At 73.4% G+C, this 54901-nt stretch carries 56 protein-coding genes and 2 pseudogenes (1 of these 58 cut by a window edge); 27 read left to right on the forward strand and 31 right to left on the reverse strand.

The features are described from left to right. Window positions 1-194: 194 nt before the first annotated feature. The 3 genes from V6V16_RS19215 to mshB all read right to left on the reverse strand — a co-directional run bounded on the left by V6V16_RS19215 (window position 195) and on the right by mshB (window position 2147). The gene (locus V6V16_RS19215) at window positions 195-659 is read right to left on the reverse strand and encodes a hypothetical protein (protein WP_334563937.1); all 465 of its coding nucleotides are present in this window, start codon (window positions 657-659) and stop codon (window positions 195-197) included. 79 nt (window positions 660-738) lie between these two features. Further along, window positions 739-1203 carry a hypothetical protein gene (locus V6V16_RS19220; protein ID WP_334563939.1) on the reverse strand — a complete coding sequence of 155 codons (465 nt, stop codon included), beginning with the start codon at window positions 1201-1203 and terminating at the stop codon, window positions 739-741. Window positions 1204-1220: 17 nt separating this feature from the next. Next, window positions 1221-2147 (reverse strand): N-acetyl-1-D-myo-inositol-2-amino-2-deoxy-alpha-D-glucopyranoside deacetylase, encoded by a 927-nt coding sequence (gene mshB, locus V6V16_RS19225; protein WP_334563941.1) that lies wholly within the window; start codon window positions 2145-2147, stop codon window positions 1221-1223. An 86-nt stretch (window positions 2148-2233) separates the two neighbouring features. Here mshB and V6V16_RS19230 point away from each other — a divergent pair, with 86 nt between their 5' ends. Further along, complete coding sequence (locus tag V6V16_RS19230) at window positions 2234-4378, forward strand: S9 family peptidase (RefSeq protein WP_334563942.1); 2145 nt, start codon at window positions 2234-2236, stop codon at window positions 4376-4378. 69 nt (window positions 4379-4447) lie between these two features. On the opposite strand, the gene V6V16_RS19235 is transcribed toward V6V16_RS19230, so the two are convergent. The 5 genes from V6V16_RS19235 to V6V16_RS19255 form a co-directional block, all read right to left on the reverse strand. Beyond that, entirely contained in the window at window positions 4448-6190 is a 1743-nt protein-coding gene (locus V6V16_RS19235; protein WP_334563944.1) for an ABC transporter substrate-binding protein, read from the reverse strand. 146 nt (window positions 6191-6336) lie between these two features. Then, window positions 6337-7323, reverse strand: a complete 987-nt coding sequence (locus V6V16_RS19240; protein ID WP_334563946.1) for an ABC transporter permease — start codon at window positions 7321-7323, stop codon at window positions 6337-6339. A 69-nt stretch (window positions 7324-7392) separates the two neighbouring features. Further along, a complete protein-coding gene (locus tag V6V16_RS19245) occupies window positions 7393-8400 on the reverse strand; it encodes an ABC transporter permease (RefSeq protein WP_334563947.1) in 1008 nt (335 codons plus the stop codon). Continuing rightward, window positions 8397-9530: an ABC transporter ATP-binding protein gene (locus V6V16_RS19250; protein WP_334563949.1), complete on the reverse strand. Its 1134-nt coding sequence runs from the start codon at window positions 9528-9530 to the stop codon at window positions 8397-8399. The genes V6V16_RS19245 and V6V16_RS19250 overlap by 4 nt, the downstream gene beginning before the upstream one ends. Before the next feature lie 52 nt (window positions 9531-9582). Continuing rightward, entirely contained in the window at window positions 9583-10638 is a 1056-nt protein-coding gene (locus V6V16_RS19255; RefSeq protein WP_334564052.1) for an ABC transporter ATP-binding protein, read from the reverse strand. A 285-nt stretch (window positions 10639-10923) separates the two neighbouring features. Here V6V16_RS19255 and V6V16_RS19260 point away from each other — a divergent pair, with 285 nt between their 5' ends. The 5 genes from V6V16_RS19260 to V6V16_RS19280 all read left to right on the forward strand — a co-directional run bounded on the left by V6V16_RS19260 (window position 10924) and on the right by V6V16_RS19280 (window position 17991). After that, complete coding sequence (locus V6V16_RS19260) at window positions 10924-12360, forward strand: TldD/PmbA family protein (RefSeq protein WP_334563950.1); 1437 nt, start codon at window positions 10924-10926, stop codon at window positions 12358-12360. Between the two features lie 19 nt (window positions 12361-12379). Next, window positions 12380-13843: a TldD/PmbA family protein gene (locus V6V16_RS19265; RefSeq protein WP_334563952.1), complete on the forward strand. Its 1464-nt coding sequence runs from the start codon at window positions 12380-12382 to the stop codon at window positions 13841-13843. Window positions 13844-14120: 277 nt separating this feature from the next. Continuing rightward, complete coding sequence (locus tag V6V16_RS19270; RefSeq protein ID WP_334563954.1) at window positions 14121-14927, forward strand: hypothetical protein; 807 nt, start codon at window positions 14121-14123, stop codon at window positions 14925-14927. A 12-nt stretch (window positions 14928-14939) separates the two neighbouring features. Then, window positions 14940-16889 (forward strand): fumarate reductase/succinate dehydrogenase flavoprotein subunit, encoded by a 1950-nt coding sequence (locus V6V16_RS19275; RefSeq protein WP_334563956.1) that lies wholly within the window; start codon window positions 14940-14942, stop codon window positions 16887-16889. Window positions 16890-16893: 4 nt separating this feature from the next. Next, window positions 16894-17991: a succinate dehydrogenase/fumarate reductase iron-sulfur subunit gene (locus tag V6V16_RS19280; RefSeq protein WP_334563958.1), complete on the forward strand. Its 1098-nt coding sequence runs from the start codon at window positions 16894-16896 to the stop codon at window positions 17989-17991. Between the two features lie 76 nt (window positions 17992-18067). On the opposite strand, the gene V6V16_RS19285 is transcribed toward V6V16_RS19280, so the two are convergent. Next, the gene (locus tag V6V16_RS19285) at window positions 18068-18505 is read right to left on the reverse strand and encodes a (deoxy)nucleoside triphosphate pyrophosphohydrolase (RefSeq protein WP_334563960.1); all 438 of its coding nucleotides are present in this window, start codon (window positions 18503-18505) and stop codon (window positions 18068-18070) included. A gap of 183 nt (window positions 18506-18688) precedes the next feature. Between V6V16_RS19285 and V6V16_RS19290 the strand changes: the two genes are divergently transcribed. Beyond that, window positions 18689-18994, forward strand: a complete 306-nt coding sequence (locus V6V16_RS19290) for a 4a-hydroxytetrahydrobiopterin dehydratase (RefSeq protein WP_334563962.1) — start codon at window positions 18689-18691, stop codon at window positions 18992-18994. Between the two features lie 183 nt (window positions 18995-19177). After that, window positions 19178-19513 carry a hypothetical protein gene (locus V6V16_RS19295; protein WP_334563964.1) on the forward strand — a complete coding sequence of 112 codons (336 nt, stop codon included), beginning with the start codon at window positions 19178-19180 and terminating at the stop codon, window positions 19511-19513. 99 nt (window positions 19514-19612) lie between these two features. Here V6V16_RS19295 and V6V16_RS19300 read toward each other — a convergent pair whose 3' ends face one another. Continuing rightward, window positions 19613-20008, reverse strand: a complete 396-nt coding sequence (locus V6V16_RS19300) for a VOC family protein (protein ID WP_334563966.1) — start codon at window positions 20006-20008, stop codon at window positions 19613-19615. Beyond that, window positions 20005-20367, reverse strand: a complete 363-nt coding sequence (locus V6V16_RS19305; RefSeq protein WP_334563968.1) for a DUF1801 domain-containing protein — start codon at window positions 20365-20367, stop codon at window positions 20005-20007. The genes V6V16_RS19300 and V6V16_RS19305 overlap by 4 nt, the downstream gene beginning before the upstream one ends. A gap of 86 nt (window positions 20368-20453) precedes the next feature. Between V6V16_RS19305 and V6V16_RS19310 the strand changes: the two genes are divergently transcribed. The 3 genes from V6V16_RS19310 to V6V16_RS19320 all read left to right on the forward strand — a co-directional run bounded on the left by V6V16_RS19310 (window position 20454) and on the right by V6V16_RS19320 (window position 22876). Beyond that, window positions 20454-21338 carry a LysR family transcriptional regulator gene (locus tag V6V16_RS19310; RefSeq protein ID WP_334563970.1) on the forward strand — a complete coding sequence of 295 codons (885 nt, stop codon included), beginning with the start codon at window positions 20454-20456 and terminating at the stop codon, window positions 21336-21338. A gap of 232 nt (window positions 21339-21570) precedes the next feature. Then, window positions 21571-21933 carry a PH domain-containing protein gene (locus V6V16_RS19315; RefSeq protein WP_334563972.1) on the forward strand — a complete coding sequence of 121 codons (363 nt, stop codon included), beginning with the start codon at window positions 21571-21573 and terminating at the stop codon, window positions 21931-21933. Between the two features lie 211 nt (window positions 21934-22144). Then, window positions 22145-22876 carry a class I SAM-dependent methyltransferase gene (locus V6V16_RS19320; RefSeq protein WP_334563974.1) on the forward strand — a complete coding sequence of 244 codons (732 nt, stop codon included), beginning with the start codon at window positions 22145-22147 and terminating at the stop codon, window positions 22874-22876. Between the two features lie 73 nt (window positions 22877-22949). Here the strand turns inward: V6V16_RS19320 and V6V16_RS19325 are convergent, their stop codons facing one another. The 3 genes from V6V16_RS19325 to V6V16_RS19335 all read right to left on the reverse strand — a co-directional run bounded on the left by V6V16_RS19325 (window position 22950) and on the right by V6V16_RS19335 (window position 24904). Then, the gene (locus tag V6V16_RS19325) at window positions 22950-24236 is read right to left on the reverse strand and encodes an RNA polymerase sigma factor (protein ID WP_334563976.1); all 1287 of its coding nucleotides are present in this window, start codon (window positions 24234-24236) and stop codon (window positions 22950-22952) included. Next, on the reverse strand, window positions 24229-24564 hold the full coding sequence (locus tag V6V16_RS19330) for a YciI family protein (protein WP_334563978.1): 336 nt from the start codon (window positions 24562-24564) through the stop codon (window positions 24229-24231). Before V6V16_RS19330 ends, V6V16_RS19325 begins: the two co-directional genes overlap by 8 nt. A gap of 76 nt (window positions 24565-24640) precedes the next feature. Then, window positions 24641-24904, reverse strand: coding sequence for a hypothetical protein (locus V6V16_RS19335; protein WP_334563980.1), 264 nt, complete (start codon window positions 24902-24904; stop codon window positions 24641-24643). A gap of 157 nt (window positions 24905-25061) precedes the next feature. On the opposite strand from V6V16_RS19335, the gene V6V16_RS19340 reads away from it, so the two are divergent. Then, a complete protein-coding gene (locus V6V16_RS19340; protein ID WP_334563982.1) occupies window positions 25062-25475 on the forward strand; it encodes a GntR family transcriptional regulator in 414 nt (137 codons plus the stop codon). Between the two features lie 109 nt (window positions 25476-25584). Here the strand turns inward: V6V16_RS19340 and V6V16_RS19345 are convergent. The 3 genes and pseudogenes from V6V16_RS19345 to V6V16_RS19355 form a co-directional block, all read right to left on the reverse strand. Further along, a pseudogene (locus tag V6V16_RS19345) lies at window positions 25585-25837 on the reverse strand (ADP-ribosylation/crystallin J1); the annotation flags it as partial. A 2-nt stretch (window positions 25838-25839) separates the two neighbouring features. After that, a complete protein-coding gene (locus V6V16_RS19350) occupies window positions 25840-26382 on the reverse strand; it encodes a DUF3995 domain-containing protein (RefSeq protein WP_334563984.1) in 543 nt (180 codons plus the stop codon). After that, on the reverse strand, window positions 26369-26830 hold the full coding sequence (locus V6V16_RS19355; RefSeq protein WP_334563985.1) for a hypothetical protein: 462 nt from the start codon (window positions 26828-26830) through the stop codon (window positions 26369-26371). Before V6V16_RS19355 ends, V6V16_RS19350 begins: the two co-directional genes overlap by 14 nt. Window positions 26831-26955: 125 nt before the next feature. Between V6V16_RS19355 and V6V16_RS19360 the strand changes: the two genes are divergently transcribed. The 5 genes from V6V16_RS19360 (at window position 26956) to V6V16_RS19380 (ending at window position 29694) form a co-directional block, all read left to right on the forward strand. After that, window positions 26956-27357 carry a hypothetical protein gene (locus V6V16_RS19360; protein WP_334563986.1) on the forward strand — a complete coding sequence of 134 codons (402 nt, stop codon included), beginning with the start codon at window positions 26956-26958 and terminating at the stop codon, window positions 27355-27357. A 167-nt stretch (window positions 27358-27524) separates the two neighbouring features. Then, window positions 27525-28151, forward strand: a complete 627-nt coding sequence (locus V6V16_RS19365) for a superoxide dismutase (protein WP_334563988.1) — start codon at window positions 27525-27527, stop codon at window positions 28149-28151. Further along, window positions 28151-28414 carry a superoxide dismutase gene (locus V6V16_RS19370; RefSeq protein ID WP_334563991.1) on the forward strand — a complete coding sequence of 88 codons (264 nt, stop codon included), beginning with the start codon at window positions 28151-28153 and terminating at the stop codon, window positions 28412-28414. Before V6V16_RS19365 ends, V6V16_RS19370 begins: the two co-directional genes overlap by 1 nt. Before the next feature lie 30 nt (window positions 28415-28444). Continuing rightward, window positions 28445-28780 (forward strand): YnfA family protein, encoded by a 336-nt coding sequence (locus V6V16_RS19375; protein WP_334563994.1) that lies wholly within the window; start codon window positions 28445-28447, stop codon window positions 28778-28780. A gap of 86 nt (window positions 28781-28866) precedes the next feature. Next, complete coding sequence (locus V6V16_RS19380; protein WP_334563997.1) at window positions 28867-29694, forward strand: DUF4253 domain-containing protein; 828 nt, start codon at window positions 28867-28869, stop codon at window positions 29692-29694. A gap of 52 nt (window positions 29695-29746) precedes the next feature. Here the strand turns inward: V6V16_RS19380 and V6V16_RS19385 are convergent, their stop codons facing one another. From V6V16_RS19385 to V6V16_RS19405, 5 genes are all read right to left on the reverse strand, one after another. Further along, a complete protein-coding gene (locus tag V6V16_RS19385; protein WP_334564000.1) occupies window positions 29747-30154 on the reverse strand; it encodes a hypothetical protein in 408 nt (135 codons plus the stop codon). Between the two features lie 203 nt (window positions 30155-30357). Further along, window positions 30358-30753 (reverse strand): hypothetical protein, encoded by a 396-nt coding sequence (locus tag V6V16_RS19390; protein ID WP_334564002.1) that lies wholly within the window; start codon window positions 30751-30753, stop codon window positions 30358-30360. A 640-nt stretch (window positions 30754-31393) separates the two neighbouring features. Next, a complete protein-coding gene (ychF, locus tag V6V16_RS19395; RefSeq protein ID WP_334564005.1) occupies window positions 31394-32479 on the reverse strand; it encodes a redox-regulated ATPase YchF in 1086 nt (361 codons plus the stop codon). A gap of 138 nt (window positions 32480-32617) precedes the next feature. Continuing rightward, window positions 32618-33382 carry a peptidase E gene (locus tag V6V16_RS19400; protein ID WP_334564007.1) on the reverse strand — a complete coding sequence of 255 codons (765 nt, stop codon included), beginning with the start codon at window positions 33380-33382 and terminating at the stop codon, window positions 32618-32620. Between the two features lie 127 nt (window positions 33383-33509). Further along, a complete protein-coding gene (locus tag V6V16_RS19405) occupies window positions 33510-34013 on the reverse strand; it encodes a MarR family winged helix-turn-helix transcriptional regulator (RefSeq protein ID WP_334564009.1) in 504 nt (167 codons plus the stop codon). A 95-nt stretch (window positions 34014-34108) separates the two neighbouring features. Between V6V16_RS19405 and V6V16_RS19410 the strand changes: the two are divergent. Further along, window positions 34109-34924: pseudogene (locus tag V6V16_RS19410) on the forward strand (EamA family transporter); the annotation flags it as partial. A 47-nt stretch (window positions 34925-34971) separates the two neighbouring features. Here the strand turns inward: V6V16_RS19410 and V6V16_RS19415 are convergent. After that, entirely contained in the window at window positions 34972-35454 is a 483-nt protein-coding gene (locus V6V16_RS19415) for a hypothetical protein (protein ID WP_334564012.1), read from the reverse strand. Between the two features lie 139 nt (window positions 35455-35593). Between V6V16_RS19415 and V6V16_RS19420 the strand changes: the two genes are divergently transcribed. The 3 genes from V6V16_RS19420 (at window position 35594) to valS (ending at window position 40347) form a co-directional block, all read left to right on the forward strand. Next, a complete protein-coding gene (locus V6V16_RS19420) occupies window positions 35594-37105 on the forward strand; it encodes an AlkA N-terminal domain-containing protein (RefSeq protein ID WP_334564015.1) in 1512 nt (503 codons plus the stop codon). Then, the gene (locus V6V16_RS19425) at window positions 37102-37602 is read left to right on the forward strand and encodes a methylated-DNA--[protein]-cysteine S-methyltransferase (protein WP_334564017.1); all 501 of its coding nucleotides are present in this window, start codon (window positions 37102-37104) and stop codon (window positions 37600-37602) included. Before V6V16_RS19420 ends, V6V16_RS19425 begins: the two co-directional genes overlap by 4 nt. A 141-nt stretch (window positions 37603-37743) precedes the next feature. Beyond that, window positions 37744-40347: a valine--tRNA ligase gene (gene valS / locus V6V16_RS19430; RefSeq protein ID WP_334564019.1), complete on the forward strand. Its 2604-nt coding sequence runs from the start codon at window positions 37744-37746 to the stop codon at window positions 40345-40347. A 34-nt stretch (window positions 40348-40381) separates the two neighbouring features. On the opposite strand, the gene V6V16_RS19435 is transcribed toward valS, so the two are convergent. From V6V16_RS19435 to V6V16_RS19455, 5 genes are all read right to left on the reverse strand, one after another. After that, window positions 40382-41032: a hypothetical protein gene (locus tag V6V16_RS19435; protein ID WP_334564021.1), complete on the reverse strand. Its 651-nt coding sequence runs from the start codon at window positions 41030-41032 to the stop codon at window positions 40382-40384. A 120-nt stretch (window positions 41033-41152) separates the two neighbouring features. Beyond that, entirely contained in the window at window positions 41153-41863 is a 711-nt protein-coding gene (locus tag V6V16_RS19440; protein WP_334564023.1) for an ABC transporter permease, read from the reverse strand. A gap of 4 nt (window positions 41864-41867) precedes the next feature. Further along, a complete protein-coding gene (locus V6V16_RS19445; RefSeq protein ID WP_334564025.1) occupies window positions 41868-42824 on the reverse strand; it encodes an ABC transporter ATP-binding protein in 957 nt (318 codons plus the stop codon). Beyond that, window positions 42821-43705, reverse strand: a complete 885-nt coding sequence (locus V6V16_RS19450) for an ABC transporter permease (RefSeq protein ID WP_334564027.1) — start codon at window positions 43703-43705, stop codon at window positions 42821-42823. Before V6V16_RS19450 ends, V6V16_RS19445 begins: the two co-directional genes overlap by 4 nt. Then, on the reverse strand, window positions 43698-44612 hold the full coding sequence (locus V6V16_RS19455; RefSeq protein WP_334564029.1) for an ABC transporter ATP-binding protein: 915 nt from the start codon (window positions 44610-44612) through the stop codon (window positions 43698-43700). Before V6V16_RS19455 ends, V6V16_RS19450 begins: the two co-directional genes overlap by 8 nt. A gap of 253 nt (window positions 44613-44865) precedes the next feature. Between V6V16_RS19455 and V6V16_RS19460 the strand changes: the two genes are divergently transcribed. From V6V16_RS19460 to galT, 5 genes are all read left to right on the forward strand, one after another. Beyond that, window positions 44866-46413: a glycosyltransferase family A protein gene (locus tag V6V16_RS19460; RefSeq protein ID WP_334564030.1), complete on the forward strand. Its 1548-nt coding sequence runs from the start codon at window positions 44866-44868 to the stop codon at window positions 46411-46413. A 31-nt stretch (window positions 46414-46444) separates the two neighbouring features. After that, window positions 46445-47017 carry a DM13 domain-containing protein gene (locus V6V16_RS19465; RefSeq protein WP_334564031.1) on the forward strand — a complete coding sequence of 191 codons (573 nt, stop codon included), beginning with the start codon at window positions 46445-46447 and terminating at the stop codon, window positions 47015-47017. A gap of 100 nt (window positions 47018-47117) precedes the next feature. Beyond that, entirely contained in the window at window positions 47118-48647 is a 1530-nt protein-coding gene (gene cysC / locus V6V16_RS19470) for an adenylyl-sulfate kinase (protein WP_334564033.1), read from the forward strand. 107 nt (window positions 48648-48754) lie between these two features. Beyond that, window positions 48755-49576, forward strand: a complete 822-nt coding sequence (locus V6V16_RS19475; protein WP_334564034.1) for a DeoR/GlpR family DNA-binding transcription regulator — start codon at window positions 48755-48757, stop codon at window positions 49574-49576. Beyond that, window positions 49573-50649, forward strand: a complete 1077-nt coding sequence (gene galT / locus V6V16_RS19480) for a galactose-1-phosphate uridylyltransferase (protein ID WP_334564035.1) — start codon at window positions 49573-49575, stop codon at window positions 50647-50649. Before V6V16_RS19475 ends, galT begins: the two co-directional genes overlap by 4 nt. A 370-nt stretch (window positions 50650-51019) precedes the next feature. Here the strand turns inward: galT and V6V16_RS19485 are convergent, their stop codons facing one another. After that, entirely contained in the window at window positions 51020-52237 is a 1218-nt protein-coding gene (locus tag V6V16_RS19485; protein WP_334564037.1) for an NADP-dependent isocitrate dehydrogenase, read from the reverse strand. Between the two features lie 138 nt (window positions 52238-52375). Here V6V16_RS19485 and V6V16_RS19490 point away from each other — a divergent pair, with 138 nt between their 5' ends. After that, window positions 52376-53182 carry an MBL fold metallo-hydrolase gene (locus V6V16_RS19490; protein ID WP_334564038.1) on the forward strand — a complete coding sequence of 269 codons (807 nt, stop codon included), beginning with the start codon at window positions 52376-52378 and terminating at the stop codon, window positions 53180-53182. A gap of 71 nt (window positions 53183-53253) precedes the next feature. On the opposite strand, the gene V6V16_RS19495 is transcribed toward V6V16_RS19490, so the two are convergent. Both V6V16_RS19495 and V6V16_RS19500 read right to left on the reverse strand, forming a co-directional pair. Then, on the reverse strand, window positions 53254-54204 hold the full coding sequence (locus V6V16_RS19495; RefSeq protein WP_334564039.1) for a malate dehydrogenase: 951 nt from the start codon (window positions 54202-54204) through the stop codon (window positions 53254-53256). 138 nt (window positions 54205-54342) lie between these two features. Then, window positions 54343-54901, reverse strand: the 3' portion of a protein-coding gene (locus tag V6V16_RS19500; protein ID WP_334564040.1) for a bifunctional methylenetetrahydrofolate dehydrogenase/methenyltetrahydrofolate cyclohydrolase. Its footprint extends 302 nt past the window's final position; 559 of the gene's 861 nt are visible here — the last part of the coding sequence; its start codon lies off the right edge, out of view; it ends in the stop codon at window positions 54343-54345.

Here is a 54901-nt window from a genome sequence, read left to right on the forward strand (position 1 = left end):
CCCCCCCGCCCCCCCCCCCCCCCCCCCCTCGGCCCGGCTCGGCGATCTTGCACTTTGCGCCCCGAGAAGGCCGACATTCGCCGCAGATCCTGGGCACGAAGTGCAAGATCGCGGCGGAAAGGGGGCGGGGGGCCGGGGGGCGGGGGCGGGGTGGGGCGGGCGGGTGGGCGGGGGAGAGTGGGGGTGGGGCAGGGTCAGCGGCGGACGATTCGGCGTGGTTTGGTGGCGCGGAGCTCGGCGTACCGCTTGAGGGACTGGGAGCGGTGGTCGAGGCCGAGAGCGGTGAGAAGCAGGTAGCCGAGGAGCACCCCGACGCCGGCCGCCGCGAGGTAGAGCCAGATCTGCGCGAAGAAGGTGCCCGCGCCCCCGGCGAACGGGTCGTCGCCGACCAGCAGCGGCCCGACCAGCACCGTCAGCAGCAGCGCGATCCCGACCGCCGCGGCCAGGTCGGCCGCCCAGGCGGAGACCGGCCGGTGCCTGCCCCAGACGAAGGCGACCGCGGCGAGGACCAGCCCGATCACCACGAACATGCCGAGCGACACCCGGTCGGCGGCGGTGTCGTCGCCGTCGAAGCCGAACCGGGTGACCAGTCGGGCGACCACGTTGACCGCGAACAGCACGACCGTGAGAACCCCGATCGCACGCCACCGCTCCCTCATCGCACTCCTCCCGCCGGTGCCGCCCGCCGGGGCGGCGGGCCTCCTGGCAGGAAGTTCTATCACCGCGGGAGGGGTGTCGTCAGTCCCCCGACCGGACCGGTGGTGGCGGCGGTGGCGGTGGCGGTGGCGGTGCCAGGATCTGCCGGAAACCCATCACCGCGAAGGTCATCGCGCCGGCCACGATCATCGCCAGGCCGACCCAGTTGTCGCCGGTGACGAGCAGGTCCCCCTCGGCCGTCCGGACCGCCGCGACCGCCATCAGGACGAACCAGGGCGTCGCGGGCAGCGCCACCGCCCAGCGGCGGCCGACCGCCTCGTGGGCGAACCAGCTCAGCGCGATGTTCGCGGCGACGGCGACGAGCACCGAGACGCCGATCAGCTGCCCGCCGACGCGGAGCGTGGCCAGCAGCAGCTCCAACACCGCGGTGAGCACCCCGCCGAGGACCGCGACCAGCCCGCCGGCGACCCGCAGGGCGAGGCCGAGCAGCCGCCGGGACCGCCCGGACGGCGACGGCGGGGCGGTCTGCTCCGGGGCGGCCGACATCGACGCGACGGGCAGGCTCACCGGAGACCGGCCGCCGCGACCGGCGACCGGTCCGGGCCGCCGGCGACGTCGAGCCCGGCGAAGAGGTCGTCCTCCCAGCCGTACGGCCCGCTGCCGGGGCCCTTCTCCCCGACCGCGAGGGTGTAGTACTCCATGCCCATGAACTCCCCGCCGAAGCTGCCGGCGATCGTGTACAGCCAGGAGTCGTCGGGGATCTGGGTGGCGTGCGCCCGCATCGCCGCCTCCTTGGCGGCGTGCTGCTCGGTGGCGTCGATCCGGGCCGCGATCTGCTCGTCGGGGGTGCCGAAGGGCAGCTCGGAGAGGTCCTCGATGCCGGCGAAGGGGTTGTCCGACGACTCGACGAAGTGGCCCATCCCGGCCTCCAGCACGCTGAGCGGCATCGCCGTCCAGTAGACCTTCGCCGGGGCCACGCCCTCGGCCCGGGCCAGCTCGTGCGCGCGCATCGCCACCCGGTGCGCCTGGATGTGGTCCGGGTGCCCGTAGAAGCCGTTCTCGTCGTACGTGACCATGACCTGCGGGCGTACCTCCCGCATGACCTCCAACAGGTGCCCGGCGGCCTCGTCGAGGTCGGCCTGCCAGAAGGCGCGGGGATGCTCGTTGGTGGCGAGCCCCATCATGCCGGAGTCCCGGTAGCGGCCCGCGCCGCCGAGGAAGCGGTGGTCGGTGACGCCGAGCGCCGCGCAGGCGGCGTTCAGCTCGGCGATCCGCCAGCCGCCGAGCTGGTCGGCCTCGGCGGCGGCGAGCCGGGCCAGCGCCGGCACGTGGATCTCGCCCTCCTCGCCGAGGGTGCAGGTCACCAGGGTGACGTGGGCGCCGGCCGCGGCGTAGTGCGCCATCGTCGAGCCGGTGCCGATGGACTCGTCGTCGGGGTGCGCGTGGACCAGCAGGAGGCGGCGGTCGGGCAGCGTCGTCACGCTGGTCACTCTATCCGGCGGTTCTCCCCGGCCGGCCGGGACGCGTCCACGCGGGTCCGCCACAAGACCCCGGCCACCGCTCTACCATCTGCCCTGTGGACTTTCCCGAGCTGGCCGCCCGCACCCGCCGGTTCAGCCGTGGGGCGCCGCGGGCCGTCTCGGTGGCCGGCGACGGTTCCCGGGTGGTCTTCCTGCGTTCGGCCGGCCCGGAGGACCCGGCCGACGCGCTCTGGCTGCTCGACGTGGCGACCGGCGAGGAGCGGCTCGTCGCCGACCCGGCGGCGCTGCTCGGGGCCGACGCCGACCCGGCCGCGCTGAGCCCGGGAGAACGCGCGCTGCGCGAGCGGCAGCGGCTGAGCGCCGCCGGCATCGGCTCGTACGCCCTGGACGCCGCCGGGCGGGTGGCGGTCTTCGCGCTGGCCGGCCGGCTCTTCCGGGCCGACCTGGTGCACGGCGACGTGGTCGAGGTGGCCGCCGTCGGCCCGGCGCTCGACCCCCGGCCCGACCCGACGGGGCAGCGCCTCGCGTACGTCACGGACGCCGCCGAGGGGGTCCGCCGGGGTCAGCTGCGGGTGATCGAGGACGACGGCACGGACACCCTGCTGGCGGGCGAGGACTCGGGGGTGACCTGGGGGCTGGCCGAGCACATCGCGGCCGAGGAGTTCCACCGGTTCCGCGGCTACTGGTGGGCGCCGGACGGCCGCTCGGTGCTGGCCGCCCGCGTCGACGAGTCCCGGGTGGAACGCTGGCACCTGCACGACCCGGCCGATCCGGCGAGCCCGCCGACCACGCTCGCGTACCCCCGGGCGGGCAGCGCGAACGCCGAGGTGAGCCTGCACCTGCTCGACCTCGACGACGGCTGGGTCGACGTGCACTGGGACCGGGAGACCTACCCGTACCTGACGGCCGTGCACTGGGCCGAGGGCGGCCCGCTGATCACCGTGCTGCGCCGCTCCCAGCAGCACGGCCTGGTGCTCGCCGTCGACCCGCGCACCGGCGAGACCCAGGTGCACGCCGAACTCGCCGACCCGCGCTGGGTGGAGCCGATCCCCGGCACCCCGGCGCACCTGCCGGACGGCCGGGTGCTGGTCGGCGGCGAACTCGCCCACGACGGGTACGACGCCCGCTGCCTCTTCGCCGACGGGACCCTGCTCACCCCGCCGTCGCTCTACGTGCGCCGGGTGGTGGGGCGGCTGCCGGCCGGCGGCGGCCCGGCCGACCTGCTGGTGGAGGCGAGCGACGGGGAGCCGAGCGAGCGGCACCTCTTCCGGGTACGCACCACGATCGGCGGCGGCGTGGACGCCCGCCGGGTCACCACCGACCCGGGCTGGCACACGGCCGCGGTGGGCGGCGACGTTCTGGTGGTGGGGAGTGCCTCGCTCGACCACCCGGGCATCCGGTGGACGGTGTGGCAGGACGGGCGCGAGGTGGCCGCGCTGCGCTCGCTCGCCGCCACCCCGCCGTACGCGCCGCTGCCGCTGCTGGAGCGGGTCACCGACCGGCGGCTGCCGACGGCGGTGCTCTACCCGGAGAACTACGTCACCGGCCGACGGCTGCCGGTGCTGCTGGACGTCTACGGCGGGCCGGGGCACCAGGAGGTGCTCGCCGCGCGCGGGGCATGGCTGGAGCGGCAGTGGTGGGCCGACGCCGGCTTCGCGGTGGTCACCATCGACAACCGCGGTACGCCGGGCGTGGCGCCCTCCTTCGAGAAGGCGATCCACCGGCGGGTGGCCGACGTCGTCCTGCTCGACCAGGTGGACGCGCTCACCGCGCTGGCCGGCAAGCACCCCGACCTGGACCTGGAGCGGGTGGCGGTGCGCGGCTGGTCGTTCGGCGGCTGGCTGGCCGGGCTGGCGGTGCTGCGGCACCCGGAACTCTTCCGGTGCGGCGTCGTCGGGGCGCCGGTGACCGACTGGGCGCTGTACGACACCGCCTACACCGAGCGCTACCTGGGCCTGCCGGACGACGGCACGGACATCTACGCCCACCACTCGCTGGTCGAGCTGGCCGGCGAGCCGGTGCCGGCCTCGGAGGCGGCCCGGCCGCTGCTGCTGGTGCACGGCCTGGTCGACGACAACGTGGTGGCCGCGCACACGCTGCGCCTGTCGGCGGCGCTGCTGGCGACGGGGCGGCCGCACTCGGTGCTCCCGTTGACCGGCGCCACCCACATGGCCGCCGGCGGCGTCGCGGAGCGCCTGCTCAGGCTGGAGCTGGACTTCGTCCGCCGGCACCTGCTCTGACGCGGCGGCGGACGTACGGAGGCCCCGGCCGACGACGTTGTCGACCGGGGCCCGTCCGTGCGGTGCGGGTTACTGCTTGACGTACGCGTTCACGAACGACGGGTACCCGAAGACGCTGGAGACGAAGACCCCACCGGCCTTGGAACCGTGCACGAGGTAGGCGACGTCGACGTAGAGCGGGACCACCGGGGCGTGCTCCTTCATGATCCGCTCGTCGAGCTTGGCCCACTCCGGGCCCTGCTCGCCCGGCGGCAGGGCCAGGATCCGGTCGAACTCGGCGTTGATCGCCGGGTCGTTGAAGTACGACTGGTTGCTGTTGCCCTCGGCCTTGATGCTGCGGCCGTCGTAGAGCACCGGCAGGATCGAGGCGCCGCTCGGCCAGTCCGCCGCCCAGTTACCGATGTACAGGTCCCAGGGGTTGTCCTTCTTCTTGATCTCGTCGAGCTTCGAGTCGTCCGGGATGTTCCGCACGGTGATCTTGAAGCCGGCCCGCTCCAGGTTGCCCTTGAGCTGGGTGGCCATCTGCTGCTCGGTCGAGTTGTCGGCGACGCCGAGGACCAGCTCGGGCGTCTGACCGCCGAGCAGCTCCTTGGCCTTCTCCACGTTGCCGTTGGCGCCGGCCGGGTAGGCGTCGAACGCCTTGAAGCCGATCGTCGACGGCGGCATCAGCGAGGTCAGCGGGGAGGCGACGGTCTGGCCGCCGACGGACTTGATCAAGCCCTCCCGGTCGATCGCGTAGTTCAGCGCCTGGCGGACCTTCAGGTCCTTCACCCGCTGGTTGTTGATGACGAGCTGGTTGGCGCTCGGCGTCGGGGAGAGGATGCTGCGCTGCTTCAGCGCCGGGTCGTTGGCGACCTTGGCCACCAGCGAGGCGGGCACGTAGTTGAAGGCGACGGCGCTCTGGTCGGCGCCGTTGTCGGCGATCACCCGGTTGTTCGCGGCGTCCGCGGTCGGGCCGAAGCTCCAGACGAACTGGTCCGGGTACTGGTGGCGCACCGGGTCGGTCTTCGCGTCCCAGTGCGGGTTGCGGTCCAGCGTGATCTGCACGCCGACCTGGTTCTTCGCGACCTTGTAGGGGCCGGAGGAGAACGGCGCGTTGTCCAGGTTGACGCCGGTGTCCTTGTCCGCCGGCAGCGGCGCGGAGGTCGGCAGCGAGACCGCGAACGGCAGGTCACAGCGGGGCTTGGCGAACTCGAAGCGCAGGGTCTTCGCGTCCGGGGTGCTCAGGCCCGGCGGCAGCGAGGTCTTGTTCTTCTTGAAGTCCCACTTGGTGTCGAACTGCGGGGTGTCGGCGAGCCACTCCTGGATGTAGGTCGGGCCGCCGGAGAGGTCCGGGTCGAAGGAGCGGGCGATGCCGTACGCGATCTCCTTCGAGGTGATCGGCCGGCCGTCCTCGAACTTGACGCCGTCCTTGACCTTGAATTCCCAGACCTTGCAGTCGTTGTTGACGTTGGTGCCCGGCGTCTCGGCCAGGTCGCCGACGAGGACGAGGCCGCCCTTGCCGTCGTCCTTCCACGTGGTCAGGTAGCGGCTGAAGAGCGGCGACGTCATCAGACCGGCGAACGAGTACGTCCGCTGGGGGTCCAGGTGGGAGATCGGGGTCTCCCGGATGATGGTGAAGGTGCCGCCCTTCTGGGCGCCGGGCACCTCTGCCGCCGGCCCCATGGAATCCTTCGGGTCGGTCGCGATGACCCCGGTCTGCTGCCGGTTGGTGTCCACCGTGGTGCCCTCGCCCGTGTTCTCCGAGCACGCACCCAATGTCACCACCAGTGCGATCGCGCCGCCTGCGGCGGCCGCCACGCGTGGTCGCATCTCCTACCTCCTACACCCAGGTGCCGCCAGGCGTGAGCGCCGACGTCCCGAGGATCGTAAAGAAGAAAACCTACGAGTTGTGTAACAGTTCTCGATAAATTTCACCGTCGTCCGGCCGATGGCCGCCCCGTCCCCCCGACGGCCGGTCAGCCCAGCCGTACGCGGGGGTCGATGGCGGCGTAGAGCAGGTCGACCAGCACGTTCGCGATCACCACGAAGACCGCCGAGATGAGCACGGTGGCCATGATCGTGGGCAGGTCGCCGGCCCGCACCGCCTCGACGGCGGCCCGCCCCAGCCCCTGAAGGCCGAAGGTGGTCTCGGTGATCACCGTGCCGCCCAGCGCCGCCCCGACGTCCAGCCCCGCGATGGTGACCACGGGGGTGATCGCGGCGCGCAGCGCGTGCCGGCCGTACACCTTCGGTTTGGCCAGGCCCTTCGCGCGCGCCGTGCGGACGAAGTCCTCGGAGAGCGTCTCCAGCATCTGCGCCCTCGACAGCCGGGCGTAGATCGCGGAGAAGAGGAAGGCGAGCGCGACCCAGGAGAGCACCAGCCCGCTGGCCCATTTCACCGGACTGTCCAGGAACGGCGTGTAGCTCGGCACCGGCAGCAGCCGCAGGTTGTAGACGAAGACCAGCAGCAGCACCGCGCCGACGAAGTAGAGCTGGAGCGAGGCGCCGGTCAGCGAGAAGCCGATCGCGGCCCGGTCGAGCCAGGTGCCCCGGCGCAGCGCCGAGACCATGCCGAGGCCGACCCCGAGCAGGAGCCAGAGGATGGCCGCGGGGATCACGATGCTCAGCGTCACCGGCAGCACCCGGGTGATGGTGTCGAGCACCGCCTCGTTGTTCACGTACGACCAGCCCAGGCAGGGCGCCTCGCACTTGCCGCCCTGTGCGCTGCCCAGGTCCCGCCCCGTGAAGATGCCCTTCATGTAGCCGGCGTACTGGGTGATGAGCGGGTCACGCAGGCCCAGCTCCTCGCGTACCCGTTCCAGCCGCTCGGGGTTGCAGTTCTTCGGGCACATGCCGGTGACCGGGTCGCGCGGCAGCGCGAAGAACATCAGGAAGGTCAGCACGCTCACCGCGAACAGGGTGAGCACGGCGGAGAAGATCCGCTTGATCAGGAAGCGCGCCATCGGGATCCTCTTTCATTCGCGGCTGCGGGGCTCCACTCCGCCGCACTCCTCGCACTCATCAGGACACCCCTACCGGGACGACTTCGGGTCGAGTGCGTCGCGCAACGCGTCGCCGAAGAGGTTGAACGCGAACACGAGCGCGAAGATGGTGATGCCGGGGAAGAAGACGAACGCCGGGTCGGTCTGGAGGTAGTCCAGGCTCTGGTAGATCATCCGGCCGAAGCTCGGCGTCTCCTCGGTCAGCCCGACGCCGATGAAGGAGAGCGCCGCCTCGCTGGTGATGAACTGCGGCACCGCGAGCGAGAACGACACCAGGATCGGCGCCCAGATGTTCGGCAGCAGCTGCCGGAACACCATGTGCCCGAGCCCCGCGCCGCTGGCCTTGGCGGCCTCCACGAACTCCCGCTCGCGCAGCGCGATCACCTGGCCCCGCACCAGCCGGGCCGTGCTCGTCCAGCCGAAGAGCGCGAAGACGGCGATCAGCACCCCGACCCCGAAGGCGGGGGAGACCGCGTCCCGCTCGCCGTAGAAGCGCAGCGTCAGCGTCGGCGTCAGGGCCAGCGCGACGACCAGGAACGGCATGGCCAGGGTCAGGTCGGTGATCCAGTTGATCACGGCGTCGAGCCAGCCACCGAGGTAGCCGGCGAGCGCGCCGAGCGCGACGCCGAGCACCGCCGTGATCACCGCCGCCGCGAAGGCGATCAGCAGCGAGGTACGCAGGCCGTAGATCAGCCGGATGAAGATGTCCCGGCCGAGGTTGGGCTCGAGCCCGAAGTAGTGATCGCCCGACACGCCGCCGGCGTATCCGAGCGGCATGCCGAAGTTGTCCAGCTTGTTCTGGAACTGGTCGCGCGGGCTGATCCCGTACAGCGCCTCGATCAGCGGCGCGGAGAGCGCCAGCAGCACGAAGAGGATCAGCATGGCCCCGCTGATCATCGCCGTCCGGTCGCGGCGCAGCCGGATCAGGGCGAGCTGGCCGGGCGAGCGGCCGACGAAGCCCTTCGCCTTCGGCGCGTCGGCGTCGCCGCCCGACTCGATCTCGACCAGCGCCACGCCCTCCACCGGGGACATGCTCATCTCGACACCTCCTCGACGCCCGCGTCAGCCGTGCCCGCCCGGTCGGCCGGCTCGGCCGTTTCCACGTCGCCGGCCGCCTCGGCGCGGACAGCGCCGGCGGCCGGCGGACCGGCCTGTTCCACCGGCCCCTGCTCCGGGAAGTGGCAGGCCGCCGCCTGGCCGCCGCCCTCGCGGGACACCAGCGCCGGCTCCTCCGTCGCGCAGACGTCCTGCGCCTTCCAACAACGGGTGCGGAACCGGCAGCCCGACGGCGGGTCGAGCGGGGTGGGCACGTCGCCGGCCAGCCGGATCCGCCCGGCCGGGCCGAGCTTGGTGACGTCCGGGATCGCCGAGAGCAGCGCCCGGGTGTACGGGTGCTGCGGGCGCTCGTAGATGTCGTCCCGGTCGCCGATCTCGACGATCTTGCCGAGGTACATGACGGCGACCCGCTGGCAGAAGTGCCGCACCACGGCCAGGTCGTGGGCGATGAAGACGAACGCCAGGCCCAGGTCGCGTTGCAGGTCCCGGAGCAGGTTGACCACCTGCGCCTGGATCGACACGTCCAGCGCGGAGACCGGCTCGTCGGCCACGATCAGCTTGGGGCGCAGGGCCAGCGCGCGGGCGATGCCGATGCGCTGCCGCTGGCCGCCGGAGAACTCGTGCGGGTAGCGGTTGTAGTGCTCCGGGTTCAGCCCGACCAGCTCCAGCAGCTCCTGCACCCGCTTCTTCAGGCCGCCCGGCGGGTCGATGCCGTTCACCTGCAACGGCATCGCCACGATCCGGCCGACCGTGTGCCGGGGGTTCAGCGACGCGTACGGGTCCTGGAAGATGATCTGGAGGTCCTGCCGCAGCGGGCGCAGCTCCCGGCGCCCGGCGTGGGTGATGTCACGCCCCTCGAACTCGATGCTTCCCGCGCTGGGCTTCAGCAGCCGCACCAGCATCCGGCCGGTGGTCGTCTTGCCGCAGCCGGACTCCCCCACCAGGCCGAGGGTCTCCCCCGGGCGCACGTCGAAGTCCAGCCCGTCGACGGCCCGGACCAGGCCCGTGCTGCGGAAGCCGTTGCGCACCGGGAAGTGCTTGGCCAGGCCACGCACCCGCAGCAGCGGCTCGCCGGCCTCGGCCGGTCGCGCGGCCTCGTCCCGGCCACTCATCGGGACCTGCCTTCGTCGACCGCGGGACTCCGCCGCGCCGCGTTCCTCGCGCTCATCGGGCAACCCCCACGTGGGCGATGTCCTCCGCGTAGAGCCGCGTGCGGTCGTCGGCGGAGAGGTGGCAGGCGACCAGGTGGCCGGGCGCGCCGGCCGGGCGCAGCTCGGGCACCTCGGTACGGGACCGGTCGCCGTTGCGGTCGGCGTACCGGCAGCGCGGGTGGAAGGCGCAGCCGGACGGCAGGTTGATCAGGCTCGGCGGGTTGCCCTTGATCGGCACCAGGTCCGCGTCCGCGTCGCCGTGCAACGACGGCACGCTGGAGAGCAGGCCCCAGGTGTACGGGTGCTGCGGCCGGCGGAGCACCTGCTCCACGCTGCCGTGCTCGACCGCCCGCCCGCCGTACATGACCAGCACCTCGTCGGCCACCTGGCTGACCACGCCCAGGTCGTGGGTGATCAGGATGATCGCGGAGTGGAACTCGGCCTGGAGGTCGGCCAGCAGGTCGAGGATCTGCGCCTGCACCGTCACGTCCAGGGCGGTGGTCGGCTCGTCGGCGATCAGCAGGTCTGGGTCGTTGACCAGCGCCATGGCGATCATCGCCCGCTGCCGCATGCCCCCGGAGAACTCGTGCGGGTACTGCTCGAAGCGGCGGGCCGGCTGTGGGATGCCGACCCGGCCCAGCATGTCCACCGCGCGCCGCCGGGCCTCGCGCTTGCCGGCCTTCGGGTGGTGCACCCGGTACGCCTCGGCGATCTGCCTGCCCACTGTGTAGTACGGGTGCAGGGCGGAGAGCGGATCCTGGAAGATCATCGCCATGTCCCGGCCGCGCAGCCGGCGTACCTCCTCGTCCGGCAGGCCGACCAGCTGGCGGCCGCCGACGGAGATCTCCCCGGTGATGGTGGTGCGCTTGGCGCTGTGCAGCCCGAGGATGGCCAACGAGGTGACGCTCTTGCCCGAGCCGGACTCGCCGACGATGCCGAGGGTGCGCCCGCGCGCCACCTCGAACGACACCCCGTCCACGGCCCGCACCACGCCGTCCTCGGTGTCGAAGCGGACCCGCAGGTCGTCCACCCGCAGGTAGGGGTCCTGACCGGAGCGCTGCTCCGGCACGTTGGGGCGGTCCGGTTTCCCGGACGGCGCCGACTCCGGCCTGTCCACGACCGCCTCCCTCAGCGACGAAGAGAACCTACAGGAAACCACTGAGGGTGAAAATAAGCTACATAACCGGGGCTGTCAGCGGGCCACAGCGTAACGACTCTGCAACGGGCGTGAACAGTCCTCACCAGGACATCCACGGTCACGCCTGGAACGCGACGCAGCCCCGTACGCCACGGGCCCGACCGGGAGGAACCGCTCTCCTGCCGGATGTCGGAGGGCTCGCCTAGTGTCGGGCACATGACCGAGTTCGACGCGGCGGCGACCGCGGTGCAGGCCGCGCTCGACGCGGGGGCCCGTTACGCCGACGCGCGGGTGATGCACCGGCGTTACGAGGCGATGTCCGCCCGCAACGGCGACATCGAGGAACTCACCCAGGACGAGAGCGTCGGGCTGGGCGTCCGGGCGCTGGTGGGTTCCGGCTGGGGCTTCCACGCCGTGCCCGACCTGTCGGACGCCGCCGCCCGCGACGCCGGCCGGCGCGCCGCGCGGATCGCCGCCGCGAGCGCGCGGGTGCCGGGGCCGCCGATCGACCTGGTGCCGGTCGAGGCGGTCACCGCGAGCTGGGCGTCCGCCTGCGTGGTCGATCCGCTCGGCGTGCCGCTCTCCGCCAAGGGCGACCTGCTGGTCGGGGCGACCCGCGCGATGGCGGAGCACGGCGCCGACGTGGCCGAGGGCCTCTACCAGGTCTGGGACACGGCCAAGTGGTTCGTCTCCAGCGAGGGGCACCGGATCGACCAGCGGATCCGGGAGTGCGGCGGCGGCATCTCCGCCACCTCCGTGGGCGACGGGGAGACCCAACGCCGCTCCTACCCCAGCTACCGCGGCCAGTACGGCACCACCGGGTGGGAGCTGGTCGAGTCGCTCGACCTGACCGCGCACGCGGCGCGGATCGCCGAGGAGTCCCGGGCGCTGCTCACCGCGCCGCCCTGCCCGGCCGGCGAGACCGACCTGATCCTCGGCGGCGAGCAGCTCGCCCTCCAGATCCACGAGTCCGTCGGGCACGCCATCGAGCTGGACCGGATCCTCGGCTGGGAGGCCGCCTTCGCCGGCACCTCCTGGTTGGACCTCGCCCGGCTCGGCTCGCTGCGCTACGGCTCCGAGCTGATGAACGTCACTATCGACCCCACCATCCCCGGCGCCCTGGGCAGCTTCGGCTTCGACGACGAGGGCTCCCCCGCCGTCCGACGGGACGCGGTGCGCGAGGGGCGCTGGGTGGGCGTGCTCGCCGGCCGCGACTCGGCCGCCGTCGCGGGCCTGGACCACGGCGGCAGCGTACGCGCCGACGGCTGGGCCCGGCTGCCGATGGTGCGGATGACCAACGTCGGCCTGGAACCCGGGCCGCACACGCTGGAGGAGATCGTCGCCGCCACCGACGACGGGGTGCTGATGGACGTCAACCGGTCCTGGTCCATCGACGACAAACGGCTCAACTTCCAGTTCGGCTGCGAGATCGGCTGGGAGGTGAAGAAGGGCCGTCGGGGCCGGATGCTGCGCAACCCCACCTACACCGGCATCGGGCCGCTCTTCTGGCGGTCCATGGACATGCTCTCCTCGGAGACCGTCGCGTGGGGCACCCCCAACTGCGGCAAGGGGCAGCCGGGGCAGACCGGCCACACGGGTCACCCCGCCGCGCCGGCCCGCTTCCGCAACGTCCGGGTGGGGGTCCGCGCGTGAGTGAGGGGCGGGAGGCCGCATGAGTGAGCTGGAGATCGCCGGTCGGGTGGTGGAGCTGGTCCGCCGGCTCGGCGGGCCCGACGCGCAGGCCGAGGCGGTGGTCACCCGGGCCGACCTGGCGCTGACCCGGTTCGCCAACTCCTCCATCCACCAGAACGTCGCCGAGTCCGGCGTCGGGGTCCGGCTGCGGCTGCACGTGGCCGGGCGTACGGCCACCGGCAGTGGCAGCGTGGTCACCGCCGAGGGGCTGCGCGCGCTGGTCGAGCGCACCCTCGCCGCGGCGCGGCTCTGCCCGCCCGACCCGGCCTGGCCCGGGCTCGCCCCATCGGGGCCGACACCGGCCGCCCCGACCGTCGACGAGGCCACCGCGGACGCCGACCCGGACGAGCGGGCCGAGCGGGTGCGCGCGTTCGTGGCGGCGGCCGGCGGGCTGGAGACGGCCGGCTACTGCCGCACGGCGCACCGGTCCTCGGCATTCGCCAACTCGGCCGGGCACACCGCGCAGGGCCGCGCCGTCGAGGCGGCGATGGACGGCATCGCCCGCACGGGCGGCGCGGACGGCGTCGCCCGGCTCTGCGCCGACCGGCTGGCCGATCTCGACGGTGCCGAGCTCGGCGCCCGGGCCGCGGCCAGGGCGCGCGCGGCGGTCGACCCGGTGGAGCTGCCGCCCGGCCGCTACGAGGTCGTGCTGGAGCCGGCGGCGGTCGCCGACCTGCTCCAGAACCTCGCCTGGTACGGCTTCAACGGCAAGCGGCACGCCGAGCGGCAGTCCTTCGTCGCACCGGGGACGGCCCAGTTCGACCCGGCGGTCACCCTGGTCGACGACCCGCTCGCCGGCTCCGGGCTGCCGTTCGACGTGGAGGGCACGCCCCGGCGGGCGCTGACCCTGGTGGAGGCGGGCACCACCCGGGCGGTGGCGCACGACCGGCGGACGGCCGCCGAGGAGGGCGTGGCCTCGACCGGGCACGCGTCGCCGGGCGCCGCCGCGTGGGGCCCGATGGCCCGCAATCTGCGCCTGCGTCCCGCGGCCAGGGCGGGCGCCGGCGGCGGGCCGGCCGCCGCGACGTCGGCCGACGCCGGAGCCGACGGCGCGACGGGCCCGGCCGGGGCGGCGACCGACGGCGCGACGGTGGGCGGCGTGCCGGCGGGGGTGGTCGACGCGGACACCGCCGCGCTCGTCGGGCGGATGCGGCGGGGGCTGCTGGTCAGCGACCTCTGGTACACCCGGGTGCTCGACCCGCGGAGCCTGGTCCTCACCGGCCTGACCCGCAACGGCGTGTGGCTGGTCGAGGACGGCGTGGTGACCCGGGCGGTCCGCGACCTGCGCTTCACCGAGTCCTATCCGCGCGCCCTCGGTCCGGGCGCGGTGCTCGGGCTGGGGCGGCGGGCCGTACGCCAGCCGGACCGGGTGGACGGGGTGTGGTGGGAGGCGCCACCGCTGCGGCTCGCCTCGTGGAACTTCACGGGTGGCGCCTCCGGGTGAGCCGCCGCCGTCCCCCGGGGACGGGGTGCCGAGTGGAGTTCCTAACATCCGGACATCGGTCGTCGTCCAGGGCTTTCCACCGGCCGGGACACACGGGACACTCCCTTGCGCGGACGGCTCGCGGAGATCGGCGTAACGTGTGTCACTTAGCTGCGCCGTATCGCCGGCGCGGTCGTTGGTGTGCGCATGACGTGGCAAGCGGGTGCGGGTTGCGCCGGTCCGCGTGCCGACCGGAACTTGATCCGCCCGTGAGGGTCCTGTCAGGGAGACGACTCGAATGACATCAACGGCAACGAGGCCGCTGGGGGCGCGGGCGCGCGCCGCCATCGCGGCGAAGACGTTGCGTACCGACCGCTGGTGGCTCGCCCCGCTGATCACCGTGATCGGGCTCGGCGCGTGGGTGGCGTACGCGACGGTCCGGGTCTTCATGCACGACTTCTACTGGGTCGAGGACTACCACTACCTGACCCCGTTCTACTCCCCCTGCGTGACCGAACGCTGCCTGCCGGACGCCGCGCACTTCGGACGGTTCCTGCCCGGCTGGTGGATCATCCCGGACGCGGCGCTGACGCTGCCGTTCCTGCTGCTGTTCCGGCTCACCTGCTACTACTACCGCAAGGCGTACTACCGGTCGTTCTGGCTGTCGCCGCCCGCCTGCGCGGTTCCGGACGGGCACAAGTCCTACAGCGGCGAGACCCGGTTCCCGCTGCTCGGGCAGAACCTGCACCGCTACTTCTTCTACGCCGCCGCGATCATCTCGCTGATCAACACCTGGGACGCGATCCTGGCCTTCCACTCCCCCAAGGGCTTCGGCTTCGGGCTGGGCAACATCATCCTGCTCGTCAACGTGGTGATGCTCTGGGCGTACACGATCTCCTGCCACTCGTGCCGGCACATCATCGGCGGACGACTGAAGCACTTCTCCAAGCACCCGATGCGCTACCGGGCCTGGACCTTCGTCTCCGCCCTGAACGTCCGGCACATGCAGCTCGCCTGGATCACCCTCGGCACGCTGGCCCTGACCGACTTCTACGTCATGGCGCTCGCGGCCGGCTGGTTCAACGACCTGCGGTTCATCAACTAGAGGGCCCCTGACATGACGAATCCTCACCACCAGACGAGCTCCACCACGCGGATCGAACGACACCACTACGACGTCGTCGTGATCGGCGCCGGCGGCGCCGGCCTGCGCGCGGCGATCGAGGCCCGGCTCGCCGGCAAGAAGACCGCGATCATCTCCAAGTCGCTCTTCGGCAAGGCGCACACGGTGATGGCCGAGGGCGGCGCCGCCGCCGCGATGGGGAACGTGAACAGCCGGGACAACTGGCAGGTGCACTTCCGCGACACGATGCGCGGCGGCAAGTTCCTCAACAACTTCCGGATGGCCGAGCTGCACGCGAAGGAGTCGCCGCAGCGGATCTGGGAGCTGGAGACGTACGGCGCGCTCTTCGACCGGACCAGGGACGGGAAGATCTCGCAGCGCAACTTCGGCGGCCACGAGTACCCCCGGCTGGCCCACGTCGGCGACCGGACGGGCCTGGAGATGATCCGCACCCTCCAGCAGAAGATCGTCTCCCTCCAGCAGGAGGACAAGCGCGACCACGGCTCGTACGACGCCCGGATCAGGGTCTTCTCGGAGACCACGATCACCGAGCTGCTGCTCGACGGCGACCGGGTCGCGGGCGCGTTCGGCTACTACCGGGAGTCCGGCGAGTTCATTCTCTTCGAGGCGCCGGCCGTGGTGCTGGCGACCGGCGGCGTCGGCCGCTCCTACAAGGTCACCTCGAACTCCTGGGAGTACACCGGGGACGGGCACGCGCTGGCCCTGCGCGCCGGCGCGACGCTGATCAACATGGAGTTCCTCCAGTTCCACCCGACCGGCATGGTCTGGCCGCCGTCGGTGAAGGGCATCCTGGTCACCGAGTCGGTACGCGGCGACGGCGGCGTGCTGAAGAACTCCGACGGCAAGCGGTTCATGTTCGACTACGTCCCCGACGTCTTCCGCAAGCAGTACGCGGAGACCGAGGAGGAGGCGGACCGCTGGTACACCGACCCGGACAACAACCGGCGCCCGCCGGAGCTGCTGCCCCGCGACGAGGTGGCCCGGGCGATCAACAGCGAGGTCAAGGCCGGGCGGGGCACCCCCTCGGGCGGCGTCTACCTGGACATCGCCTCCCGCAAGCCGGCGGAGGAGATCCGTCGCCGCCTGCCGTCGATGTACCACCAGTTCAAGGAGCTGGCCGACGTCGACATCACCAGGGAGCCGATGGAGGTCGGGCCCACCTGTCACTACGTGATGGGCGGCGTCGAGGTCGACCCGGACAGCGGGGCCGCGTTCGGCCACGTGCGGGGGCTCTTCGCCGCGGGCGAGGTCTCCGGCGGCATGCACGGCTCCAACCGGCTCGGCGGGAACTCCCTGTCCGACCTGCTGGTGTTCGGCAAGCGCGCGGGCGGCCACGCCGCCACGTACGCCGACGGCCTCACCGCCCGGCCGAAGGTGGGCATCGCCGCCGTGGAGGCCGCGGTGGAGACGGCGCTGGCACCGTTGCAGCGGGACACCGGCGAGAACCCGTACGTCCTCCAGCAGGACCTCCAGGCGGTGATGGGCGACCTGGTCGGCATCATCCGGCGCGAGGGCGAGCTGGTGGACGCCCTGGGGCGGCTGGCGGAGCTGCGCGAGCGGGTGGCGAAGGTGAGCGCGAGCGGCGGCCGGCGCTACAACCCGGGCTGGCACCTGGCGCTGGACCTGCGCAACATGCTGGTGGTCTCCGAGTGCACCGCGAAGGCGGCACTGGAGCGGCGCGAGTCGCGCGGCGGCCACACGCGCGAGGACCACCCGGCGATGGACCCGGCGTGGCGCCGGGTCAACCTGGTCTGTTCCCTCGACGGCGACACCGTGCGCCTGGAACGCAAGCCGCTGCCGAAGATGCGCCCGGAGCTCATCGGCCTCTTCGACCGCGCGGAGCTGGCCAAGTACCTCACGGACGAGGAACTCGCCGAGTTCGACGCTGCCGTCGCCGACGTCGAGACCGAGAAGGAGCGCTGACGCAATGGGTAACCAGAAGTCCCAGGGGCCCGGGAAGCCGGGCGCGAAGCGCCGGTTCCGCATCTGGCGCGGCGACGAGAACGGCGGCGACCTACAGGACTACGCGGTGGAGGTGAACGAGGGCGAGGTCGTCCTCGACGTCATCCACCGGCTCCAGGCGACCGAGGCGCCCGACCTGGCCTGCCGCTGGAACTGCAAGGCCGGCAAGTGCGGCTCCTGCTCGATGGAGATCAACGGCAAGCCGCGGCTGAGCTGCATGACCCGGATGTCCACCTTCACGGAGGACGAGACGGTCACGGTCACCCCGCTGCGCACCTTCCCCGTGATCCGGGACCTGGTCACCGACGTCTCGTTCAACTACGAGAAGGCCCGGGAGACGCCGGCGTTCGCCCCGCCGGCCGACCTGGCGCCCGGCGAGTACCGGATGCAGCAGGTCGACGTGGAACGCTCGCAGGAGTTCCGCAAGTGCATCGAGTGCTTCCTGTGCCAGAACGTCTGCCACGTGATCCGCGACCACGAGGAGAACAAGCAGTCGTTCTCCGGGCCGCGGTACTTCATCCGGGCCGCCGAGCTGGACATGCACCCGCTGGACGCGAAGGGCGACCGCAAGGAGTACGCGCAGGCCGAGCAGGGCCTCGGGTTCTGCAACATCACCAAGTGCTGCACCGAGGTCTGCCCCGAGCACATCAAGATCACTGACAACGGGATCATCCCCATGAAGGAGCGGGTCGTCGACCGCAGGTACGATCCCCTTGTGTGGCTTGGTAGCAAGATCTTCCGGAGGGGTCAGGTGCCTCAGACCATCGTGACCAGCGAACACGTCGGCGGTGCGGTGCGCGGCAGCTCGGCCAACGCGGGGTTCCACTCGCACGCGGGCGGCTCGCACGACCCGCAGGCGGAGGTGCAGGCGCAGCAGGGCGTCAACTGGCACCGGGAGGTGCCGAGGCCGACCGCGCCGGCCGTCGACGACCACGGAAGGCTGCCGCTGACGGAGCTCACCTTCGACCGGGCGGCAGCGCCGTCGCCGTTCGGTGACGACGTGACCTTCCCGCTGCCGCCGGAGCACCTGAACTTCGCCCACCCGGAGCAGGACAAGCACTGACTGCGCAGGTGATGACGGGGGCCGCGGCTGACGCCGCCGGCCCCCGTCCCCTTTCCGCCCGGGTGTCCGCTTCGGCTCAGGGCGCGAGGAGCGGACGGAGGGCTTCGACGATGGGAGCGTCGGCGGGGAGCCAGGTGACGCTGTCCAACTCGTCGCCGGCGAGCCAGCGCAGCGCCGAGTGCTCCAGGGCCTGCGGCTGGTCGCCGTGCAGCAGGCGGGCCGCGTACACCTTGAGCACGGAGCGGCCGTGGGCCATCCGGACGTTGCGGCCCACCCGGTCGCCGATCTCCACGCGTACGGCGAGCTCCTCGGCGCACTCGCGGGCGAGCGCCGCGGTCTCGCTCTCCCCCGGCTCCACCTTGCCGCCGGGGAACTCCCACATGCCCGCCACCTCGGCCGGGGCGGAGCGGGCGCACGCGAGCACCCGGCCGTCCCTGATGATCGCCGCTCCGACGATCACCCTCGGGTCCCGTCGCTCGGCCTGCCCGCCGCCATTAGCCCGTTCGGTCCGCACGGGCGTCCAGCGTGCCAGATCAATAGGCGGTTTGGGTACCGTGGCCGACCGTCAGGGCAGCAGAACCCGGAAGTGTGGGCGTGGACACACCCAGCGGGCGACGACAGACTAGAGGGCACCGACAAGACACGGGACGGCGACGATTTGGCCACAAGCCGGCAACGGCGTCTGGGAGGTGCGGTGATGCGCGCGCTGTTCAGCGGCCGAGCGAAGCACGACTACCTGAGCGACGCTCTCACCCTGCTCACCGGTTGGATCCGGGAGGGTGAGCAGATCCGCCGCACCCTCTCCATCGACGACACGCAGCACGCGGCCCTCACCGAGCGGGTGAAGGTCGTGGCCGACGCGTTGCACCTGCGTCCCGAGATCAGCCGCCGGGCCAACCAGACCCAGATCAGGGTCGGGCACGGCAACGCGCCGCTGACCGAGGGCGAGGTCCTGCTGGCGGCCCGCATCGAGGACGCCTACCGGGCGGTCACCCAGCCCTGACCGCCGGCCGGGCCGCCGGTGCCGGCCCTCTCCCGCTGTCGGCGCGGCGGTCGGGAGTCACCTGGGAATCGGCTGGGAAGCCTGATGTTTCCCTGAACGGCGCGGGGGTATCAATTCGGTGCGGGAGCAGACAACCGCCCCGCAGCGGACTGAACCTCTTATAACGCCTTTTTTGGAGCTGACATGACTACCCCCACCACCAACCGCGGGACAGACCACACCACCCACCAGGTGGAGCACCACGGCGACCACGACGTCCGGCACGCGCACCGGCACGGCGACGAGACCAAGCCGTCGTGGAAGACCACCGAGCTGGCCGTCTACCTGCTCTCGGTGATCGGCGTGCTGATCGCCTCGAACGCCGTTGGCGACGGCGCCGCCAACGACGGCGGCGACTACTTCGCGGCCGACAAGGCGTGGTGGTACATCACCCTGCTGACCATCGGTTACCTGATCAGCCGGGGCCTGGCCAAGGCCGGCAGCCGCAGCCGCGACAACGACCCGCGCACCAGCCGGTAGGCGCACCGCGTCACGAAAGCCCCGCCGTCCGCGTCCGCACGACGCGTCGGCGGGGCTTCGCGCTTCCCGGGGCCGGCCGGCCGCGACGCGGGCCCGGGGTCAGGCGGCCCCGTCCTGCGGATACCAGCGCAGCTCCACGGCGTTGCCGTCCGGGTCCCGGACGTAGATCGAGGTCGCGCTCCCCCGGGCGCCGAACCGGGACACCGGCCCCTCGATGACGCTGAAGACCCCGGACCGGACGACCTCCGCCCAGTCGAGCGGCTCCACGACCAGACAGAAGTGGTCGACGTTCGACTCGCCCCGGTCCCGGCGTACGAGGTCGACGATGGTTCCCGGGTCTACCCGCACCGAGGGGAACGGCGCCCGACCGGCCCGCCACTGGTCGACCCGCACCGGGGCCAGGCCGAGCAGGCCGCAGTAGAAGTCCAGCGCCCGCTCGACGTCGGTGACGTTGAGCACCAGGTGGTCGAAGCCCGTGACCCGCACCGCGCTCACCGCTCCTCCAGGTCGTGGGCCCGGCGCAGCCAGTCGGTGAACAGGGCCGGGTCGACGTCGGCGAGGGCCCGCAGCCTGACCGAGGCCATCTGTCGGGCGCCGGGAACGAGCCGGGCCGAGGGATCGCCGATCTCCCGGCCGCGCCACAGCCCGAAGGTGACGTACGAGCCGTACGTCTTCAGCAGGCAGACGGGGCGCCGGCCCGGCCGGTCGCCGAGCCCCCAGACCGGGTGGCCGTGCCACATCGCCCCCGTGGCCGCCGGCAGGGCCGCCTCGATGACGGGCAGGAGCCTCTCGCTGATCTCGCGCAGTGGCGGTTCGAGGCGGGCCAGGTAGTTCGTGACTGTCGTCGTTTCCATGCGGTTCACGATCCGCCGCCCGGCGACGCCGACCAAGACACGATCGCACTACCATCGTTGAGCCGGATTCAACGATGGGGCGGGGCGTGCTGGAACGACACGAGCTGGAGACCTTCCTGACCCTCGCCGAGGAGCTGCACTTCGGTCGGACGGCGGAGCGCCTGCGGGTCACCACCGGGCGGGTCAGTCAGGTCGTCAAGACGTTGGAGCGCCGCGTCGGCGCCCCGCTGTTCGCCCGCACCAGCCGGGTCGTGCGGCTCACCCCGATCGGCCGGCAACTCGCCGACGACCTGACGCCGCTGGTCGCCGGCATCGACGACGCGGTACGCCGGGCCGTCGAGGCGGGGCGGGGCGTCACCGGGCGGCTGCGGGTCGCCTTCCTCGGCGAGTGGACCGCGCCGACCCTGCTCAAGGCGGTCGCCCTCTTCTCCCGACGCCACCCCGACTGTCAGGTCGAGGTGCGCGAGGTCCAGCTCTTCAACTCCCGGCAGAGCCTGCTCGACGGCTCGGTCGACGTCCTGATGGCCGCGTACCCCTTCGACGGGATGGCCTGCGGGCCGGCGCTGCTGGAGGAGCGGCGGTTGCTCGCGGTGGCCACCGGGCACCGGCTGACCCGGGAGGAGTCCGTCTCGCTGGAGGTGCTCGGCGACCACCCGGTGGTGCAGTACCCGGCGGTGACCTCGGCCGAGTTCAAGCGCGACCGCACCCCCGAACACACCCCGTCGGGTCGGCCGGTGCCGAAGGGGCCGGCGGGCAACACCTTCTCGGAGATGCTGACGCTTGTCGCGATGGGACGGGGGGTGCTGCCGGTGGGCGAGCACACCCGCCGCTACTACCCGCGGCCCGACGTGGCGTACGTGCCGATCCACGACGCCCCGCCGATCCGGCGCGGCCTGGTCTGGCAGGAGAGCAACGGCACGGCCCGGGTCCACGAGTTCGTCCGGGCCGCGACCGACGCGAACGCGGCCTGACACCCACCCTCCCCGCTGGCATGATCGCGCCGGTGAGACACGGGGAGTTCCGCCAGCCACGGCTGGTGCGCGTGAGGAACTGCGCGGCTCGCTGCGGGCGGCCGGTTTCGCCGTGGAGCGTGTCCACGGCGGCTGGGGCGGGGAGCCCGTGGGCCGGGGCGACGGCGAGTTCCTCGTCCTCGCCCGCCGACGGTGATCTTGTAGCTGGCGCGCCCTTCCTACCGTGGAGGACATGGCGAACGCGACGTACGACCGCAAGGAGCAGTTCCAGCAGATCCAGAGCGGCCTGCTCCACGGAGAACAGATCATCGCCGTCTACGACGCCGTCGGCACCGGCACCGGCTTCATCGGCCTGACCGACCGGCGCGTCATCATCCAGGACCGCTCCTTCGTCGGCAAGCGGTACGCCATCACCAGCATCCCGTACTCGAAGATCACCAGCGTGAGCGTGGTCAGCAACAAGTCGTGGGGCGGCTCGTTCTTCTCCACCGGGGCGATCGCGATCCACGTCGGCACGCACACCTACGAGGTGGAGTTCCGGGGCTCGGAGAAGAGCCACCACGTGCACAACGTGATCCTGCACCACATCAGCTGAGCCGGTCGGCGGGTAAAGCGGTTGCCGGCGCGGGGCCGGGCCGGTTGGGTGGGGGCAGGTCGAGTGAGGGGAGACGACGATGTCCGACGCGTTGAGGCCCGTCCAGGCAGGAACCTCCGTCCCAGCGAAATCGAGGCTTCGTGGAAACCACTACTCCCGCACGTCCCGCGCCGGCGGGCGCCGCTGACCGCACCACCCCCGGAGGCCGATGATGTCGGTCTTCGACGATCCCGGTCTCTTCGGCCGGCTGTGGGCCGACACCTATGACGATCCCGGCAACCCGGATCCGGCTCCGGCGGTCGACTTCCTCGCCGGCCTGGCCGACGGCGGCCCGGCCCTGGAACTCGCCATCGGCACCGGCCGCGTCGCGCTGCCGCTCGCCGAGCGTGGCGTCGCCGTCGAGGGCGTCGAGGCGTCACCGGAGATGGTGGCGAAGATGCGCGCCAAGCCCGGCGGCGACGGCGTCCCGGTCGCCATCGGGGACATGGCCGACGTGCCCGTCGCCGGGCCGTACCGGCTGGCGTACCTGGTGTTCAACACCCTGTTCAACCTGGTCGACGCCGAGCGGCAGGCGGACTGCTTCCGCAACGTCGCCCGGGTGCTCGCGCCGGGCGGCGCGTTCGTCATCGAGGCGTTCGTGCCGGACCCGACCGACTTCGACCGGGACGAGCAGGTCCGGATGCGCGCGGTGACCGAGGACTCGGCCACCATCCGCCTGCACCAGTACGACCGGGCGGCGCAGACGTTCGTCCGGCAGACCGTCACGTTCGACCGGGACGGCGTGCACCTGCGTCCCTTCGCGATGCGCTACCTGTGGCCGGAACAGATCGACGAGCTGGCGGAGCGGGCCGGCCTCCGGCTCGCCGAGCGGTACGCCGACTGGCACCGGTCGCCCTTCGGGGCGGACAGCGCCTCGCACGTCTCGGTCTACCGCAGCCGGTAGGCCCCGGCATCCCGGCCGGCTGCCCCCGCTGGGGGCCTCGGCCGACCGCACCAGCGGGGCCGGGAGGGAGCGGTCAGTCCGGCCCGGACGGCCGCTCCTTCCCCGGGCCGGTGTCCGGCCTCCCCCCGGGCAGCAGGACCGCGGCGCGATCCAGCAGGGCGCGCCGGGCGGCACCGGAGTGCGCCTCGGCCGCCCGCCGGAACAGCGCGGCGGCCCGGTGCCGGTCGCCCTGGCGGGCGGTCAGCTCCGCCTCGGCGGCGACGGCGAGCGGGTACCCGTCCAGCGCCCCGCCGGCCCGGGCGGCGGCGAGCAGCGCCAGCCCCGCCGCCGGTCCGTGCGCGTAGCCGTGGGCGACGGCCCGGTTCAGCTCGACCACCGGCGTCGGCTGCCGAAGGGCGAGCCGGTCGTACGCCCCGGCGATCGCGGCCCAGTCGGTGGCCTCGGCGGACCCGGCGGTCGCGTGGCAGGCGGCGATCCGGGCCTGGAGGGCGTACGGGCCGTCGGCCCCGACCCGCGCGAGGATGCCGATGCCCTCGGCGATGGCGGCGTGGTCCCAGCGGGCACGGTCCTGCCGGTCGAGGGTGAGCAGCTCGCCGTCGCGGTCGCGGCGGGCGTGTCGCCGCGAGTGCTGGAGGAGGAACAGGGCCAACAGGGCGGCCACCTCGGGCTCGGCCGGCAACAGCCGGTCGAGCAGCCGGGCAAGGCGGATAGCCTCGTCGGCGAAGGCGGGCTCGCCGTCGGCGTCGTAGCCGCGGGTGAAGAGCAGGTACAGCACCGCGAGGACGCCGGGCAGCCGCTCGGCGAGCATCGGGCCGGTCGGCACCCGGTAGGGGATGCCGGCGGCGGCGATCCTCGCCTTGGCCCGGGTGAGCCGCCGGGTCATGGTCGACTCGGTGACGAGGAGGGCCCGCGCGATGTCGGCGGTCGGCACCCCGCAGACCGTACGCAGCGTCAGGGCGACCCGCGCCTCCAGCGACAGGGCGGGGTGGCAGCAGGTGAAGACGAGCCGCAGCCGGTCGTCCACGACCTCCCCCCGCCCCGCCGGCGGCTCCGGCGCCGACCCGGTCGGCGCGAGCAGGGCCAGCTCGCGCAGCTTGCCCCGCTCGACCGAGGCCCGCCGCAGCACGTCGATCGCGCGGTTGCGGGCCACCGTCATCAGCCAGCCGCCCGGGTTGGCGGGCACGCCCTCCGTCGGCCAGCGGGTCAGTGCGAGCGCCGACGCCTCCTGCGCGCAGTCCTCGGCCAGGGTCCAGTCGCCGGTCGCCCGGATCAGCGACGCGACGATCCGGGCGTACGAACCGGTGCTCGCGGCGGCGACGGCGTCGGCCACCGCGAGCCGGCCGGCGGCGCCGTCAGCCATCCAGGCCGACGACCGGACGCAGTTCGAGCCGTCCCGCGCGGGCCATCGGGTGGGCGCGCGCCACCTCGATCGCCTCGTCCAGGTCGGCGCACTCCAGCAGGTCGAAGCCCACGATCACCTCCTTGGTCTCGGCGAACGGGCCGTCGGAGACCAGCAGCTCCCCGTTGCGGACCCGGACCGTGGTGGCCGCCGTCGGCTCGGCGAGCGCGTCGCCCGTCAGCCGCCGGCCCCGGGCGTCGTTCTCCGCGACCCACGCCTCGATGTCCGGCCAGTCGGCCCGGTCGGTGTCCGGCTCGCCGTCGGTGCAGACCAACATCAGGTACTTCATGCGCGCTCCTCGGTCTCGGGTTCTCACCAGGGTGACGAACGGGCGGCCCGGTTCCGGACGCCCCCGGCGGACGAGTTCAGAATCTCGCCGGTCGGCGGGTGCAGGGGCCGTCGTGGTCGGCCCGCAGCAGGCAGCGCCGGCCCTCGGGCAGCAGGGTGTCACAGAAGACCCGGTGCCGCAGGTGCTGCGCGTCCTCGGCGGAGACCGTGGTCTCGCCAGGGTCGGTCTGCGCGAGCACGCTCGCCCAGCGCGCCACCACCCGAGCCAGGCGTACGGCCGAGAGCAGGTCCCGCGTGACGACCGGCAGGTGGATGACGAAGCGCTCCGGGACGGCTCTCATCAGCGACGACCTCTCCGGCGGTGAACGAGCATGAGGGCAGCGGAACCGCAAGGTGACAGAACATTCCCGCCCGAGCACCAAGCGTCATTGGGACTATAGGCCCAGGGGCTCAGGGGCACAACCAGACCTACCGACGGGGGAACAAGGCTTATGTGTCATGGCCATCGATCCGCGCTCGCACACGCCGGTCTACGTGCAGCTCGCCGACCTGCTGCGGCGGCGCATCGAGTCGGACGAGTTCCTCCCGGGGACGACGTTGCCCAGCGAGACCCGGCTGACGCAGGAGTACGGCATCGGCCGCGAAGCCGTGCGCATGGCAATCTCACTGCTGCGGTCCGAGGGGTTGGTCAGCACGGTGCGGGGCCACGGCAGTCACGTGCGCGAAACGCCCGCACGCCGGCCGGTCGAGGTGCCCTCCGGCGCGACGGTGATCGCGCGGATGCCGACGGGCGAGGAGCGGCGCAGCATGCAGCTCGACGAGGGCGTGCCGGTGCTGGAGGTCCGCCATCCGCGGGGCGGCACGGAGGTGCTGGCCGGCGACCAGGTCGAGCTGACCCGCCCCGCCGGCTGAACCCGCGATCGGCGCGATGCTGCCGGTCCCGCCACCCCACGGGTGGAACGCCATGGCTGTCAACGCGGCCGTTTGACCGCCATGGCGTTCCACCCGTGAGTCGACTCGACTCGTGGACCACCTCGATCACGCCGATGATGTGGTCGTTGAACTCCGCCAGCTCCTCCGCCGGCATCCACAGCTCCAGGATGGTCCGGCCGCCGGCCTGCCGGACGGGATAGCGGGCGAGGAAGGCGGGTCGACGGCAAACCTCGTCACGTAGCAGACGCCCGACGCCGGTACGTTCCGATCTTCACGGCGCACTCCTCGTCGAGCACCGGGTAGAAGATCGGCTGGTCCGGCAGCCGGGGAGGCCAGGGTCGGGTCATCGGGCTCGCCGGCCCGGGGCGTCCGGAGCGGTGGCCCGGCCGCGCCTGCCCAGCCGCCAGGCCGCCGCCGCCCAGCACGCCCCCCAGAGCAGGAAGAACGGCGACCACAGCAGCAGGTCCCACCGTGCCAGGTCACGCGCCAGGGCGGCGTGCCCGACCGGAGGCGGCCGGACGCCGGTCAGCAGCAGCGCGTCGCCGACGAGGCCGTGCCCCAGCGCCCCGACCGAGCGGGCGACCATGAGGACGCCGAGCGTCCAGGCGACCGCCAGCAGCAGCCGGCGCGGGAGGGCCGCCCGCCAGGGACGCAGGGTGGCCAGCGCGACCACGACACCGACCACCGCGGCGGCGGCCAGCGCCCAGTGGCTCGCCACGAACAGCGGGTCACGGGCGAGCAGCCGTTCGCGCAGCTGCGGAGGCAGCGGGTCCTTGTCGGCCAGCGCGTTGGCCCCGAGCGCCTGCGCGAGCTTCATCGCCCCGTAGGCCGAGGCGCAGGCCGCCGCGCCGTACGCCCCCACCCGCGCGCGGTCACCCCGTGACACGTCTCGTCGCCACCACGTAGGACCGGGTCATCGCCACGAGCAACCCGATCATGACGAGCCCGAGGATGCCGTGGTACCACTGCCAGCCCACGCCGAGGCCCACGAACCCGTCCACCACCATGATCGCCGCGCCGGCCCCGACGGCCAGCAGCATGCCCGCCAGCGCCAGCAGCATCGGGAGCCTCGGCAGCCGCCGCCCGGGCGCGGTGACCGTGGCGAGGGCGAGGCACGCGCCCGCCAGCCCCGACGCCGCCGCCGACCACTGCGCCGTCGCCACGCCCATGACGTCGCGGGCGTAGCGTTCGTGCTCCGCGGCCGGGACGACCGGGCCGCCCGGGAAACCGAGCCGGGAGTCGAGGGCGAAGGCGGCCTTGCCGACGGCGTACGCCAGGAAGAGCACCGCCACCGCGTAGGCCGGCCACCGCCGCGCACCAGGAGAGGCATCCATGGTCACGAAGCTAGGCCCGGCGGAGGGCGCGCCGCCTCCCTGACGCGAGGGGACCCCCTCCCCCGTGGGAGGGAGCGCGGGGCGCACGACCGGGCGGGTACCCGGCCCCGGGCTACCGTCGAGACATGGACGACCATCATTGCACGGCGGAAGCCGCCTGGGTGCCGGACGCGTGCACGCTGCCGACCGCCGCGCGGCCGCTGCGGCTCGCCGAGTTTGACCGGTTCTTCCGCGAGGCGGTACGCGGCGTCGCCCGGCTCTCCGCGCGGCACCTGCGGTTGCGGCTCGCCGGCACGGCGCGGGCGGAGCGGGCGGCACGGGACCTGACGGCGCGCGAATCGTCGTGCTGCTCGTTCTTCGCGTTCGAACTGTCCCGCTCCGGCCCCGACGCGCTGACGCTCGACATCCGGGTGCCCGCGGCACACGTCGGCGTACTCGACGGGCTCGCCGAGCAGGCAGCGGCAGCGGTGACCGGGCCGGCCGGGACGCCGGCGGCCCGGAACGGCGGGACGGGCGGCGGGGCGTGAGGGCGCGCCTCCACCGGTGATCATCGCGGCGCGGAGGCGCGCCCCTCGGACGGGCGCGGCCGTGGAGGAGGCCGCTCACTCCCTTCCACTTGCCAATATTCCGTAGTTGCCAGAACTTTGCAATAAGGCATACTGGCCGGGAGACCTCCCTCCGCGAAAGGTTCAGCATGGCCGTCTACAAGCTCCCCGACATGCCCTACGACTACGGGGCGCTCGAACCCGCCATGAGCGGTCAGATCCTCGAACTGCACCACAGCAAGCACCACGCCGCGTACGTCAAGGGCAGCAACGACGCCCTCGACCAGCTTGCCGAAGCCCGCGACAAGGGCGACTACTCGGCGCTGGTCGGCCTGGAGAAGACCCTGGCGTTCAACCTCTCCGGGCACGTCCTGCACTCCATCTTCTGGAACAACCTCTCCCCCGAGGGCGGCGACCGCCCCGACGGCGAGCTGGCCGCCGCCATCCAGGAGCACTTCGGCTCGTTCGACGGCTTCGCCGGGCAGCTCTCCGCCGCCACGAAGAGCGTCCAGGGCTCCGGGTGGGGCGTCCTGGCGTGGGAGCCGCTGGCGCAGCGCCTCATCGTCGAGCAGGTCTACGACCACCACGGCAACGTCGGCCAGGGCTCGACGCCGATCCTGGTCTTCGACGCCTGGGAGCACGCCTACTACCTGCAGTACAAGAACGTGCGCCCCGACTACGTCGACCGTCTCTGGGACCTGGTCGACTGGGCCGACGTCGCGCGGCGCTTCGACGCCGCGAGGGCCGCCGGCAGCCCGCTCACCGCGACGCCCTGATGACGGCCGACCCCGCGTCGGCCCTCACCGCTGCGCAGTGCGCCGCCGGAGTCATCGCCGCCAGGCACCGCGGTGACGTCGAGGGCGCGGAACAGCTGCTCGCCATGTTCCCCGACGATGCCACCCGCACCCGCGGCTTCATGCTCCTGGCCGAACTGGCGCTCACCCTGGTACGGGCCCAGACCGGCCAGAGCATGGAGGACATCGCGCAGGAGATGGCCCTGCACATCGCGGCCGTCGAGGGTCGGCCACCCACGCCGTGACCGGGTGACGCCCCCGCTACCGTCCCACCCATGACGGTGGCCCGCTCGATCCTGCTCTTTCTGCTCGCCGCGCTCGCCGAGATCGGCGGTGCCTGGCTCGTGTGGCAGGGCTGGCGCGAGCACCGGGGGCTGCTGTGGGTGGCGGCCGGGGTCGTCGCCCTCGGGTGCTACGGCTTCGTCGCCACCTTCCAGCCGGACCCGAACTTCGGCCGCATCCTGGCCGCGTACGGCGGCGTCTTCGTCGCCGGCTCCCTGGCCTGGGGCATGGTCGTCGACAAGTTCCGTCCCGACCGCTACGACCTCGTCGGCGCGGCCCTCTGCCTGGCCGGGGTCGCCGTGATCATGTACGCCCCACGCGGCGGCTGACGGCGGCGCCCGGAGGGGGCCGCGCGCCCGTGTTAGGCCGAGAAACCCCTGGACGCCCGCCGCACACACGTGACACGGTGCCTCCCGTGACCGAACCCGACCGGCCGGCCGCCGTACGGCGGCTGCTGACCTCCGTCGGCATCGACGCCACCACGCTCGCGGCCGCGGTGACCGCCGACGGGTTGCCGGTGTACGGCGTCCGGGTCGAGACCGCGCGGGCGGCCGAGCTGTGGCGCCGGCTTCGGGCGCGGCACGGCCGGACCGGGCTGTTGCCGTTCCTCAGCCGCGAAGGCCCCGCCGACTGGGCGCTGTCGGGCGAGGGCGCGCCACGCGACCCGGACAGGCTGGCGGCGGCGCTCGCCCGGCCGCCGGCGGAGGTGGTCAACGAGCTGATCACCGCGCAGCGCGCCGGCAGCTCCGAGTACACCATCCCCGATCAGGAGACGACCGCCTACCATCTCGGCCTCTTCGACGTGGCTCACACCCGCGAGCTGATGGACGCCGATCCAGCCGAGGGGCCGTGGCGGCGACACAGCGAATTCGGCGGGGTCTCCCGGGACCCGCGTTGGCTCTGCCTGGTGCCCGCCCGCGCCAGCTTCGAGCTGCCGGTGCTGCTGGATGCCCCGCACGCGTCCGACTGGCACGCCTCGCGCGCCCACCCCCGCCTCACCGAGGCGGACCACGTGGGGGTGCTCCGAAGCTGGCAGGAACGCTTCGGGGCGGAGATCCGCTACCTCGGCCCCGTGGCTCTCGGGCTGGTCGTCGCCGAGCCGCCGACGCGACCCGCGGAGCTGGCGCGGGTCGCGGTCGAGCAGTTCGCGTACTGCGACGACCTCGACCAGTTCATCGGCGAGCCGCACCGGGTGGCCCAACTCCAGGTGCCGACGGACCGGTGGTACTTCTGGTGGGACTGACGCGTCGGCGACCACGGCACCCGACCGGCACACCGATCGACTCCGACTCGCGTCAGGCGAGGTCCTCGAAGGAGTCCTCGCCAGGTCTCCACACCATCCACCGACCGTCGCCGAAGCCGGACAGCATGGCGATCTCGGGGGTGTCGACCTCTTCACGCGTCGGATGGAGGCGAACGGTCTCGTCACCCAGGTCGAGCTCGATCCCCGTCCCTGTCCTCTCACGGGTGCCGGTAACGATCCGCGGGACGAGCCGGACGAGAGCGTCAGCCCAGCCGGGCTCCCCGGGCAGACAGGTGCGCCCCTCGCGGGTGACGGCGGGAAGGATGTCGCAGTTGAGCACCGGCGTCTCGCCGGGCGCCTCGCCGTCGAAGTGCAACTGCACGTAGTCGAAGACGAACTGCACCGAGTACAGGCGCAGCCCGACGAGCCGTCCCAGCAGCTCGTTGGGGACGTATCGCACGTGCGCAGCGTACCGGGACGACGAGGACGGGTTCAGACGTGCGGCCGTGGACGGGCTACACGCTGAAGCGGAACACGGAGCCGCTATTCCGCCACCAGCGGGGACGGCCGGCGACTGATTCGCCGACCCGGGCACCGTCGTCGAGGTTTCCGAGATGACCAGGAGTACGGGCGTTTGGACGGGCGTGGATCCCTTCTCTCTCATTACCCACCGCAACCACCGGCGGCGCACGCCATCGTCTCGCTCTCCAGATACGCCTCCGCCACCGGGTCGACCTCATCGACACCTCCGGCATACACCAATTCCCCCGACTCGGCCGACTCCTGACCTGCGAGGATGCGTTCGCCTCTGGTGCGGTCGCACGGGAGTTTACGGTCGACCGGGTTGGGGGCCGACGAATTCGCTGCTTGCCCGACATCGATTTGATTGATAATCTTCACTGTGGGATTCGCGAACCCCTCACTGGCATTTACCACAATCCACGGGGAAGTAGCATGATCAAGAATTTGACGAAGAAGGCCATCGCTGTGGCGATAGTCAGCGGGGGCTTGGGCGTCACGGTTCTCGCCGCGCCCGCCTACGCCGACAATGCGCCCCACTGCGTAGACCGTTACATCTCGGGCTCCACCGCCACGACCCAGACGGCCAGAATTTACAACGGCTGCAGTTACGCGGTGTGGGCGAAGGTGGTATGGGACTACGGCACCGACGGGCCCTGCCTGTATCACCCCTCGCGCTCGAGTTCAACGCACACTGTTGCGATCTTGCCTCGGGCTTTCGCGGGTGCCGATTCTTGCTGAAGGCCGACCGCGAGCGCGGCGACATGATCGTCGGGTGAGCCCTGCCGCACCCCGGCTGTCATCCACCGACGCCTGATGGCCTCGACGCTGGAGCCCACACCCCGCGCCTCGGCGCGGGGTGTGGGCTCGACCGGCGACCCGCCCCACTCCTGGCCACACCGCCGTTGACTCTCGACGGGTTGACAGCAGACTGACCCGGACCGCAGCAGAGCGGCCGAAAAGCCGATCGAGCAACCCCGTCCCGCTGCTCCCAGATGGTGGCGGCTGCCATCCGCGAACGCTCCGGGTAGTTCCCGTCGGCCGCCTGCTGAACGTAGGGCGACCTGATGGCGGACTCGGAGGAGCACACCCCGCCGGGCGGCGATGAGGCCTGAGGCCGCGCCTCCGATGTGCCCCAGAGCGAGGGCACACCCTCCTGAACTGCGGGAACGAGCCGGTTTCAGACGTTGAAGCGGAACTCCACGACGTCGCCGTCCTGCATGACGTACTCCTTGCCCTCGATGCGGACCTTGCCGGCGGCCTTCGCCGCCGCCATCGATCCGGCCGCGACCAGGTCGCCGTAGGAGACCACCTCGGCCTTGATGAAGCCGCGCTGGAAGTCGGAGTGGATCACCCCGGCGGCCTCCGGCGCGGTCGCGCCGACCGGGACGGTCCAGGCGCGCGCCTCCTTGGGGCCGGCGGTGAGGTACGTCTGGAGCCCGAGCGTGCGGAAGCCGACCCGGACGAGCTGGTCCAGGCCCGGCTCGTTCTGCCCGATCGACTCCAGCAGCTCGCGGGCCTCCTCGTCGGGCAGGTCCACCAGCTCGGACTCGATCTTGGCGTCCATGAAGACGGCCTCGGCCGGGGCGACCAGGGCGCGCAGCTCGTCGAGGAAGGCGGCGTTGCCCAGCTCGGCCTCGTCGACGTTGAAGACGTACAGGAAGGGCTTGGTGGTGAGCAGGTGCAGCTCGCGCAGGTGCTCCAGCTCGATGCCCGCGTCCTTGGCGCCCGCGTAGAGGGTGACGCCGGTGTCGAGCAGCTCGACGGCCTGCTTGGCGGCGGCCACGGCGGCGGCCCGGTCCTTGCGGAGCTTGGCCTCCTTCTCCAGCCGCGGCAGCGCCTTCTCCAGGGTCTGGAGGTCGGCGAGGATCAGCTCGGTGTTGATCGTCTCGATGTCGTCGGCCGGGGAGACCTTGCCGTCGACGTGCACCACGTTCGGGTCGGAGAAGGCGCGGACGACCTGGCAGATGGCCGAGGCGTCGCGGATGTTCGCCAGGAACGCGTTGCCCCGGCCCTGCCCCTTGGAGGCGCCGCGTACCAGGCCGGCGATGTCGACGAACGAGACCGGCGCGGGCAGCACCTTCTGCGAGCTGAAGATCTCGGCGAGCTTGTGCAGCCGATCGTCCGGCAGCCCGACGACGCCGACGTTGGGCTCGATGGTGGCGAACGGATAGTTCGCCGCGAGCACGTCGTTCTTGGTCAGCGCGTTGAACAGGGTGCTCTTGCCGACGTTGGGCAGGCCGACGATGCCGATGGTGAGACTCACGACGAGCCAGCTTACGCCGGTGTCCTCCCCCGCCGGCACGCGGTGCGTCGTCGCCGGGTCGGGCCGTACCGGATCCTGGCGCGAGACGGCCCCCGGAGGGGCGTCACCGCACCAGGATCGGCAAAGGGTCGTCTCGGGTCAGCCGAGCAGGCGGGGCGCGATCGGGGTCTCCCGCGCGGTGCCGTCCTCGGCCCGGCTGACCTCGTACGCCCAGACGCCCTCGCGGTCCGCGACCGCCTCGACCAGCCGGGTGCCCCGGTAGAGCAGGCCGGTGCCGTCGTCGGTGCAGTGCGCGGTCGGCAGCGTGCCGTCGCCGACCAGCCGGTGCATCAGCGGCCGGCGCTGCTCCTCGCTGTCGTAGTGCACGCCGTTGCCGTAGGGCAGCCAGCCCAGCGCGTCGGTGAAGCCGCGCAGGGTGCTGCCGAAGCTGTCGGTGGCCCCGCCGGCGTGCCAGCAGATCGAGCCGGCGGAGACGCCGCCGAGCACCACGCCGGCCGTCCAGCACTCGTGCAGGATCTCGCCGAGGCCGTGCGTCCGCCAGACCGCGCAGAGGTTGGCGACGCTGCCGCCGCCCACCCAGATCACGTCCTGGGCGAGCAGGTGGGCGCGGACGTCGTCGACGTTCGGCATCGGGAACAGCGCCAGGTGCGTCATCCGGAACCGGCTGCCGGCGAACGCCTCGTAGACCCGGGTGAGCGTGGTCGGCTGGTCCCCCTCGGCCTGGTTGAGGAAGCAGATCCTCGGTTCGGGCCCGGCCCCGGCCAGCTCGGCCGCGAGGTCGAAGACCGGGTTGGTCCGCCGGGCTCCGCCCTCCCGGCGCGGCGCGTAGATGCCCATGCTGGTCGCGAGGATGGTCGGTTCACTGGCGGGCACGGTCGTCCTTCCGTCGGTGGCGGTGCCCATCCTGCCGGGTGCCCGCCGCCGGGCGCCGGGCACCCGGCCGAAACGCGTCGTGGCCGGGCCGCGACGCCCGGGCCGGCCGCCCGCCGGCACGCCCCGACCGCCGTCGCCGGCGGAGTCCGCGCGTCGGTCACCGTCCGCTGTCGGTCACCGCGCCCAGCAGCGTACGCAGCAGGTCGGCGAGGCGGCGCTGGTCCTCGGCGGGCAGCGCGTCGAGCAGCCGCCGCTGCACGGCCAGCCCCGCCTCGGCGGCCTCCTCGACCAGATCCCGGCCGGCCGGGGTGAGCGTGACCTGGAGCCCGCGCCGGTCGGCGGGGTCCGGCGAGCGGCGGACCAGCCCGGCGCGCTCCAACCGGTCGAGCCGGCCGGTCATCCCGCCCGAGGTGAGCATCAGGGAGGCGGTCAGCGCCTTGGGCGCCAGCGTGTAGGGGGCGCCGGCGCGGCGCAGGGCGGCGAGCACGTCGAACTCCCCCCGGCTGATCGACCAGCGGGCGTAGGTGCGCTCCTGCTCGTCGCCGACGAGCCGGGCCAGCCGGTAGATCCGGCCGAAGACCGCCATCGGCTCGGGCCGCATCCCCGGCCGTTCCCGCTGCCACTGCTCGACGATGCCGTCGACCTCGTCCCGCTCGGTCACCCCCCGGATTGTGCCGCACCTCGCAGCCGCGTTCCGTCTCGTCATAAAGTATCTTAGAACTAAGTTAGTTATCGCCAAGATTTCAGGAGGGGTCCGTGGACCGACGCTGGGCCGACATCCTGCTCACCGCCGCCGCGCCGACCGTGTGGGGCACGACCTACCTGGTCACCAGCGAGCTGCTGCCGCCCGGCCGGCCGCTCTGGTCCGGCGTGCTCCGGGCCCTCCCGGCCGGCCTGCTGCTGCTCGCGCTGACCCGGCGGCGCCCGCGCGGCGGCTGGTGGTGGCGCGCGGCCGTGCTCGGCGCGCTCAACATCGGCGCGTTCTTCCCGCTGCTCTTCTACGCCGCCTACCACCTGCCCGGCGGCGGCGCCGCCGTGCTCGGCGCCACCCAGCCGCTGCTGGTGGCGGGGCTGACGGTGCTCGCGCTCCACCAGCGCCCCCACCGGCGGGCACTGGCGGCCGCGCTCGCGGCGCTGGCCGGCGTCACCCTGGTCGTGCTGCGGCCCCACGCGGGGCTCGACCCGGCGGGCGTCGCCGCCGGGCTGACCGCCACCACCGCGATGGCCGCGGGCCTGGTGCTGACCCGCCGCTGGGGTCGCCCGCCGGGCGTCGGCACGCTCGCCGCCACCGGCTGGCAGCTCACCGCCGGCGGGCTGATGGTGGTGCCGGCGGCGCTGCTGGTCGAGGGGACGCCGCCGGTGCCGGACCCGCCGGCGCTGGCCGGCTACGCCTGGCTGACCCTGGTCGGGACGGCGCTGGCGTACGCGCTGTGGTTCCGGGGCGCCGCCCGGCTGCCGGTCACCCAGGTCTCGCTGCTCGGCGCGCTGAGCCCGCTCACGGCCGCCGCGCTCGGCTGGGCCGTGCTCGGGCAGGCCATGACCGGCTGGCAGCTGGCCGGTTTCGCCGTGGCGGTCGGGGCCACCGTGGCCGGGCAACTGCCGGCCCGCCGGCCCGCAGGTCAGTCGCGGGGCCCGCGCTGGCGTGGGACCACCGGCTCGATTCGCAGGGTGCCGGGGGCCAGCTCGCCGGCGGCGGCCAGCGGCAGGGTGAAGCGCGCCTCGGCGTCGGGGCCGGCCGCGTACGACTCGCGGAGCATCCAGCGCACCTCGTCGGCCGTCCAGCCCAGGCCGGCGCGGCCGGCGATCTCGCGGAGCAGGCGCAGGGCCGGTCGCGTGTCGTCGTCGTAGAACCGCATGCACCAGTGGTGCACCCACATGCCCAGCGCGCGGAGGCCGTCGACGTCGAGCGAGCGCACCAGCCGGCCGCAGGCCGTGTCGCCGAACGCCCGACCCGGGTCGCCGGAACGGTCCCGTTCGATCGCGCCGACGGCGGCCGGGGCGACCGCGCGCATCCGGTCGTAGAAGCCCTGCACCACCACGCCGTCCAGCGCGGGGTGCCCGTCCCGTGTCGACGCCGCCTCCCGACCCGCCAGGCTCCCCATCCCCGCACCCCTTCTTGAGTTGGTGGCCGGACGGTACCGGCCACAACCGACAGTTTCGGCCCCGGCGTCCCGTCCGGGCCGCACGGCCACGTCCGATTCCCGCGAGCCGGCAGGGCCGGGCAGGGGCATCATCGGTGGCGTGGAGTTGGACTTCGAGCGGTGCTACCGGGCCGTCGACAGCCGCGACCAGCGGTTCGACGGGTGGTTCTACACCGGCGTGACGTCGACCGGGATCTACTGCCGGCCGTCCTGCCCGGCGATGACGCCGAAGCGGCAGAACGTCCGGTTCTTCCCCTCGGCCGCCGCCGCCCAGACGGCCGGCCTGCGGGCCTGCCGGCGCTGCCGGCCGGACGCCGCCCCGGGCTCACCGCAGTGGGACGTCCGGGGGGACGTGGTCGGCCGGGCCATGCGGCTGATCGCCGACGGGGTCGTCGACCGCGACGGCATCCCGGGGCTGGCCGCCCGGCTCGGCTACACCGAGCGGCACCTGCACCGGATGCTCCGGGCGGAGATGGGCGCCGGTCCCCTGGCCCTGGCCCGGGCACAGCGCGCGCAGACCGCCCGCACCCTGATCGAGACCACCGGCCTCGGCATGGCGGAGATCGCCTTCGCCGCCGGCTTCGGCAGCGTCCGGCAGTTCAACGACACGGTCCGCGAGGTGTTCGGGACGGCCCCCTCCGAGCTGCGCACCGCCCGGGGGCGGCGGGCGGCGCCGGGCGGGGCGGGCACGATCACGCTGCGGCTCGCGTACCGCCCGCCGCTGCACGCGGGCGCGCTGCTGGACTTCCTCGCGCTGCGCGCGCTGCCCGGCGTCGAGGAGGTGCGCGACGGGACGTACCGCCGGGGCCTGCGGCTGCCGCACGGCCCGGGCGAGGCGGCCCTGACCCCGGCGGACGGGCACGTGGCGGCGACGCTGCGGCTGACCGACATGCGCGACCTGGCGCCCGCGGTGGCCCGCTGCCGCCGCCTGCTCGACCTCGACGCCGACCCGACCGCCGTCGACGGCACCCTCGCCGCCGACCCGGCCCTCGCCGGCGCGGTCGCGGCGGAGCCGGGAATCCGGCTCCCCCGCTCGGTCGACGGCTTCGAGATGGCCCTGCGCGCGGTCGTCGGCCAGCAGGTCTCCGTCCGGTCGGCCCGCACCACCCTCACCCGCCTTGCCACCCACCTGCGCCCGCCCGGACCCGGGCCCGACCGGGTGGAGGCGGCCGGCGACCGCCCCCGGGAGCGCGAGCCGCTCGGCCGACCGGCCGCGGAGGCGACGGGCACCTGGCTGCGCGGTTTTCCCACCGCCGAGGAGGTGCTCGCGGTGCCGGACGGGGTGTTCGGGATGCCGGCGGGACGGCGGGAGAGCATCCGCGCCCTGGCGCGGGCCGTCGCCGACGGGTCGCTCGACCTGGCCCCCGGCGGCGACCGCGAGGAGACCGTCCGGCGGCTGCTGGCGCTGCCGGGAATCGGGCCGTGGAGCGCCGGCTACGTCGCGATGCGCGCCCTCGGCGACCCGGACGTCCTGCTCCCCACCGACCTCGCGGTGCGCCGGGGCGCCGCCGCCCTGGGCCTGCCCGACGACCCGAAGACCCTCGACACGTACGCCGACCGCTGGCGCCCCTGGCGCTCGTACGCGGTGGTCCGACTCTGGAGAGCAGCATGAGCATGAACGACAGCACCGTGATCGACACCCCCGCCGGGCCGCTCAGCATCGTGGCCGGCCCCGACGGGGCGGTCCGGGCGGCGGGCTTCACCGGCACCCCGGAGAGCCTGCTCCCCCTCGTGCACCCGACGCTGCGGGCGCCGCTACGCCCCCGCGCCGAGCTCGGGCCGCTGACCGCCGCCGTGGCGGCCTACCTCGACGGCGAACTGACCGCCATCGACGCCGTGCCGGTGCGGCAGCACACGCGGGGCGCGTTCATGGCGCACGCGTGGCAGGTGCTGCGCGAGGTGAAGCCCGGCGATCCGGTCACCTACACCGGATTCGCCGGGCTGGCCGGCCGCCCCGTCGCCGTACGCGCCGCCGCGGCGGCCTGCGCCCGCAACGCGGTCGCCCTCTTCGTCCCCTGCCACCGGGTGCTGCGCACCGACGGGACGCTCGGCGGCTACCGCTGGGGGCTGGACGTGAAGAGGTGGCTTCTCGGGCACGAGCGGCGATGACGACAACCGTCACCGGGGCGGGCGCCGTCGGCCGCGCGGCGGGCGGCCCGGTCGCCCGGATGACCCCGCCGGGCGTCCGACGCGCCGGCCCCCGGCGGTTAACCCGTGGTCCGGCCCTCGGCGGCTGCCTACGATCGACGGATGACCGACACCGCTAGGACGGCCCGCGCCGGCGTGCCCGAACGTCCGACCCTGGACGGGCTGGAGGCGACCTGGGCGCGCCGCTGGCAGGAGGAGGGCACGTACGCGTTCGACCGGGCGAAGGCGACCGCCGCGGCGTCGGACGCGCCGGGCCGGGACCGCCGCGGGTCGAACGTGTACGCCGTCGACACCCCGCCGCCGACCGTCTCGGGCGAGCTGCACATGGGGCACGTCTTCTCGTACACGCACACCGACGTGGTGGCCCGGTTCCAGCGGATGCGCGGGCGGACGGTCTTCTACCCGATGGGCTGGGACGACAACGGGCTGCCCACCGAGCGCCGGGTGCAGAACGTCCACGGCGTGCGCTGCGACCCCACGCTGCCGTACGACCCGGACTGGCGGGCCCCCGACGCCCCGGTGGGCGACGCCGCCCGCCGGGACCCGACGCCCATCTCCCGGCGCAACTTCATCGAGCTGTGCGAGCGGTTGACGGCCGAGGACGAGCAGGTCTTCGAGGCGCTCTGGCGGCGGCTCGGGCTCTCCGTGGACTGGTCGCTGACCTACACCACGATCGGCCGGGCGGCCCGGGCGACCTCGCAGCGGGCGTTCCTGCGCAACCTGGCCCGGGGCGAGGCGTACCAGGCGGAGGCCCCCACGCTCTGGGACGTCGGCTTCGGCACCGCCGTCGCGCAGGCGGAACTGGAGGACCGGGAGCGGCCCGGGGCGTACCACCGGCTGCGCTTCGCCGGGCCGGGCGGGCGCGAGGTGCTCGTCGACACCACCCGCCCGGAGCTGCTGCCGGCGTGCGTGGCGCTGGTCTGCCACCCCGACGACGAGCGCCACGCGGGCCTGGTCGGCGGCACCGCGCGTACGCCGGTCTTCGGGGTCGAGGTGCCGGTGCTGGCGCACCCGCTGGCGGACCCGGCGAAGGGCACGGGCGTCGCGATGGTCTGCACCTTCGGCGACCTGACCGACGTCACCTGGTGGCGGGAGCTTCGCCTGGACACCCGGGTGGTGGTCGGCCGCGACGGGCGGCTGCTGCCGGAGGCGCCGGCCGGCGTGCCCGCCGCGCCCTACGCCGCGCTGGCCGGGCAGAGCCTCAACGCCGCCCGGCGCACGCTGGTGGGGCTGCTGGCCGAGGCCGGCGACCTGGTCGGCGAGCCGCGACCGATCACCCACCCGGTGAAGTTCTACGAACGCGGCGACCGGCCGCTGGAGATCGTCTCGACCCGGCAGTGGTACCTGCGCAACGGCGGGCGCGACGCGGGGCTGCGCGACGAGCTGCTGGCCCGGGGCGGGGAGCTGCGCTGGGTGCCGGGGCACATGCGGCACCGCTACGAGCACTGGGTGGGTGGCCTGACCGGTGACTGGCTGGTCAGTCGGCAACGCTTCTTCGGCGTGCCGGTGCCGGTGTGGTACCGGCTCGACGACGCTGGCGAGCCGGACTGGTCCCACCCTCTCACGCCGGAGGAGTCCGCGCTGCCGGTCGATCCGTCCGGCGAGGCCCCGCCCGGGTTCGAGGAGTCGCAGCGGGGCCGGCCGGGCGGCTTCGTCGGCGACCCCGACGTGCTCGACACCTGGGCCACCTCGTCGCTGACCCCGCAGATCGCCGGCGGGTGGGAGACGGACCCGGAGCTGTTCGCCGCGGTCTTCCCGATGGACCTCCGCCCGCAGGGCCAGGAGATCATCCGTACCTGGCTCTTCTCCACGGTCGTCCGTTCGCACCTGGAGCACGGGGTGCTGCCCTGGCGGGACACGGTGCTCTCCGGCTGGATCCTCGACCCGGACCGCAAGAAGATGTCCAAGTCCAAGGGGAACGTGGTCACCCCGATGGCGCTGCTGGAGCAGCACGGCTCCGACGCGGTCCGGTACTGGGCGGCGAACGGCAGGCCCGGCATGGACCTCGCCTTCGATCCGGCCCAGATCAAGGTCGGCCGGCGGCTGGCGACCAAGCTGCTGAACGCGTCGAAGTTCGCCCTCGGGCTGGGCGCCGCCGCCGCGCTGCGGGCGTCGGCCACCGAGCCGCTGGACCGGGCCATGCTCGCCGAGCTCTCCGGCGTGGTCGCCGCCGCGACGTCCGCGTTGGAGGCGTACGACCACACGGCGGCGTTGCAGGTCGCCGAGGGCTTCTTCTGGCGGTTCTGCGACGACTACATCGAGTTGGTGAAGGAGCGCGCCTACGGCTCCGGGCCGGGGGCGGACTCCGCCCGGGCGGCGCTGGCCACCGCGCTCTCGGTGCAGCTGCGGCTGTTCGCCCCGGTGCTGCCGTACGCGACCGAGGAGGTGTGGTCGTGGTGGCGGTACGGCTCGGTGCACCGCGCCACCTGGCCCACGACGTACGAGGTGGACCGGGCGGTCACGGAGGCCGGCCGGCCGGAGCTGCTGCGGCTGGCCGGCGAGGCGCTCGGCCAGGTCCGCCGGGCCAAGTCCGAGCGGAAGCTGTCGATGCGGGCGGAGGTGCCGCTGGCCGAGGCGCTGGGTCCGGCGGCCCTGCTGGAGCAGCTCGGCGCGGTCGCCGACGACCTGCGGGCGGCCGGCCGCATCGGCAAGCTCGACCTGCTCCCCGACCGCACCCCCGAACTCGTGATCGCCTGCGCCTTCTGAGCGGCCCGACCCGCCGTCCCCGTCGGGCGGCGGGTCACCAGCCGCGCAGGAGGCGCAGGCCGAGCAGGAAGGCGACCACCGCCGGGCCGGCCAGCAGCGTGATCGCCTGGAGCCGGTACGGCATCCGGTGCCGGGTCAGCTCCACCGCGTTGCCCAGCACGATCACGCCCGCCAGCATCAGGAACGCCCCCCACATCGTGGCGGCCCCGACGTCGACCAGGCCGACGCGGATCAGCTGGAGCGTCCCGCCGAGCAGCAGGGCGCCGGCCAGCGCCAGCAGGGAGACCGCCCGGTGCAGCCCCCGGGCCAGCGGGTGGACCAGCCGCCAGTGGTAGGTGCCGGCGACCGCCAGGCAGGGCAGGACGACCATCAGGGGCCAGCCCCGACCGACGACGCCGAACATCAGCAGCGCCCCGACGGCGAACACGATCGCCCCGAGGCAGGCGACCACGTAGCCGGCGAAGGCACGCCCGCCGCCCCGGGCCAGCAGCGGCCCGCCGGTGGCGGCGACCAGCGCGCCGGGAATCAGCACGAACCCCGCCCACCAGTGGAAGTGACCGGTGGACTGCGCGGCCGTGGTGGTCGCCGCCGCCGCCAGGCCGGCCACCGCCAGGCTGACCATCCAGTGCCGGCCGGCGCCCGGATAGGACTCCCGCGACATCATCAGCCCCGTCTCCGCGCTCACGCCCTCAGCCTGCCCCGGGCGCCCGGTCCGGTCGATCCGGGCAGCCCTACCATCCACCGGCCGGCCCGCACCCGCCACCCGGGGCGCCGCCCGACCGGCCGGCCGGGGGGCGGCGCCCGGTCAGCTCGTCTCGCCGGCCACGCTGAAGGAGCGGAGCCGGTCGATGGCCAGCGCGGTGAAGCCCACGGTGATCAGCACGCTCATCACCGCCGCCATCGGCACCGACACGCTGCTCTCCAGCAGCCCGGTGGGGGCCAGCCGGTCGGCGAGGGCGATCACGTACTGCTGGATGGAGAGCACCTGGGTGCCGGCGACGACGTTGCCGAGCAGCCCCTCCCAGATGAGCACGTAGACCAGGCCGAGCAGCACCGGCCGCCGGGTGACCAGGCTGAGCGCCACGAACAACGCCGAGTACGCCAGCGCGCCGACCGCCGCCGCGGCGGCGAAGCCCAGGCCGAGGCGGACGGACTCGGCCAGCACCCCCGCGACGTAGAGCGGCACGGCGACGGTGACCGCCGTGACGCCGGCGGCCACGCCCAGCTTGGGCAGCACGATCTGCCAGCGCGGCAGCGGCTTGGTCAGGATGTGCACGACCGTGCCGTCGTCGATCTCGGCCCCGAGCACGCCGGTGCCGACGATCAGGGCGACCACCGGCAGCACCACGGCCAGGCCGAGACCGACCAGCACCGGCTGCCCCCACTCGCCGGGGTCGACCCCGAGCGCGCGGGAGAGCACGGCGAGCAGCACCAGCACCACGGGCAGCGGCAGCAGGAGCAGGAACCGACGCCGGCCGAACAGGCCCCGCACGGTGATCCAGGAAACGGTAGACATGGGCTCAGGCCTCCACCAGGTAGGAGAAGACGCTCTCCAGGGACTCGTCCTCGGGCACCAGCTGCCGCACCCGGATGCCCTTCTCCAGGGCGATCTTCGGCAGGACGCGGGTGAACGCGCCGTAGTCGCCGGCCCGCACGGTCAGGCCGGCACGGCCCAGCTCGACCCCGCTCACCGACGCCTCGGCCATCAGCGCCACGGCGAGCGCCCGGTCGTCGGTGGAGTTCACCGCGAAGACGTGCGGCCGGTTGGTCATCAGCCGGCGGATCGTACGGAAGTCGCCGGAGGCGGCCAGCCGGCCGGCGACCATCACCTGGACGGTGCCGGAGACCTGCTCGACCTCCTCCAGGATGTGCGAGCTGAACAGGATGGTGCGCCCGGCGTCGCCGAGTCGGTGCAGCAGCTCCATCATGTGCAGCCGCTGGCGCGGGTCCATCCCGTTGAACGGCTCGTCGAGCAGCAGCACCTGCGGCTCGTGCACCAGTGCCGCGGCCACCCGGGCGCGCTGCCGCATGCCCTTGGAGTACGTGCCGATCCGGCGGTCCTGCGCGCCCTCCATCTCCACCAGGGCGATCGCCCGGCGGGCCGCCTCCGCCGGCTGCGGCAGCCGGTGCAGCTTCGCGCTGGCCAGCACGAACTCGTACGCGGTGAGGAAGGTGTGCACCGCCTCCCGCTCGCTGACCAGGCCGAGCCAACGGTAGACGTCGGGGTTGCGCCAGGTGGGCCGGCCGTCGAGGGTGACCACTCCCCGCGACGGGGCGAGGAAGCCGGCCATCATGTGCAGCAGGGTGGTCTTGCCCGCACCGTTCGGGCCGAGCAGCCCGGTGACGCCCGGGCCGAGGCTCATGCTGACGTCGTTGACCGCCACCACGTTGCCGTACCAGCGGGAGACGCCGTCGAGGTCGAGGGTGCTGGCGGCGGTGGGTGTCCCCGCCGCCTGGTCGGCGCTCATCGTGGTCATCGGGCGGCCACCTTCCGGTATCGCAGCAGCAGCAGGGCGACGCAGCCGGCCACGAGCAGCACGGCGGCGATCGCGTAGACGGGGCCGAAGTCGCCGATGTGCTCCCCGCCGCCCCGGTCCTCGCTGACCAGCAGCTCACCGAGGGACCAGATGCCGACGCCCTGCACCAGCGTGGAGGGCGAGGCGAGGCCCGCCAGCTCGTTGACCGCCTGGGAGGGCATGATCGACAGGGTGCCGACGATCGGCGTGGTCATCAGGAAGACGGCCACGACCCCGCCGGCGGCGAACGCCCGCTTGCCGGTGAACGAGGCGACCAGCAGCCCGACCGAGGCGAAGACCACCGCCCAGAGCCCGGCGTAGAGCAGCCCGGGCAGCAGGTCGAGCAGCTCGTTCCACACCCCGCGCACCCCGTCGCCGGTGGTGAACGCGGCGCCGAGGAACATCAGCAGCTGCGGCCCGCCGAGCAGCAGCCAGAGCGCGGTCACCAGCGACAGCAGCTTGGCCAGCGGATAGTCGCCGCGCGGCAGCGGCCGGGAGAAGTAGAGCGGCAGCACCCCGCTGCGCAGGTCGCGGGAGACCAGCTCGGGGGCGACCACCGCGACGAAGAAGATGACCAGCCAGCTCAGGTTGTCGGCGAACTGGGCGTACGTCATCACCACCTCGCCGACCTGGCTGCGCACCGCGGTGAGCCCGGCGGCCACCACGGTGACGATGGCGACCACGAGCCAGGGAAAGATCTTGGCCTTGGCGCTGCGGCCCAGCCCGAACGCCGTCCGCAGCCCGTGCAGGTAGAGCGCCGCGAAGACGGACCGGCGGCCCAGCCGGGGGCCGGTGTAGCGCTGGTAGCCGATGTCGTGGATGACGCCGGTCGGCTCAGGCATGGCTGGGCTCCCTCGTGGCGAAGAGTTCGGCCACCCGGTGCCGGCGCTGGTCGAGCCGGTGCAGCGGCAGGTCCAGCTCGGCGACCGCGCCGAGGATCAGGTCGTAGGTGGCGTCGTCGACGAGCTCGACGAGCAGCAGCCGGCCGTCGCGGCGTACCGGCAGGTGGAGCACGGCCAGCCGGGCCGCCAGCTCCTCCGTACCCTCGCTGACCTCGACGGCGAGCACGTCGGTGGCCGAGGTCATGGCGGAGATGCGGTCGGCGCGCAGCAGCCGCCCGCCGTCGATGGCGACCAGCGTGTCGCAGATCCGCTCCACCTCGCCGAGCAGGTGCGAGCAGACCAGCACGGAGATGCCGAACTCGGTGCCGATGCGGTGCACCAGCGCCAGCATGGCGTCCCGGCCGGCCGGGTCGAGGCCGTTGGTCGGCTCGTCGAGCAGCAGCAGGTCGGGGTCGTGCACCAGGGCCTGCGCGAGCTTGACCCGCTGCTTCATGCCGGTGGAGTAGCCGCCGACGGGGCGGTAGCGCTCCTCGTAGAGCCCGACGTGCCGCAGCGCCTCGGAGGCCCGCTCCCGGGCGACCGTGCGCGGCAGCCCGCTGACCCGGCCGAGGTGGGTGACCAGCTCGGCGGCGGAGAGGTCCGGCGGCAGGGCGTCGTGCTCGGGCATGTAGCCGACCCGGGCGCGGACCCGGGCGGATTCGGTGGCCGGGTCGAGCCCGAGCACCCGGACCCGACCGCTGGTCGGGGCGAGGAGGCCGAGCAGGATCTTGATCAGGGTCGACTTGCCGGCGCCGTTCGCGCCGACCAGCCCGATGATCCCCGGCTCGACCGCGACGGTCAGGTCGGCCAGCGCGGTGACCCCACCCCCGTACGTCTTGGTCAGCGACTCGGTCGCTATCAGTGTCACGTCGTACAGCCTAGGGAGCCGCCGCCCCTCGCGGACAGCGGCACGCCCCCGGCCCTCCCCTGATCCTGGCTGGCCACGCCCCCTAGGGTGCGCCGCCCGGCGACCGGGCATCCGACGGAAATCCGCCCGCAACCCGGACGGCCGTCAAGACGTCCACAATAGAGCGATTGATCGCCGCCCGCGCCGGATCGGTGCCCCACGGGCGGCGGACGACACGGGGGAGAGAAACATGACCGGTGGAACGTCACCCAGGGTGAGCGTGGTGGTACCCGCGTACAACAGCGGGCCGCACATCGAGGCGCTCGTGGCCTCGCTGCTGCGCCAGTCCATGCCCGCCTCGCAGTTCGAGGCGATCTTCGTCGACGACGGCTCGACCGACGGGACGCCCGCCCGGCTGGACGAGCTGGCCGCCGCGTATCCGCACCTGCGGGTACTGCACATCGAGAACTCGGGCTGGCCGTCCCGGCCACGCAACCTCGGGATCGAGGACGCCCGGGGCGAGTACGTGCTCTTCGTCGACGACGACGACTGGCTCGGCGACGAGGCCCTCGAACGCCTCCACGACTGCGCGCGGACGCACGACGCCGACGTGGTGGTCGGCCGGATGGCGGGGCACGGGCGCGGCGTACCGCGCGAGTTGTTCCGGAAGAACCGGTTCGACGCCACGCTGGCCAACTCGCCGCTGATCGACAGCCTGACCTGCCACAAGTTGTTCCGGCGCGGGTTCCTCGTCGAGCACGGGCTGCGGTTCCCGGAGGGACCGCCGCGGCGCCTGGAGGACCACCGCATGGTGGTGCGGGCCTACCTCCTGTCCCGGCGGACCTGCGTGCTCGCCGACTACACCTGCTACCACCACGCGCGCCGGGGCGACGCCGGCAACGTGACGGCCACCCGGCTCGATCCGGCGGAGTACTTCGCCAGCCTGCGGGAGGCCCTCGACATCGTCGACGCACACACCGAGCCGGGCCCGCTGCGCGACCGGCTGCACCGCCGGTGGCTGCGCAACGAGATGGTCAACAGGCTGCGCGGAAAGCGGATGCTCGACGCCCCCGACGACTGGGTGGCGCAGGTCGCGCGGGAGGTCCAGGGAGTGATCCGGGAGCGCTTCGCACCCGGCGTCGCGGCCGGCCTGCCGCCGCTGCAACGGGTCGTGGCACACCTCGCGGAGCGGGGCCGCGTCGCGGACCTGCGCCGGTTGGCCGATTGGGAGACGGGGATACGGGCCGCCGCCGCCGTGGACGGCGTCCGGCAGGTCGGTACGACGCTGACGGTCGGGGTCTCCGCCCGGCTGGAGGCCGCCGGCCGGCCGGTGGCCTTCGCCGCGGACGGCGACCGGGACCTGCTGGTGCTGCCGGTCGACGACGTCGACGTGGCGCTGCGGGACATGACGGCCGCGCTGCGCCGCAGCAGGCTGGAGGTCGTCGCCCGGCGGCGGGAGACGCAGGAGGAGGTCTACCTGCCGGTCAGTTCCGACAGCCGCTGGGCGGCCGGCCCCGCGGGCGAGCGGCACCTCGTGCACCGGGCCGTCGCCACGGTCGACGCCGCCACCCTCAACTCGGGCCGCGCCGAGGGCACCTGGTCGTTGAAGGCCCGGGTCACGAGCGCCGGATGGACCGAGGACACCGGGCTGTCGCTGCTGCTGCGCTGCGCCGCCGACGGGGCCGCCCCGGTGGTGGAGGACGAGCGGTCGCTCTGGCCCCGGGTGTACCGGGCGATCCGGCGCCGGATCGCCCGGGCCCGGGCCGGCGTCCGGGCGGCCCGCCGGACGGACGCGGATTGGCCCGGCCACCGAGCCCGATGACAGGGAGCGGTCGGGACGCCACACTCTCCCCATGCCCACCCGACTGTTCCGTGCGCCGCTCACCTGGACCGTCCTCGCCGTCCTCGCCGTCGGCTCGGCGTTCGGCCTGTACTGGTTCCAACCCTGGAAGCTGGTCACCGACGCCGAGGTCGACGAGGCGCTCTCGACCGTCGAGGCGGCACCGGCTCCGACGGGTGCGGCCAGCGCGACGACCGTCCCCGGCGGCGCGCCGGCCGCCCCCGCCGGTCCGGTCCTGATCGGCGGGGGCGACTTCGTGACCCACGAGCACGACACCTCGGGCAGCGCGCGGATCGTCCGTGCCCCCGACGGGCGGCACCGGCTGGAGCTGGTCGGGCTCGCCACCTCCAACGGACCGGACCTGCGGGTCTGGCTCACCGACCAGCCGGTCCGCGGCGGCACCGCCGGCTGGCGGGTCTTCGACGACGGCCGGTGGGTCGAGCTGGGCCGGCTCAAGGGCAACCGGGGCAACCAGGCGTACGACATCCCGGCCGACGTCGACCTGACCGGCCTGACCAGCGTCTCGATCTGGTGCAAGCGGTTCGCCGTCTCCTTCGGTGCGGCGCCCCTCGCCCCGCCGCGCTGACCGCTGCGCCACCCCCGTCGGCGGGGGGTGGAGTGGCGCTCTCGACCGATCGCCGACCGGCTGAGAAACTGTGTGCCGGCCAGTGGGGTTTGGGGGATGGATGAGCAACGGCTGGGTGCTGCCCGACGAGCTGCTCCGGGATGCGCCGGCGTACACGCCGCGCCCCGGTGAGCTGGCCGACCTGGAGCTGTTGCTGACCGGGGCGTACGCGCCCCTGGGCGGCTTCATGACCCGCGCCGACCTGGTCTCGGTGAGCCGCCGGGGCCGGCTCGCCGACGGCGCCCCGTGGCCGGTGCCGGTGACCCTCCAGGTGCCCACGGCGCTGGCCCAGAGTCTCGACCCGCGCGACGAGGCGCGCCGCACCCTGGTGCTGGCCGACGGGGAGGGCGCGCCGGTCGCCGCGCTCGACGTCGCCGACGCCTGGCAGGTGCGCGACGGGGTGGCCGGCGTCGGGGGCGCGGTCCGGCGGCTCGGCGACGGCGGCCACGGCCCGTTCCAGCGGTTGCGTCGCACCCCGGAGGAGGTACGCCCGCTGCTGCCTCCCGGTCGGGTGCTCGGGGTGGTCGCGGACCGCCCGCTGCACCGGCCGCAGCTCGCCCAGATCGCCCACGCGGTGCGCACGCTCGGCGCGCACCTGCTGGTGATGATCCCGGTCGGCGAGGACGGCTCCGGCGCGCTGCCCCCGGAGACGCTGGTACGCAGCGTCTTCGCCGCCCGCGACCGGATGCCGCCGGCCACGCTGGTCGCGGTGCCGCTGTCCCGTCGCCGCGACGAGATCAGCGACGCGCTGCTGCGGGCCCGGGTGTCGGCGGCGTACGGCGTCACCCACCTGCTCTCCACCGGCGAGATGCTCTCCGGCGCCGGCCTGCGGGTGCTGGTGCCGCGCGAGCTGGCCTACGACAACCGCGACGGGCAGTGGCGCTGGCGGGAGGACATCCCGCCGCGCAACCGGCGCCTGGCGCTGACCCAGCCGGAGATCGACGACCTGCTGGACCGGGGCTTCCCGCTGCCCGAGTGGCACACCCCGCCGGCGGTGGCGAAGGAGCTGGCCCGGGCCCGCCCGCCCCGACGGCACCGGGGGCTGGTGGTCTTCCTGACCGGGCTCTCCGGCTCCGGCAAGTCGACGATCGCCCGGGGCCTGGCCGACGTGCTGCGCGAGCAGGGCGACCGGACGATCACGTTGCTCGACGGGGACGTGGTGCGTCGCGAGCTCTCCGCCGGCCTGGGCTTCAGCAAGGCCGACCGGGACCTCAACGTCCGGCGGATCGGCTGGGTGGCGGCCGAGATCGCGCGGCACCACGGCGTCGGCATCTGCTGCCCGATCGCCCCGTACGCCCAGGCCCGCGCGACCGCCCGGGAGATGGCGCTGGCCGCGGGGGCGGGCTTCCTGCTGGTGCACGTGGCCACGCCGCTGGAGGTCTGCGAGCAGCGCGACCGCAAGGGCCTCTACGCCCGGGCCCGGGCCGGCCTGCTCACCGGGATGACCGGCATCGACGACCCCTACGAGGAGCCGACCGACGCCGACCTGGTCGTCGACACCAGCGACCTGACGGTCGACGAGGCCGTCCAGGCCGTCCTGCACCACCTGACCGAGACCGGATGGGTCGAGCCCCGGCTCCAGTCCATCTGATCTGCGCCCAGCTCCTTCCGCCGATCACCCCTCCGCGCTAGTGTTCAGCTTTGTTCGAACACGTTCGACCGCGTGAGGGTGCGCGGGAAGCCACGGAGGTGCGGTGGATGCTCGCTCAGCAGCGGCAGGCGGCCATCCTGGATCGGGTCCGCACCGCGGGCGGCGTGCGGGTCACCGAGCTGGCCGCGGAGTTCGGCGTCTCCGACATGACCATCCGCCGCGACCTTGAGGCGCTGCACGAACGCGGCCTGCTGGCGAAGGTGCACGGCGGCGCGACGGCCGCCGGCCCCGGGTCGACCGACGAACCGGGGTTCCGGGCCAAGTCGGTGCGGCAGCTGGCGGAGAAGGCGGCCATCGCCGGGCGCGCCGCGGAGCTGGTCGGTCCGGGGGCGGCGATCGCCCTCTCCGCCGGCACCACCACCGCCGAACTGGCCCGCCGCCTGGTCGACGTGCCGGGCCTGACCGTGGTCACCAACTCGCTGCCGGTGGCCGAGATCCTGCACGCCGGTGGCCGGCCGGACCAGACCGTGGTGCTCACCGGCGGGGTGCGTACGCCCTCGGACGCGCTGGTCGGGCCGCTGGCCGTCGCCGCGATCCGGTCGCTGCACCTGGACCTGCTCTTCCTCGGCGTGCACGGGATCACCGAGCGGGCGGGGTTCACCACCCCGAACCTGATGGAGGCGGAGACCGACCGCGCCCTGGTGGCCGCCGCCGACCGGCTGGTGGTGCTCGCCGACCACACCAAGTGGGGAACCGTGGGGATCTCCTCGATCGTTGAGCTATCCGCCGCCCACGTGCTGGTCACCGACGACCGGCTGTCGCCGGACGCGCGGCGGTCGCTGGACGACCGGGTGGGCGAGCTGGTGGTGGTGCCCGCGACGGGCGCGGGACGGGCGACACTGACGACAGGTGAGGGGATGGCGAGGTGAAGCGCACCGCGATCGCGCTGGCCGACGGCCGCGAGCTGATCTACTTCGACGAGCGGGACGACGCCGTCCGGGACCAGCCGGACCGGCGCGAGCTGCCCCCGCCGCCGCCCGCGTCGCAGCTGCGCCTGGACCCGCTCACCGACGAGTGGGTGGCGGTCGCCGTGCACCGGCAGACCCGCACCTTCCTCCCGCCGGCCGACCAGTGCCCGCTCTGCCCCAGCACCGGCGGGCGGCAGAGCGAGATCCCCGCGCCCGGCTACGACGTCGCGGTCTTCGAGAACCGGTTCCCGTCGCTGAGCGGCCGGGTGGCCGACGAGCCCGCCGAGATCACCCCGTTCACCCCGGTCCGGCCGGGGCTGGGGCGCTGCGAGGTGGTCTGCTTCACCGACGACCACAACGCGTCGTTCGCCGCCCTGCCGCCGCGCCGGGTGCGTACCGTCCTCGACGCCCTGGCCGACCGCACTGCGGCGCTGGGCGAGCTGCCCGGGGTGGAGCAGGTGTTCTGCTTCGAGAACCGGGGCGTGGAGATCGGCGTGACCCTGCATCACCCGCACGGCCAGATCTACGCGTACCCCTTCGTGACGCCGCGGACGCGGTCGCTGCTGGCCGCCGCCCGCCGGCACGCGGAACGGAGCGGGGGGCGCAACCTCTACGCGGACGTGCTGGCCGCCGAGCGGGCGGCCGGCGACCGGGTGGTGGCCGCCAACGAGCACTGGACGGCGTACGTCCCGGCGGCCGCCCGCTGGCCGTTCGAGGTGCACGTGGCCCCGCACCGGCCGGTGCCGGACATCCCGGCGCTCGACGACGCCGAACGGGACGCCTTCGGGCCGCTCTACCTGGACCTGCTGCGCCGCTTCGACGGGCTGTTCGACCTGCCGATGCCCTACATCGCCGCCTGGCACCAGGCGCCGGTACGCGTCGACCGCGAGCTGGGCCACCTGCACCTGCAGCTGTTCAGCATCCGGCGCGCGAAGGACAAGCTGAAGTACCTGGCGGGCTCGGAGTCCGGGATGGGTGTCTTCATCAACGACATCGCCCCCGAGCGCGCCGCCGAGCTCCTACGCGCCGCGTGAGGCGAAGGAACGCGTCCTGACGGCCGCGGCCGTGGTGCCGGAACGGCACGGGGTCGGAACAGGGCGCGGGGGGCCCGGGACAGGGCCCCCCGCAGGGAAGGGACGGCTGGCTGTGCGCGACAGCCGGGAAGGCTGGCTGATCGGCGCGCCTGCCGCGAGGCGACCGCGGTCAACCTTCCTGAACGCGACTGGCATCTCGTCCACCCAGGTCAACGAGGCGCGCCGGGACGGGTGACGCCGGCGGCGAGTCACCCGCCGACACGCCGCCGGTGGTGCGGTCGGGTGGGCACGGCGGAGCCCGCCGGCGGGTGCCGGCGGGCTCCTGGGTGATCCGGCGGCGGCACCCGGTCGGTGCCGCCAGGGGCGGGGATCAGGCGGAGAGCCTGCGCGCCAGGTTCTCGTCCAGGGCGTTCATGAACTCGTCGGTGGTCAGCCACGGGGCGTCCCGCGAGATGAGCAGCGAGAGGTCCTTGGTCATCTGGCCGCCCTCGACGGTGTCGACGATGACCTGCTCCAGGGTGTTGGCGAACTCGGTGACCGCCGGGGTGCCGTCCAGCTTGCCCCGGTGGGCCAGGCCCCGGGTCCAGGCGTAGATCGAGGCGATCGGGTTGGTCGAGGTCTTCTCGCCCTTCTGCCACTGCCGGTAGTGCCGGGTGACGGTGCCGTGCGCCGCCTCGGCCTCGACCGTGCGGCCGTCCGGGGAGAGCAGCACCGAGGTCATCAGGCCCAGCGAGCCGAAGCCCTGCGCGACGGTGTCGGACTGCACGTCACCGTCGTAGTTCTTGCAGGCCCAGACATAGCCGCCCTCCCACTTGAGCGCGGCGGCGACCATGTCGTCGATCAGCCGGTGCTCGTAGGTGATGCCGGCGGCGTCGAACTCGGCCTTGAACTCGTTCTCGAACACCTCGGCGAAGATGTCCTTGAACCGGCCGTCGTACGCCTTGAGGATGGTGTTCTTGGTGGACAGGTAGACCGGGTAGTTGCGGTCCAGGCCGTACCGGAACGAGGCGCGGGCGAAGTCCCGGATCGACTCGTCGAAGTTGTACATGCCCATGGCGATGCCGCCGCCGGAGAAGTTGGCGACCTCCATCTCCATCGGCGCGCCGCCGTCGGCCGGGGTGTAGGTGACGGTCACCTTGCCCGGGCCGGGGACGACGAAGTCGGTGGCCTTGTACTGGTCACCGTGGGCGTGCCGGCCGATGATGATCGGCTTGGTCCAGCCGGGGACCAGCCGCGGCACGTTGGACATGATGATCGGCTCGCGGAAGACGACGCCGCCGAGGATGTTGCGGATCGTGCCGTTCGGCGACCGCCACATCTTCTTCAGGCCGAACTCCTCGACCCGGGCCTCGTCCGGGGTGATGGTCGCGCACTTGACGCCGACGCCGTGCTCCTTGATGGCGTTGGCGGCATCGACGGTGACCTGGTCGTCGGTCTCGTCGCGGTGCTGGATCGACAGGTCGTAGTAGTGCAGGTCGACGTCGAGGTAGGGCAGGATCAGCTGCTCCCGGATCTGCTTCCAGATGATCCGGGTCATCTCGTCGCCGTCGAGCTCAACGACCGGGTTGTTTACCTTGATCTTCGCCATCGGCCGGCGCTCCTCTCGGGGGACACGTGCTCAAGCAGTACGAGCGTACTGGAAACTGTCGGGCAGTCCCCAGCCGGCCTCGGTCGGCCGGGACAAACGGAGGTGCGCGGCGCAGGAGGCCGCTGGCATGATCGCCGGATGCCGCTGAGCCGCATCCTCGGGTCTATCACGGTCACCGCGCTCACCGACGGCGAGGGGCCGTTCTTCCAACCCCGCGCCGAGGCGTTCCCGGACGCCACGCCGGAGCAGTGGCGCGCGGCCGACCTGCGGGACCCGGGCTCGGTGACCGCCGACGGGCGGTGGTGGCTGCCGTTCCGCAGTTTCGCGATCCGTGCCGGGGAGGGCCCGGTGACCCTCGTCGACGCCGGGATCGGCCCGGCCGGCTCCCCCGCCGCGAGCTGGGCGCCGGTGCCCGGCCGGCTGCCGGCCGAGCTCGCCGCCGCCGGCATCGACCCGGCCGACGTGCGCACGGTCGTGCTCACCCACCTGCACACCGACCACGTCGGCTGGGCGGTCGCCGGCTCGCCGGGCACGCCCTACTTCCCGAACGCCGACTACCTGCTCCAGCGGGCCGAACTGGCCGCCGTGGGGCAGCTCAACCCGGGGCTGTCGGCCGGCCTGGTCGCGCCGCTGCGCGCCGCCGGCCGGCTCCGGGTGGTCGACGGCGAGGAGAGGCTCGACCCGACCGTACGGCTGCTGCCGACGCCGGGCCACACGCCCGGGCACCAGTCGGTGCTGCTGGAGGTCGGCGACGAACGGCTGCTGCTCACCGGCGACCTGCTGGTGCACGCCGTGCAACTGGTCGACCCCGAGCTGGCGTACGCCCACGAGGAGGACGCCGCCGCGGCGCGCGCCTCGCGGGTGGCGCTGCTGCGCGACCTGGCCGCGGGCGGCCCGGCGGTGCTCGCCACCCCGCACCTGGGCGAGGCGTTCGTGGCGCTGTAGGCCGTGCCGGGGCCGGAAACGACGTCGAGGGGGCACGCCCGGCGGACCGGCGTGCCCCCTCGACGGGGTGATCACATGCTGGCGACGTCGCCCTGCTTGGCGCGGACGGCCTCGGCGGCCTCCTTCAGGCTGGCCAGCTCGTCGGCGTCCAGGTCGGTCTCGACGACCCGCTTGACGCCCTCGGCGCCGATCGCGGCCTCGACGCCCAGGTAGACACCGGAGATGCCGTACTCGCCGTCGACCCAGGCGCAGACCGGCATGACCTCGCCGGAGTCCTCCGCGACGGCCTTGGCCATCCGGGCGGCGGCGGCGGACGGCGCGTAGTACGCCGAACCGGTCTTGAGCAGCGCGACCACCTCGGCGCCGCCGTTGCGGGTCTTGACGACCAGTTCCTCGATCTGCTCGGCCGACATCGCCTCACGCAGCGGCTTGCCGTCGACCGTGCTCCGCGACGGCACCGGCACCATCGTGTCGCCGTGCGAGCCGAGGGTCAGCGTCTTCACCGACTTCACCGGTACGCCCAGCGCCTCCGCCACGAAGTTGGTGAACCGGGCGGTGTCCAGCATGCCGGCCTGGCCGAGCACCCGGTTCTTCGGGAACTGGGTGGCGAGCTGGGCCAGCGCGGTCATCTCGTCCAGCGGGTTGGACACCACGATGACGACGGCGTTCGGGGCGTACTTGGCCACGTTCTCGGAGACCTGGCGGACGATCTTGGCGTTCGTCTCCAGCAGGTCCATCCGGCTCATGCCCGGCTTGCGCGGCAGGCCGGCGGTGATCACCACGACGTCGGAACCCTCGATCGCGTCGTAGCCCTCGCCGTTCGGGCCGGTGGTGACCCCGACCACCTTCGACTCGAAGCCCTCGATGGCGCGCGACTGGTTGAGGTCCAGGGCGAGACCCGCGGGCTTGCCCTCCACGATGTCGGTGATGACGACGGTGTCGAAGACGTCGTACTCGGCGAGGCGCTGCGCGGTGGTGGAGCCGTAGAAGCCGGCCCCGACGACAGTGACCTTCTTACCCATGGTCGTCCCACTCCCTGCTACCAGTCGGTTTTCCGGACCGTATCAGTCATCCTGGCATCGATCAGGTCAGGGGCGGCGGCCGTCGCCGGGATGGGGCGAACGTCACCGCCGTCCCGGTCCGGGCGGGCCGGTGGGCGGTCAGTCGCGCTCGGCCCGCTCCACCACGTTCGTCAGCAGCATCGCGCGGGTCATCGGGCCGACGCCGCCCGGCATGGGCACCAGCTTCCCGGCCACCTCCGCCGCCTCCGGCGAGACGTCGCCGGTGTAGCGGCCCTTGCCGTCGGGGCCGATGACCCGGGTGATGCCGACGTCGATAACCACCGCGCCCGGCGTGACCATGTCCGCGGTGAGCAGGCCCGGCACGCCGGCGGCCACGATCACGATGTCGGCGGCCCGGGTGTGCGCGGCCAGGTCGAGGGTGCCGGTGTGGCAGAGGGTGACCGTGGCGTTCTCGCTGCGCCGGGTGAGCAGCAGGCCGAGCGGGCGGCCGACGGTGTTGCCGCGACCGACCACGGCGACCTTGGCGCCGCGCAGCGGCACGTCGTGCCGGCGCAGCAGCTCGACGATGCCGCGCGGGGTGCAGGGCAGCGGCCCGTCGTAGCCGAGCACGAGGCGGCCCAGGTTGACCGGGTGCAGGCCGTCGGCGTCCTTGTCGGGGTCGATGAGCTCCAGCACCCGCTGGGTGTCCAGGTGACCC

This window comes from Micromonospora sp. CPCC 205561 (assembly GCF_036906775.1).
In the GTDB taxonomy this organism is placed as follows: domain Bacteria; phylum Actinomycetota; class Actinomycetes; order Mycobacteriales; family Micromonosporaceae; genus Micromonospora.

What these genes read in the sequence shown, in the direction of transcription:
- V6V16_RS19215 (WP_334563937.1), bottom strand. Translation starts at nt 659, where the DNA reads ATGAGGGAGCGGTGGCGTGCGATCGGGGTTCTCACGGTCGTGCTGTTC.
- V6V16_RS19220 (WP_334563939.1), bottom strand. Translation starts at nt 1,203, where the DNA reads ATGTCGGCCGCCCCGGAGCAGACCGCCCCGCCGTCGCCGTCCGGGCGG.
- V6V16_RS19235 (WP_334563944.1), bottom strand. Translation starts at nt 6,190, where the DNA reads ATGCGACCACGCGTGGCGGCCGCCGCAGGCGGCGCGATCGCACTGGTG.
- V6V16_RS19240 (WP_334563946.1), bottom strand. Translation starts at nt 7,323, where the DNA reads ATGGCGCGCTTCCTGATCAAGCGGATCTTCTCCGCCGTGCTCACCCTG.
- V6V16_RS19245 (WP_334563947.1), bottom strand. Translation starts at nt 8,400, where the DNA reads ATGAGCATGTCCCCGGTGGAGGGCGTGGCGCTGGTCGAGATCGAGTCG.
- V6V16_RS19250 (WP_334563949.1), bottom strand. Translation starts at nt 9,530, where the DNA reads ATGAGTGGCCGGGACGAGGCCGCGCGACCGGCCGAGGCCGGCGAGCCG.
- V6V16_RS19260 (WP_334563950.1), top strand. Translation starts at nt 10,924, where the DNA reads ATGACCGAGTTCGACGCGGCGGCGACCGCGGTGCAGGCCGCGCTCGAC.
- V6V16_RS19265 (WP_334563952.1), top strand. Translation starts at nt 12,380, where the DNA reads ATGAGTGAGCTGGAGATCGCCGGTCGGGTGGTGGAGCTGGTCCGCCGG.
- V6V16_RS19270 (WP_334563954.1), top strand. Translation starts at nt 14,121, where the DNA reads ATGACATCAACGGCAACGAGGCCGCTGGGGGCGCGGGCGCGCGCCGCC.
- V6V16_RS19275 (WP_334563956.1), top strand. Translation starts at nt 14,940, where the DNA reads ATGACGAATCCTCACCACCAGACGAGCTCCACCACGCGGATCGAACGA.
- V6V16_RS19280 (WP_334563958.1), top strand. Translation starts at nt 16,894, where the DNA reads ATGGGTAACCAGAAGTCCCAGGGGCCCGGGAAGCCGGGCGCGAAGCGC.
- V6V16_RS19290 (WP_334563962.1), top strand. Translation starts at nt 18,689, where the DNA reads ATGCGCGCGCTGTTCAGCGGCCGAGCGAAGCACGACTACCTGAGCGAC.
- V6V16_RS19295 (WP_334563964.1), top strand. Translation starts at nt 19,178, where the DNA reads ATGACTACCCCCACCACCAACCGCGGGACAGACCACACCACCCACCAG.
- V6V16_RS19305 (WP_334563968.1), bottom strand. Translation starts at nt 20,367, where the DNA reads ATGGAAACGACGACAGTCACGAACTACCTGGCCCGCCTCGAACCGCCA.
- V6V16_RS19315 (WP_334563972.1), top strand. Translation starts at nt 21,571, where the DNA reads ATGGCGAACGCGACGTACGACCGCAAGGAGCAGTTCCAGCAGATCCAG.
- V6V16_RS19320 (WP_334563974.1), top strand. Translation starts at nt 22,145, where the DNA reads ATGTCGGTCTTCGACGATCCCGGTCTCTTCGGCCGGCTGTGGGCCGAC.
- V6V16_RS19325 (WP_334563976.1), bottom strand. Translation starts at nt 24,236, where the DNA reads ATGGCTGACGGCGCCGCCGGCCGGCTCGCGGTGGCCGACGCCGTCGCC.
- V6V16_RS19330 (WP_334563978.1), bottom strand. Translation starts at nt 24,564, where the DNA reads ATGAAGTACCTGATGTTGGTCTGCACCGACGGCGAGCCGGACACCGAC.
- V6V16_RS19335 (WP_334563980.1), bottom strand. Translation starts at nt 24,904, where the DNA reads ATGAGAGCCGTCCCGGAGCGCTTCGTCATCCACCTGCCGGTCGTCACG.
- V6V16_RS19340 (WP_334563982.1), top strand. Translation starts at nt 25,062, where the DNA reads ATGGCCATCGATCCGCGCTCGCACACGCCGGTCTACGTGCAGCTCGCC.
- V6V16_RS19355 (WP_334563985.1), bottom strand. Translation starts at nt 26,830, where the DNA reads ATGGATGCCTCTCCTGGTGCGCGGCGGTGGCCGGCCTACGCGGTGGCG.
- V6V16_RS19360 (WP_334563986.1), top strand. Translation starts at nt 26,956, where the DNA reads ATGGACGACCATCATTGCACGGCGGAAGCCGCCTGGGTGCCGGACGCG.
- V6V16_RS19365 (WP_334563988.1), top strand. Translation starts at nt 27,525, where the DNA reads ATGGCCGTCTACAAGCTCCCCGACATGCCCTACGACTACGGGGCGCTC.
- V6V16_RS19370 (WP_334563991.1), top strand. Translation starts at nt 28,151, where the DNA reads ATGACGGCCGACCCCGCGTCGGCCCTCACCGCTGCGCAGTGCGCCGCC.
- V6V16_RS19375 (WP_334563994.1), top strand. Translation starts at nt 28,445, where the DNA reads ATGACGGTGGCCCGCTCGATCCTGCTCTTTCTGCTCGCCGCGCTCGCC.
- V6V16_RS19400 (WP_334564007.1), bottom strand. Translation starts at nt 33,382, where the DNA reads ATGGGCACCGCCACCGACGGAAGGACGACCGTGCCCGCCAGTGAACCG.
- V6V16_RS19415 (WP_334564012.1), bottom strand. Translation starts at nt 35,454, where the DNA reads ATGGGGAGCCTGGCGGGTCGGGAGGCGGCGTCGACACGGGACGGGCAC.
- V6V16_RS19425 (WP_334564017.1), top strand. Translation starts at nt 37,102, where the DNA reads ATGAGCATGAACGACAGCACCGTGATCGACACCCCCGCCGGGCCGCTC.
- valS (WP_334564019.1), top strand. Translation starts at nt 37,744, where the DNA reads ATGACCGACACCGCTAGGACGGCCCGCGCCGGCGTGCCCGAACGTCCG.
- V6V16_RS19440 (WP_334564023.1), bottom strand. Translation starts at nt 41,863, where the DNA reads ATGTCTACCGTTTCCTGGATCACCGTGCGGGGCCTGTTCGGCCGGCGT.
- V6V16_RS19445 (WP_334564025.1), bottom strand. Translation starts at nt 42,824, where the DNA reads ATGACCACGATGAGCGCCGACCAGGCGGCGGGGACACCCACCGCCGCC.
- V6V16_RS19450 (WP_334564027.1), bottom strand. Translation starts at nt 43,705, where the DNA reads ATGCCTGAGCCGACCGGCGTCATCCACGACATCGGCTACCAGCGCTAC.
- V6V16_RS19465 (WP_334564031.1), top strand. Translation starts at nt 46,445, where the DNA reads ATGCCCACCCGACTGTTCCGTGCGCCGCTCACCTGGACCGTCCTCGCC.
- cysC (WP_334564033.1), top strand. Translation starts at nt 47,118, where the DNA reads ATGAGCAACGGCTGGGTGCTGCCCGACGAGCTGCTCCGGGATGCGCCG.
- V6V16_RS19475 (WP_334564034.1), top strand. Translation starts at nt 48,755, where the DNA reads ATGCTCGCTCAGCAGCGGCAGGCGGCCATCCTGGATCGGGTCCGCACC.
- V6V16_RS19485 (WP_334564037.1), bottom strand. Translation starts at nt 52,237, where the DNA reads ATGGCGAAGATCAAGGTAAACAACCCGGTCGTTGAGCTCGACGGCGAC.
- V6V16_RS19490 (WP_334564038.1), top strand. Translation starts at nt 52,376, where the DNA reads ATGCCGCTGAGCCGCATCCTCGGGTCTATCACGGTCACCGCGCTCACC.
- V6V16_RS19495 (WP_334564039.1), bottom strand. Translation starts at nt 54,204, where the DNA reads ATGGGTAAGAAGGTCACTGTCGTCGGGGCCGGCTTCTACGGCTCCACC.